Below are 42,994 nucleotides of genomic sequence, written 5' to 3' on the forward strand. Positions count from 1 at the left end.
ATGATAGGAGTTATGGAACGCAACTATCTGCTGCCGCCCGGTAAAGCGTTTGGCCAGCTTTAAAGCACCCTCAACAGCCTCGGCACCCGAGTTGGTAAAATAAACAGATTGTAAGTTATCCGGCAGGATAGAAATGAGTTTCCCGGCAAAGCGTACTTGCGGGGTTTGCACATACTCGCCATATACCATCAGGTGCATGTACTTATCAACCTGATCTTTTATAGCACTAATTACTTTTGGGTTGCCATGCCCTAAATTGCTTACCCCAATGCCGGATATCAGGTCAATATAACGTTTGCCTTCGCTATCATACATGTACACGCCGCCGGCCCGTTCAAATTCAAGCAGCAAAGGGAAATTGGTTGTTTGTGCGTTGTTGTTAAGAAAAAGCTGGCGCAGGGTGAGCATTTGGTAAGTGGTGAATTTTGAATTAGTGAATTAGTGATTGAGTGGATTAGCGAATAAAAATAATCAATGTTGCAATGAATAAGAATATAATTCGTACTCACTAAATCATTAATTCAAAAAATCACTAATTGTTAGTTCCCTGCCCTGATGCTGCGTTCGCTAAGTTGTTTGATCAGCTCGTCGGTAAATTCACGTTCGCTTTTATAAAGCTCACTTACTTTTTCGGCAGGCAGTATTTTTAAAAACTCATCCCGATAATGTTTTCTGATAGCTACCATCTGGCTATCGTAGGAGAGATCTTTATCAATTTGCTCGGTACCGTTGGCTTGCGAACTGGAATTGTTTAAGCGTTTTAAGATCCGTACGGCGGTTAGTTCCTGCTGGTACTGGTTGTATAATGGCCAAAACTTACGCGATTCCTCATTCGTAAGCGCCAACTGCTGAGCAATAAATCTGTTGCGGGCGGCATCAAGCTTAGGATTACGCTTGGCGACCCTTAAATTAGCATTGGGCGCAGGTGTACGGCGAAAATTACTGCGCATATTATCTCCTTGCGCAAAAACATCGTCGTTACCAGAGCCAATGATAATTAGTACAAAAAACAGATATCTGAGCAGTTTATTCATGAACAAGTATTATTAATTATTGATATCGATATAATCCTGCAGATCGGCATCCAGGGCTTGTGTATTAATATCTTTATCATTTTCCATCATACCATGTGTATCAGTTGCATCAATGTGCAGCTCAAGGTAATTCTTTATTTCATCAACCGGGATATCCGATAGCTGTGTATGCAAATAAGTACTTGTATGTGTAACAGGGGCCGCCGCCTCTCTTAAAAACACACCCGCACCAACTATAAGGGCAAGGCATGCAGCAGTGGCATATTTAAATGTATTTGATGCAAACAACTTGCGCACAATAGTTTTGCGCACAACTACATCCTGGTTAATAGTTCTATTTAATATATTTTTATTAAGCTCTTCAAAATAGTTAGCAGGAACTGTAAATTCACCTGTGTTTATTTCCAAAATTTTTTCAACAGCTATCCTGCTGCTTATTTGCTGCTCCAGGTTGTTAAAATAATTCTCCGGAACGGTAAAACCTGTACTTTCGCTATTAACTGCCGCCTCTACATTTATACGGCTTTGAATATTATTGGTAAGTTGCTCAAAATAATTGGCAGGGACGGTAAACCCAGCCTGCTCCTTATCAACGGCGCTCTCAATGTTGATCCTGCTTTGAATATTTGCATTAAGGGTATCAAAATAATTTTCAGGGACAGTAAAGCCCTGTGCCGGATTGGCCGTTTTTAATTCTTCTAATTTAACAAGGGATAAAATGCGCTGGCCGGCTTCTTCAAAATAGCCAACAGGCACTGTAAACGGGTTGTTTTTATTAACCTGTTTAAGTGACATTTCTTCGTCAGCCCATTCGTTATGCTCCATATCGCTTTTCATACTCTCTTATAGATGAATAAAATTGCCAAAGGTTTAATGCTAATTTAAAAATTAATCAGTTGATAATATAAACGCCTCAATTTTTTTCACGGCCAGGTGAAATGATGCTTTTAAAGCGCCAACGCTGGTGCCCAGTACATCGCTCATTTCTTCGTATTTCATATCATCAAAATACTTCATGTTAAAAACAAGGCGCTGTTTATCGGGCAGTGTAAGTATGGCCTGCTGCAGCTTCTTTTGGATCTGGTCGCCGCTAAACTGGTCTGAGCTTGAAAGGGTATCGGCTAATTCATAATCTACATCATCAAGCGAAATGTTGTTTTTCTGCTTTTTCTTATTCAGAAAAGTGATGCATTCGTTTGTAGCAATGCGGTACATCCAGGTGTATAACTGGGCATCGTTACGAAAACCGGGCAGGTTTTTCCATACTTTAATAAATACATCCTGAACCAGGTCATCGGCATCGTCATGATCAATAACCATGCGGCGCACATGCCAGTATATTTTTTGCTGATACTTTTTTAGCAACAAGTTAAATGCCTCATTTCGAGTCGTATCTTCCCGAAATTTGCTTAGTATCTCTTCGTCTTCTACCTGAATGGACATCTATTAAAATTTATTCTTCTTAAATAAATATATCGCGTTTTTGTTTTAGATATGTTTGAATGACAATTATCCAATCAGATCTAAAACCTGTTGTGACGATGCTTTTGTATCCACCTTATCAATAATTTTATCAATTACGCCATCGGCATTAATTATAAAAGTTGTGCGGGCAGTACCCATATACTTTTTACCGTACATGTTTTTTTCAACCCAAACGCCATAAGCCTCAACAATGCTATGATCAGTATCGGCTATAAGTGTAAAGGGTAGTTTGTATTTGGTCTCGAATTTTTTGTGCGATTTTTCATCATCAACACTCACGCCTATTACCTCGAAACCCTTGCCTACCAGTGATTGATAATTATCCCTGAAATCGCAAGATTCGGCAGTGCAGCCCGGGGTGTCATCTTTTGGGTAAAAGTAAAGGATCACGTTTTTGCCTTTAAAATTGGCTAATGATACAGCTTCACCGTTCTGGTCATTCGCTGTAAAATTTGGAGCCTTATCGCCTTGTTTAAGAGTTGCCATTTTTTTACCTGTTAAATTCTGCAGTATAGGTTGATGTATTATTTTTACTATCAATCACCACCAGTTCAAAATTATGTTTACCGGGTGCAATATCGGCATTAAAGGTATAACTTAATACTTTTGTTTTATAGCTCCACTCCATCAACACCCATTTGCCATCTATTTTTCCTGCATAACTTTTTACACCAGACAGGTTATCACCTATCCTGAAATTAATGGCCTTTGCCAATCGCATATTTTTGCCGTTGACAATGTTGAGCGGTTTAATAACAGGTGGCACAGTGTCTATTTTTATATAATAATCGCCAAAAGTACGTGCAACTGCTTTCACGTATCCATCCTCATACATGCCGCCAATGCTGCCCGAAGCCGCATTTATAATAACGGCTTTATCAGCATACGCGCCCAGGTTAATATCGGGTTTTATCCATAGGTCATAACCATCATGTATTGGGGTAAGGCGGTTGTGAATGCGGTGAGTTAAAGAAAATGCACCGGGTTTTACAGGCTGTGCCGAATAAATAAAATCAAGGTCATCATATAAATTACCTGGCATTATGGTTACTTTAACCTTATCATTACTAAACTCACTCTTCTGATCGAAATGCATTAGTTTGCCCACGGGCTTATCAGGGATCATATTGCCCGGCGAAGATTTTACCTTAAGCGTTAACGACGATGTATTACCAGCAACATCTTTTACCACGTACTCCACCTCGTGCTCGGCATCGTCATTAAAAGCTATAATACCATGATTAATAGACTGCGGATACAACGAAATGCGGCTGCCCGGCAATATAAAACACTTTTGCATCCAGCGCCTTGAGGTTAAAAAGGCAGGGTAATCTATATAAGCGTTTATAGCACGTGTTTGGTCAAAAGCAAAGCGTTCAACAGCAAAGGTGTATACGGTTCTGCCATCCAGTTTTAATTCCAATGAATAAATACCATTTCGGTTCATTGATGCGCTGTTCATATCGGTAGCCCCAATACCAAAACCAATATTACCGCTTAGGTTAAGTACCTGTGGTTTAAGCAAACGGTAATGGCCGGCAGCGCCGGTGACAGCTAAGAATGTTCGTGGTGTTTTCTCGCTGAAAGGATTGCCGTTTAAATGATAAATGCCAATGCTGGTAATAGACGGTGGTATTTTATCAGGAATTGTAAGGCCGAACAATTGGGGGTTAATGGTTTCTTCGGTTACGGTATCCCTAAGCTCAAAATGCAAATGCGGGCCTGCGGAAGCACCCTCATTACCTGATACGGCCACTACATCATCTTTACAAACATGGAATAAGCCGGGTGGAACAGGAATATCAGCCTCAAAAGTTTGATTTTTATACTGATAATCACGAATGTATTTGGCAACCTCGGGACTAAAACTGGCTATGTGGCCATAAACAGAAGTATAGCCATTAGGGTGGGTAATATATAATGCATGGCCAAAGCCGCCGAACTGGATACGCAAGCGCGATACATAGCCATCAAAAACGGCATGTACCGGGTAACCCGTACGGTGGTTAGTTTTAAAATCGAGCCCGGAGTGGAAATGGCCGGGCCTTAATTCTCCAAATGAACCAGCTGTGATGGGTGGCAGATCAAGCGGGTAACGGAAATAGTTTTTTGGATATTGTTTGCTTTGGATAGGTTCCTGAGCCTTTAAACCGCCGGTTAATCCAAAAAGAAAAAGAATGGTTGTTATTGCAAGCGCTGTATAATTAGTTTTTGATATATGATATGATCTCTTTTTGTTTCCCGTTCGGATTGACATGCTCTTATTTATTTTAGAAATTAACTAAGGTTGATAGTTAATATTTCTCGTAAAGACACTAACAAACAAAAGCTTAGCGCTTTACGAGATTTATGTGGCCAGATTTATTTTACGTAAAAATCAAGGAGTTTCTCTTCTTCCAAAAAACCTTCCAGCCTGTCGCCTATGTTTACTTTGGCAACTCCCTGTGGGGTGCCGGTAAAAATAAGGTCGCCTTTTTTTAAAGTAACATATTGCGATACAAAGGCAATTATACGCTCAAACGAAAACAGCAGGTCTTTGGTATTGCCCTGTTGCTTTGTCTCTCCGTTAACATTAAGCTTAAAGTTGATATTATATATATTGGCAAATTGCGCTTTTGGTACAAAGTTGCTCACCGGGGCAGAGCTGTCAAATGCCTTTGCCAGTTCCCAGGGTAGTCCTTTTTCTTTATGTTTGGTTTGAATATCGCGGGCGGTAAAATCAATCCCTAAAGCAACTTCCTCAAAGTAGTTAGCTGCGAATTTTTCGCTGATGTGCTTACCCTCTTTACTCACCTTTAATACTATCTCAATTTCGTGATGAACATCCTGCGAAAACTCTGGATGATAAAAAGGTTTATTGTCTTTAAGCAGGGCGGTATCAGGTTTCATGAAAATTACAGGAACGCTGGGTACCGGGTTATTTAATTCTTTGGCATGCTCGGCATAATTGCGGCCAATTGCTATTATCTTCATAGATGCCGAAATTATAAACTCTAAACGCTAAATCCTAAAATGTAAGGAGTTAAATGCCGAAATAATAGAGAATAATAGAGGAATTAAGAGAAAATAAGAAGAAGAGCTTAGCGTCTTAGAAAATAAATTCAGCCCTCTTTTATGGAGTTAAAAGGTTACAGTACAGATATCCTTTTGTTAATAGACTCGGTACCAACAATAATTCTTACAAAATAAAAACCACGGGTTAGTTTATTATTGATGTTATAGCTGATACTTTGGTCGCCATTCTCAACTCTTTGCGAAAACAGGGTAACCACATCATTACCTAATACATCCATTATTTTTACGTTAACAAATGCATTGCGTGCAACATTATATTTAACATTAATTTGATCGGTAACGGGGTTAGGAAACACCTGAACGTTAGTTAACAGCTTATCATCAGCACGCGGAATATTAATTTTTGTGGTTGATATTACGGCCGGTTTTAAAGGGGGTAAAGCTAAGTGTAAATTATTTTTAAATAATGATTGCTTAGGCTTGCTTCTTAAAAGTCTTAAGTATGAAGTATCCGTTTTTTGGGCACTAACTCCTCTTGCAAGCGCAACGTTTACCGCCACTGCCAAAGCAATTATGGTAAACCACGAATTTAAGTTAGTAAATCTTCTACCCATATCAATTATATATACAAAAGTATAAATAAACTCATCAGCAATCCATAATCTTGCTAATTATTAAATACTTTTAACAATTTTTAACAAAATACGTTTTTATTAGTTAGCTATTAGTATGACTTATACGATTATTAATAGTTTAAGTTGTAATGGATTTTTTTAATAGTTTTGTATCCTTTTTAAAATATAGTGTCAAATCATAAAGATCTGCAGAAACTATCAGCCGCAGGGCTGCTTATTAGTTTAGGAATAATCTACGGTGATATAGGTACATCACCCTTATATGTTTTTAAAGCCATAATTGGTTTAGAACATTCAAATCTTTCACAGCAAATTTCACAAACGCTGGTACTGGGAGGTGTTTCCCTCATCTTCTGGACCCTTACCCTGCAAACTACTTTAAAATATGTAGTAATTACCTTGCGTGCAGATAACAAGGGTGAAGGTGGTATTTTTTCGTTGTTCTCGTTGGTTAGGCGTAAAGCAAAATGGTTAATAATACCAGCTGTAATAGGCGGCTGCGCCTTACTTGCCGATGGTATCATTACCCCGCCAATTACCATATCATCTGCAATTGAAGGGTTGCAGGTCTATTACCCGAAATTACCAACCATGCAAATAGTTATAGCAATTATAGCCTGTTTGTTCATTATTCAGCAGTTTGGTACATCGTTGGTGGGTAAAGCTTTTGGGCCTATAATGTTCATATGGTTTACAATGATGGGGGTGCTTGGCATATCATACATTGTACAAATGCCGGTTATATTAAAAGCTCTGAACCCTTACTATGCCTATCAACTGCTTACCTCAAGTACTTATGATGCCTTTATTATTTTAGGCGCAGTATTTTTATGTACAACAGGGGCCGAAGCTTTATATTCTGATTTGGGCCATTGCGGCCGTAACAACATCCGCATCAGCTGGATATATGTGAAAACCTGCCTGGTTTTAAATTACCTTGGGCAGGCAGTTTGGCTTTTACAGCGCGAAGGAAAGGTGATTGACCTTAGCATAAATAATCCTTTTTATAAGATAATGCCTGAATGGTTCCTGATTTTTGGTATAGGCATAGCTACAATAGCTGCGGTTATTGCAAGCCAGGCCCTTATATCAGGCTCATTCACACTAATTGCCGAGGCTGTTAGATTAAACCTTTGGCCTAAAGTAAAGATCAATTATCCGTCTGAGCAAAAGGGACAGTTATACGTATCAAGCGTTAACTGGCTGTTATGTGCCGGCTGTATTGGAGTGGTACTATTATTTAAGCATTCGGCCAAAATGGAAGCCGCATATGGTTTGAGTATAACGGTTGCCATGTTAATGACAACTATACTGGTATCAAAATTCCTGCAGCGTAAAAAGCTACCCACATACATTATAGGGACGTTTTTGATAGTGTACCTATTTATTGAGGGTACCTTTTTATTGGGTAACCTGGTGAAATTTGTACATGGCGGCTGGTTCACTTTATCAATTGGCCTGGTGCTGTTCATTGTTATGTGGTCATGGCACACCGCCCGTAAGATCAAGAACCGTTATGTTAAATTCATTGAGATTGATGATTATTTTAACATCATCAAAGAAATGAGCGAGGATGAAGGCGTACCTAAATATGCGTCACAACTGGTATACTTAACAAGTGCTAATTTCAACTCAGAGATAGAATCAAAGATAATTTACTCCATATTACAGAAACAGCCTAAACGCGCCGATGTATATTGGCTGGTGCATGTTGATGTAGTGGATGAGCCTTATAAACGCGAATACGAGGTTGACTTTCTAGTGCCCGGTAAATTGATAAGGATCGATTTTAAATTAGGTTTCCGGGTGGAGCAGCAAATAAACCTGCTGTTTAGAAAAGTAGTTGAAGACCTGGTTAAGAATGGGGAGATTGATATTACCAGCAAGTATAAATCATTAAACAAGCATAAAATTGTTGGCGACTTTAGGTTTGTAGTGATAGAGAAAGTACTATCCCGTTCACACAACCTGTCTTTATATGAACGTTTTGTGATGTACGTATATACGCAGTTAAAGAAGATAAGTTTATCAGAAGAGCGCAACTTTGGCCTCGACCTTAGTTTTGTGACGGTTGAAAAAGTGCCGCTCATGCTCACCTCGCCAGATACGGTAGATATACAGCGGGTAAGCGTATCAAACAACCAAATATAATATCAAAGGCCTGAACCGAAAAGTTCAGGCCTTTTTTTAACCTCTTATTGCGATGGATGCGAGATTATTATAGCTGATGATAATGATAAATTACCACCTGCCGTCGCCCAGATGAAGCTCACAAGTGTTCAGAAGACGAAAAAGCGGTGAATATGTGCAATTCCCTCCCAACGGGAGGGTGCAGGGAGGGGTTTATGAGATAGGTATTGGCGTAAATAACCCCTACCCGCCACTTCACAGGCAGCCGCACCCTTCCCCAAGGAAGGAGTCTTGACGTAAATCAAACCTTCCGAACACTTGTGGTCTGGAGCCGAGTGACCACTATTATAAGGCCTCCGGTTGCCCGACTTAGTTGTTCTATAGTCGTTAACCGATAAGGGCGGGTAAATTTCTATGAAAACAAAAAATGCCGGTGCAGACACCGGCATTGGAATATTTTGATTTAAGATATTGTTGGTAACAAACCAATACTACCGTTCTAGCCCGGCATTTTCACCTTTGCCCATTACGCTGTGCTTATAGCCATAAGAAAAGTAAATTACAAGGCCAATAATAAGCCAGGCCAGAAACCTTATCCAGCTTTGGTATTCCAGTTCGGCCATAAGGTAAAAGCAGCTTACAAGGCCTAACACAGGTATTAATGATAGCTTCTTAACAAATGCCAGCACAGCTAATGTTGCAGATAATAATATAAACAGGAAGTAAGGGAACTTTTCGTGCAGGTTTTCGCCAGAAAATAAATTCAAGATCCGGCCATTAAAAAACACTACGCCAACTATAAATAACACCGGCACAATAAACTGTGAATTGATGTAAGGCAGATGGAACTTGCCTTTCACTGCTGCTTCGCGTGGTAATAAAAGCACACCGCCGCAAACCAATACAAATGCGAACAAGGTACCTATACTGGTTAAATTGGTTACCTCGGTAAGGTTTAAAAACAGGGCCGGTATAGCTACCACAAAGCCGGTAACTACTGTTGCAAATGATGGAGTTTTAAATTTAGGGTGTATGCGTGAGAATGCTTTAGGCAATAAACCATCACGGCTCATGCTCATCCAAATACGGGGCTGGCCCAACTGGAAGATCAGTAATACGCTGGCAGTAGCTACTACCGCACTTATAGATATCACATAACTGATGTTTTTTAAACCAACCTTGGCAAATACAAAAGCTAACGGGTCGCCTACCTGCAGGTCTTTATAATTTACCATCCCGGTTAATACCAGGGCAATAAGGATATATAATACAGTACAAATAATTAATGAATAGATCATGCCCCGTGGCAGGTCGCGCTGCGGGTTTTGGCATTCCTCGGCCGTGGTTGATATGGCATCAAAACCAATGTAGGCAAAAAACACCCCCGATACCCCCTTCATTACACCGCTAAAACCGTTTGGCAAAAATGGGTGCCAGTTGGCCGGAGTAACATAAAAAAAGCCTATAACAATAACCGCTATAACAATTACAATTTTTAGGTAAACCATTGCATTGGTAGCCTTTTTAGTTTCGCGGATACCTATGTAAACCAGATAAGTGATGATAAATACAATGCCCAGTGCAGGTAAATTAGCAATAAATTTAATGTCGCCTGTGCCTGGTGCTGTTGCCCATGCGCTTGCGGCTATCTTCATCCTGTCAGTAATATCTGCTAAATGGCCACTTGCAATAAGCTGTTGAACCTTCTCATGCGCTGTAAAGGCCGAGAAGTAGTCCATAGTAAGGTAAGTAGGCATGTGTATACTGAAACCTTCAAGCAGGTTTACAAAATATTCGCTCCATGATATGGCCACGGCAATATTGCCTATGGCGTATTCCATCAGCAAATCCCAGCCAATTATCCAGGCTATCAATTCGCCAAAAGATGCATAGGCATAGGTGTAGGCACTGCCTGCTACCGGTATGCGCGATGCAAATTCAGCATAGCATAATGCCGAAAATCCGCAGGTAATAGCTGTTAAAATAAATAGTAAGGTAACACCTGGCCCGCCGTTAAAGGAGGCTTCGCCTATTGTAGAAAATATGCCTGCACCAACCACGGCAGCAATGCCCATAAGGGTGAGGTCTTTTACGTTTAATGCTTTTTCAAGTTGCGATACGGTGCCGGGATGTTCACTATCGCTAAATCCATTGGCTACATCGGCCAATATTTTATCTACAGACTTTCTGCGAAATATACTTTTAGACATTTAATTAGATCAGTTTATCACTTAACAAACCAAACATAACCATTTTTTTGCATTGAAAAAGTATATGCTTTACTTTGTGCCACATGAATAAAGGCGCAAAGGATGTTTTGTACAGGGTAAGATATTTTCTGATCCCTTATATTGTGGTTTTATGTGCCTGTTTGGTGGTTAAACTGCTCTTTACCCGATCAGAGATCTACTTTGCGGTGAACGGCGTATACAGTAACTGGGCCGATTACTGCGCACCTTTCATCACTGATATTGGTGATGGTATTACCGTTATAGTCCTTTCGGCAATATTAGCCTTGTTTAGCTACCGCTATGCCTTTTTAATGATAACCAGCTATGCTATAACATCATTAACAGCGCAGATATTAAAATATAGCTTTGATATGCCCCGGCCTAAAGTATATTTTAGTAACCAGTTGGATAAGGTACATTTTGTAAAAGATCTGTATATACTAAGCGTGCATAGTTTCCCCTCGGGCCATTCGGTTACAGCATTTTCTGCAGGTGTAGTGGTCACTTACCTGGTTAAAAATAAAATGTGGGGAATACTGTTACTTGGGGTGGCCATATTGGTTGGCTACTCACGCATGTATTTGAGTCAGCATTTTTTTGAAGATGTGCTGGCAGGCTCGGTAATTGGGGTGATGGTAACCATTTTATGGTTAAGCTGGATTGACCGCCGCAAATTTATTAACAGCCCCCGGTGGTGCCGGGGACTGCTTAAAAAAGATTAATGGTGCTCCTGGTGTTTCTTTTTCCTTCGCACCAAAACAACAATTATTATTATCACAATGAGCGCTCCGCCACCGTAAATGCCAAGTTTAGCATTCGGCGAAATTCCTTTTTCGTTACTTAAGTATTGATCGGTACGCGTTAATTCAGGAGCTAGTTTGATAGAACTCGAAAATGCTTTATACTCATCTTTTATCACGTCCTGTCTTGCTTCTTCGTAAAAATATTCAAAAGTGTAGGTTACTTCCTTGGTATATATAATAATAAAATTACGCAGTTTAACACCGGCACCTTCATTTATTGACAGGGTAAATGTTTTTGCCTTTAAACGGCCTATAGTAGTATCACGCACGTATTGTGCGCTGCCAGATGCCTGGCCTTTAATGCCATCAATATAATCTTTTAATACCTTATTCAGGTCGCGTTCTTTGTCAAGTGGCTGGTTGCCAACAGCATTGGGTGCACGTATTACCACCATATAACCATATTGGCTATTGCCTGAATATGTTGTTTGGCCTAAAGTATCTTTCCTGACATATTTTTGAGGTAATGAAACAGTAACCAGACTATCCACCACAACGGGTTTTAATTTTTGAGCAAAGCCGGCTATTGTAAATAAGACCAAGCTAAGGCTAATAAGTATCTTTTTCATAGATGGATAAACCTACAAAGCAGATTTAAGTTTTAAAGAGCGTTAGAAATATGAATTTGATATTATAATACATACCGTTATTAGCCCTTACGATAAATAATTATCGCCTAAGCTTAGCTAACCTTGCCCTGTTATATTGCTGCAAAAGAATAGGGCAAATATTATAAATGATATTGGCGATGATTATTATTAAGGCAAAAGCATATTGCGCCGCTATTACTGCATAAACAGCTGTTAGTAAAAAAAATATAAAGCATATTAAATGGAACCGCTCATACATTACAATGGTTTGCATATACTTTACGGCGTTAGTTTTGCCTTTTATGACTTTATATTGAGGATTATTTTTCCGGATGAATTTGTTGATGAGCTCGCCGTTTTGTACAAACTTGCGGATTTGCTTTACACCCAGGCCTTCGTAAAATTTTGGATCGTTACTTAATTGCAGATGGCGGGCAGGGAATACCTGGCTTGCAACACTTATACCAATTAATATAAAACATAACAGTATTGAATTTGCAGTAAACCAAAAACCAATAATTGGCGCAAAGCAAAGTATTGTCCAAAAAAAGTTAACTGCCTGGTTCATATTGCAAAATACAAAGCTGTTTGTATAATCACAATCAGCAGTAAACAAACAACCCTCTCCATTTTGGAGAGGGTTGGAATGAAAATTATATCTTATCCATTTCGGCTTTTACAAATTCAGCCAGTTCTTTTACGTAGCCTGCACTAAAATCAAACTTAATGCCGGCGGTTTCGTAAATTTCAGTAATGGTTTTGGTGTAACCCAGTTTTAAGGCATCCATATATTGCTGCAGGCCTTTCTCAGGGTTTTCCTTATAGTTTTTCCAAACGGCAATAGCGCCTAACTGGGCCATGCCATATTCTATGTAATAGAATGGTACCTCAAAAATATGCAGTTGTTTTTGCCAAAGATTCCGTTCTGCTTCAGGGTGTTCGCTCCAATCGGCAAAGCCTGCACCAAAGGGCTCGTATATTTTTAACCATGCCTCGGTACGTTCTGCATCAGTATGGTCAGGATTGGTATATATCCAATGCTGAAACTGGTCAACAACTGCTACCCATGGCAAAGTCTTTAACACATCAAACAACTGATCGCGTTTGGCACGTTTCAGGTCTTCCTTGTTGTCAAAATAAACATCCCAGTTATCCATAGATATCAATTCCATTGACATGGATGCCAGCTCGGCTACTTCACTTGGGCAATGTTTAAAGTCATTCAGCTCCAGGTCGGCGGTTAAAAAAGTATGTACCGCATGGCCACCTTCGTGTACCATAGTAGTAAGGTCACGAAAAGTATTGGCCGAGTTCATAAATATAAAAGGCGCACCCGTTTCTGATAATGGATAGTTGTAACCGCCCGGTGCTTTACCTTTGCGGCTCTCCACATCAAACAGGTTGTTCTCTTTCATGATCTCTAAGCGCTCGCCTAAATAACGGTTAATGTTGCTAAAGCACTGAATAGATTTCTCTACCAGTTCGGCACCGCTGTTAAATGGTTTTAAGGCTGGTTTGCCAGATATATCCACATCCATATCCCAGGGTTTAAGAGCATCAACACCTAAGGCCTCTTTGCGTTTGGCGGCCTGCTCGCGTAGGATAGGTACTATCTCGGTTTCAATAGCGGCATGGAAAGCGTAGCAATCCTGCGGGGTATAATCAAACCTGCCCAGCGCCTGGAACATATAATCCCTAAAGTTTTCAAAGCCTGCGTTTAGTGCAACTTTATGGCGTAAAGCACGCAGGTGATCAAACAGTGTATCTAACAAAGTTTTATCCCGCAGGCGGCGTTCTGTAATTTTTCCCCAGGCTTCCTGTCTTTTGCTGCGGTCTGTATCTTTTAAAAATACCGATGCCTGCTCAAGCGTGTATTCCTTATCGCCAATATGCACCGACATAGAACCGGTTATTGACTGGTATTTTTGCTGCTCAACCTGTATCTCAGTTTGTAATGGAATATTTTCTTCCCTGAAAAGCTCCAGTGACTTCTTAACACTGCGCAGCATTATGTAATATTTCTCTTCGCTCAGCTGGCTAACATAGTCGTTGTTCACCAGCTTTTTATTCAGGTCGTTATTGTAGGGCGCGGTTTTTGGCTCTATCTCTGTAGCAAAATACTGAAAGCTTTGTAGTAGTTCTTCGCTATTGGTATCGCAGGTCATGCGGATATAGCGCCATGCAAAATCTTCTTCTAAAGCAGCCTGTAATTCGCTGCCATCTTTAAGCCATTGTTCCAGTTCCTTAACAGAATTGATAGGGCGGTTCAACAACTCTTTATAAATAGGTTCCAGTGTTTCCCATTTAATTTCAAGATCGGCAGGGATATATGTTCTTGTCTTTTTGTGTATCATGGTTTATAAATGTAGATATGCAAATATGCATATTAGTCCGCACGTCAGAAAGTCTGGAAGTCTGTAAGAATAAAAAATGGCTTAAGAAAAAGAAAAGTCCGAAGACTAATCTTCCGGACTTACAAAGTACCTGAAAATAGTAAGCTATTGTTTCTTATAATTAGTCTCAGACATGTGCTTTATTCCATCTTCATATGATGTAGGCTTAAAGTTGAATGCTTTTTCAAACTTGTCCGAATTGAAGTTGTAGTCATGATCGTACTGGTAATACATCTCAACCGTGCCGGCTACTACTTTTTGAAACAGGCCCACTAACCACAGCATAATTTTGTTAATAGCCATAAATTTTGGCTTAACACCATAAATGCTTGCTGCCAGTTCAATAAATTCCTTACCTGTTTTAACGGGTGCGGTAGGCAGGTGCCAGATTTGGTTATCACTCTCTGGTGATTGGCCCAGCAGGAACATAGCTTTGCCCGCATCAGGTATGTAAATAAAATTGTGTTTAACTTTTGGGTTGCCTATCCATTGGGCGTTTTGTTTTTTGGCATATTTATCAAGCACCATTATATCAAAAAAACTATTCTGACTATCGGTACCATAAAAATCAGGGGCACGGGCAATAATCGCATGTATGTTGCCCGCTTTTACTTCGTCCATGATTTTATTGGCTATCCCCGCACGGATCTCACCTTTTACACTGCTTGGCTTATAGGGCGTTTGCTCGGTCATGGGGCCATTAACCAGGCCGTACATATACACATTATCGAAAAATATAAGACGGGCCTTGGTCTCCTTCGTTACGTTTATTACATTTTGGATAATTACCGGCCACTGTTCGCGCCAAATGTCTTTATCATAAACCAACCCGGCGCAAAGGTATATTACTTTTGAGCCACGGGCTGCTTCCAGCACTTCATCGTAATTTAGCAGATCGGCCTTTTTCCAGGTGATATTATCGCCGGTAATTTTTACAGGCCTGCGGCTAACCAGGCGAATGGTTTCGTTATTGTTTATCAATTCGCGGCTTAGTGCATTTGCTACCGGACCGCCGGCTCCTAATATAGTATGCATAATTTTTTCGTTTTGTTTATGATACAAATGTATAGCCGCTTTGAGAATCAAAACGTTAACTTAAGATAAGAATTTCTTTTATTTCGAAATTACTTATGATCTACTAATATCCTCTTTCTGATCCGTGATAACGAAACCGGTGTTATGCCTAAAAAGTTGGCTATGTAATGCTGTGGCATCCGTTGCAAAATATCACGACCGGTTTCAAGGAGTTTGAGGTAACGCTCTTCGGGTGTTTGGGTGATGAAAGAAGTAATGCGGTCCTCATAACAGATCAAATAGTGCTCTGCTAAAAGACGGCCAAAGCGCTCCATTTTGTAGGCGAGCATAGGATTAGCCAGCACCAATTCCATATCTTTTTTGCTGATAAGGATGATCTGTGTTGGTTCCAATGCCTGTATGTAGTTTATACCAGGCTCGCCGGTTAAAAAGCTTTTGTAAGAGCTTACAAATTCGTTCTCGAAGCTGAAGTACCCGGTAATATCGTTGCCATTAATAATATGATAATACCGTACCGAACCAGCTAATACAAAGCCAAAGTAATTGCAAACTTTGCCGGCTTCGGCAAAAAACTGTTTCTTTTTGTAAGATTTAATTGAAATATGTTGGATAAAAACTATCCATTCGGCCTCGTTAAAAATAACGTAGGGTTCAAGGCCTTTCCTGAAAGCATTAAGTTGTGCCGATGTTAACGCATCCATACCCTGTCAAGTAAAAAAAAGGCCGCAAATACAACGCTTGCTATACCATTAGTTGTCATGAAAGCAATATTAACCCTGCTCAAATCATTTGGTTTTACCAGCATATGCTGATAGATCAGCATCGAGCAGAAAAAGAAAATGCCGATATAATACAACAAGCCTACATTGGTATAAAATACCGGCATTATTATAAATAACGCAGAAAAAACGTGCAGCACTGTAGATAATCTTAATGCATTTACTTTACCTAACCAGGCTGGTATGGAGTGCAACTTTTCGTCACGGTCAAAGTCTTCATCCTGTAGGGCATAAATAATATCAAAGCCGCTAACCCAGCATAGTACCGATAGCGAGAAAAATAGTGGAGTAGGAGCAAAAGCACCGGTTACAACCAGGTAAGCGCCAATTGGGGCTAACGATAATCCTAAACCCAAAACCATGTGGCAAAGAGCCGTAAATCTTTTAGTAGCACTATAACCCAATACCACAATAAGTGCAACAGGCGACAAATAAAAGCACAGTGGATTAATGAACCACGTAACCAAAATAAACAAAGCGCAATTGGTCAAAGTAAAGGTTAGCGCCGCCGCGGGGCTGATCCTCCCTGCAGGTATATCCCTTAATTTTGTGCGCGGATTTTTGGCGTCAATATTCCTATCCAGATAGCGGTTAAACGCCATGGCTGAGTTACGTGCCAGCACCATGCACAAGATCATCATTACCAATTTTTGCCACTCGAATTTATGATCGGTAGTGGTTACTGCCAAAAAGAAGCCTATAAAGGCAAATGGCATGGCAAATATGGTATGCGAAAAGGTTACTAATGATAAATATTTTTTCATTTTAATTTCAAATCCCCTCTTGAGAGGGGTAAGGGGTGTGTTTCACCGCTGTACAATTTTAACTATATCTCTCTTTATCAAACTCGGGTATTTCAAAACCCTGGTTAACTTTGCTTATAAATGCCAGCACTTCGTCACGGCCAAACATGGTTTCGGCAGAAGTTACAAAATGTTGGGGAGCTTCTTCAAACATGTCTAAAATAGCCTTGCGAAACTTGGCAATGTTCTGGTCTGTTTTAATACTCGATTGCTTATCGGCCTTGGTAAATATCAGTGCAAAGGGCAAGCCTTTTTCGCCCAGCCAAATGCAAAACTCAAGATCTATCTTTTGCGGTTCTAAGCGGCTGTCAATTAAAACCATTACACATTGGAGGCTTTCGCGCTTATCAAGGTAGGTTTGTATGAATTTGTTCCAGTCGGCCTTTTTGCTTTTAGATGCACGTGCATAACCATAACCCGGTAAATCAACAATATACCAGGTTTCGTTTACATAAAAATGGTTGATCAGCTGCGTTTTACCCGGCGTTTGAGATGTTTTGGCCAGGCCCTTTTTTTGGACAAGCATATTTATCAGCGATGACTTCCCAACGTTTGACCGCCCAATGAAAGCATATTCCGGCTTTGTGGGTGGCGGTAGTTTGGAGATCTGGGTATTGCTGCAAATAAATTCGGCAGATTTTATGATCATTCTGCAAAGGTAGTGATTTGCAACTTAACCAGCTAAATTGCACATCGGCTCTAAAATCTGCCGCCTGGGAAGTTTATACCGGAGCCGCTCTTGAGTTACTTATCAGCTACCCTTAACGGTTGATTTATTGAACTTAAATTGCAGGGTTAGCATAAAGTACCGCTTAATAATTTGCGATTGGGTATCTGTAATGGAGTTTTCGTTAATGTATCGGTAAGTATTGATGTTTTGGTTTAAGATGTCGTAACAGGAGAGCTTGATCTCGCCGCGATCTTTTTTCAGGAACTGATGCGCCATACTCAGACTAAGCAGGTTGCTGCTTTTTTGAAACCCTGTGGGCACCAGGGGATTGTAATTATATGTATAATTACCTTCTACATTCATTTTTACCGGCAAAAAAATATTGAAGTGCGCATCTGCGCTATGGGTAATATAATTCTGACTATTATAATCTACCCCGGTATAGGTGGTATAAACCCGACTTAAAGAATATTGAGGATCAAGCTCTACAATGTCCTTATAGTTAAGGGAGAAACGCTCAGAGATACTCCCTCTGTACGAGTTTTGGTAACCATCGCGGTAATTCAATACAAAAAAGTCATGGCCTTTTGATAGGTTAAAACTGGTTGCCGCACTAAAATGCAGGTCGCTCTGTTTTTTAAATTGCTTATTAATATAGCTGCTAATATTAAAATTATACCGGCCATCACGGTTTATAGGTGTACTTGTTTCGGCCAGTTGTGCATCCAGCGTACGCTGCCTGAATATGCTGCTTTGTTCAAATGAAGCGCTTCCCCTTAAATTGTAGCTGATACCTTTCTGGAAATTATATTTTGAATAACCGATATCAAAATTATTACGTGTTGTTGGTTTAAGGTTAGGGTTACCCGTTACCGAATACGAAGGGCTATACACAACCGAATAAGGGATCATATCGCCAATATTTGGCAACTGTGCGCTTCTGTTATAACCTGTTGAAAAGCCTTTGATATTTAAGTTTACACTTGGCAGCAGGAAAAAATACTGCTGATCAATATCAGCAACATTCCGATTAAAAATGTTATTTACCTGTTGGAACTGGGTGGTTAAATGCGCTACCAGATTGATGTTCTTAGGCAAATTAAGTGTAATGCCTGGCGTGATGGTTTGTGTCCATTTATTGCGGTTGAGGTCGCTGCTTTTTACAAGTAAAAAGCTATCATACTGGCCTGTTACGGGATTATAATCGTAAGTAGAGACTTTATTTAGCTCATTATTGTAAGAGGCACCGGCATTAATATCGGCGGCTATAATTTTACTAACAGGGTATCTGAAACTTCCGGAGAGGTTAACGGCGGTATTCTTCATATCATTATCGCCCCGCTGGCGGAATGAATAGGATGGGAAATTGGTTATATAAGAAACGTAGTCGGTGTTTTCAAAATTGGTGCTGTTACCAGGATTAATTGTAATGCTGTGATCAATATTTACAGAAGCACCTTTCTTTTTAAGCTGATGATTATAGTTAAAGGATTGCTGGAACTGAAAATAATTACCCGACGAACTTCCGCTGTTAACAGAGTTACTTATGGGATTTATAAAGTTGCTATAACTATTACTGCTGTTGGCCGTAGTGCCACCATCTGTGTAAATATTTACATAAGGCGCGTACCTTATTTGCGTTTTATCGTTAGGTTTCCAAACTACCGTGCCACTTATGGAGTGGGCGCTATTGGTATTTGCACGGTTACTTGCCGAGCCGGTTACAGCGGTGGTATCATTTAAAAATTGTTGTCTGTTGGTAAGTGTATTATACTGTGATCTGTTGTTTTTATATAGGTAGGCTAAATTTACTTTGAGCTTTTTCCCATAATCGGTATTGATATTAATGCCGCCGTTTGTAGCGGTTTGCTTGCCGTTGCCACCTCCGCCAAACGCAATCCCTCCGCGCGAAAAAGCCTCGCCGCCACGGTTTAGCCCTCCGGACGAGTACAGGTCGTTATAATCAAACCCCGTATTATTTAAATCATTTGATGACCCTAAAACGCTTACTTGTAAAGTATCCCTAAACATATTGAATAAGCCACCAGTTTGGTAATGGTCCTGTGTGCCTAAACCACCATAAACTTTTCCAAAAATGCTTTTCTTTAAAGCCCTCTTAAATTTAAGGTTGATGATCTTATTTACTTTTGAGTCTGGCAGCAAATGGTCAGGATCATTCTCCCGGTCATCATAAACCTGAACCCTGGCTATCATATCCGCATCCAGGTTTTTGGATGCTATCCGCAGGTCCGATCCAAAAAACTCCTTTCCATCAACTAATATTTTTGTAACGTCTTTACCCATTACTGTTATGTTGCCATCATTAGCTACTTCAATGCCGGGTAGTTTTTTAAGCAGGTCCTGCACTACTGCATTGGGCCGTACTTTAAATGCCTCGGCATTAAATTCAATAGTATCTTTACGTATCACAATTGGGATACGCTCACCTGTTATGGTTACCTGTTGCAGCTCTTTTGGGTTTAGGTGAATAATGCCCAGGTCAAGTGTTTCTGTTTTATCAAGAGTGACGATCTTACGATAAGGCTGGTAAGCCACAAATGATATAAATATTTTAACAGGGATCTCTTTTGGGATGTTGTGCAGATTAAAGGCCCCATTCTTATCCGTAATGGTGTATGACAGCAAATTTGTCGTGGTGTCCCGGTTGTCTAACACCGCCACGGTAGCAAATTCTATTGGGGTATTGTTAAGGGAATCTATTACCTTGCCTTTAATAACAGTTTTGTTTTGGGCCCGGAGGGTAAATGTTAAAAACAGTAAAGCGGGCAGTAGCAAAAATTTATACATGCAGATGATAAGGGGGGCTAAAACACTGCCTTAAAAATGTATAAAATGTTTTGATTAATTCAACCCTTTTGACCATTCATTAGGTATCTAACAATAAAATTACAATGGGGTCACACGCTTGTAGATCAACAGTGTTAAATTTGAATGTTTAAACATGCAACTATATGAGCAATTATAAAATACCCAACCAAACCCGGATAGGCCATGTACATTTAAAAGTGAGCGACCTGCAAAGATCACTGGCCTTTTATTGCGATTTGCTGGGTTTTGAACTGATGACTATGTATGGCGATCAGGCGGCGTTTATTTCGGCAGGAGGCTATCATCACCATATAGGCTTAAATACATGGCATAGCAAAGGCGCGTCACCCGCTCCTGAACATGCACCGGGCCTATTCCATACCGCAATATTATACCCCGAGCGTAGAGACCTGGCGGCTATACTACAGCGGCTTATTGATGCTAAATATGATATTACCGGCGCGGCAGATCATGGGGTATCAGAAGCTATTTACCTGAACGACCCTGACCAAAACGGCGTTGAATTATACTGGGACCGCCCGCGCGACAAATGGCCTACAGATGAGAGCGGCAATCTTACCATGTATACCCGTCAGCTGGATATTCCGGGGTTGCTGGCTTTATTAAAATAAGCTACTCGTTCAGCATATATTTATCAACCCCCGCGGCTGGTTGCCACTTGCTGCCGGGCTCATAATAATGCCATAACAATGCCGAGACCTTTTTGATTAGTACAGATGCTTCGTTATCCGGTGTCCAGCGCTGGTCTTTGTTATTATTTGTCATTATAGAAAACACGTAATCGCCATGTGGTGCATTCACCAAAACAGTTTCAGATTTAGCGGCATCAACAGCACCTTGTTTAGATATTGCCTGCACATAAGGCGGGATCTGTGATAATGCTTTTTCGTCCCAATAGATCCGGTTAAGCATGCGGGACATGCGCTCGCTGGCCGCTTCGCTAACTACTTTTCCCTGGCGGATGAGCGTGAATAAACGAGCCATTTCATACGGTGTACTAACGCCCCAGCCATATATCTTCCTGATATCTCCCCGCCCTGTAACTCTTGAATTTACCCGCAGAACTTTAAAGCCGTTTTGCTCCAGCCATGTGTTAATGTACGCGCCATCAACCAGTTTTTGCAGCCACAAGCTAGCGGTGTTATCACTCATGGTAATCATCAGCATGGCAACTTTGCTTAATTGGATGGTATCTTTATCCTTGAATGATCCTAAAATATCCTCACCGGCGTACAGCAGCGAATCGCGGTAAACAAGCTTTTGATTGTATTTTAATTCGCCCTTCTCAATCTTGTCCATTAATCCGGTTAATATGCTCACTTTTATCATGCTGGCAGTGGGGAACAAGCTATCCGCATTAATGGCTGCTGTTTTGCCTGTTTTTAAATTTTGCACATAAATACCAACCTTTCCATTAAACCCTTTTACTACATTTTGTAATTGGGTACTTAACTTTTTATCTGTTTGAGCGAAGGTGGTAAGGCTTGTAAGGAAAAAGAGGATGGATAAGATATATTTCATAGAGGGTTTTAGTAGCTGAAACTAAGTTAGGGAACTTTTTAGAAATCTTTATACATGAATGCTTCCGCATACCGTAATGACGCTTTATTAATTACCCTTTTTATATCTTTATAGCCTTATATGAAATACCTGCGCTGGCTATTATTTCCGTTTTCAATTGTGTATGGGTTGGTTGTTATCATCCGCAACTGGTTTTATGATACGGGTTTATTTAAGAGCCATAAATTTGAGCTACCGGTAATATGCATAGGTAACCTGGAAGTTGGCGGTGCAGGCAAAAGCCCAATGACAGAATATTTGGTACACCTGTTAAAAGATACCGATAAAACGGCCATCCTGAGCAGGGGATACGGGCGAAACACTCAGGGTTTTTTAATTGCTACCGAAACTACATCTGCAGCTGATGTAGGTGATGAACCATCTCAGTTTAAGCATAAATTTAAAGATGTAACGGTTGCTGTATGTGAAGATAGGGTAGCAGGGATCAACCGGCTTAAAACTGATCATGCTCTGATCATCCTTGATGATGCGTTTCAGCACCGGGCAGTTAAACCGGGTTTCAGTATTTTATTGTTTGATTATTACCATTTACAGCAAACGCATTTACTTTTACCCGCCGGCAACCTGCGTGAACCTTTTAGCGGCCGGTGGCGTGCCGATGTAATGATGGTTACCAAATGCCCGCCAGGGATTACCGAGCAACAATTAACCGAATGTTATGACCGGATTGAGCCGTTAAACTGGCAGCCGTTATTTTTTAGTTCCATAAATTACCAGCCATTGCAAGATCTGGAGGGCAAGCCGGTTAATTATGTTATTGATCATGATACAACTGTGTTTTTGCTTACAGGTATAGCCAATCCAAAGCCGCTGGTACTGCATTTAAAAAACTATACAACACAGCTCATCCATCACAATTATCCCGATCATCATCAGTTTAGCTTAAAAAATATCACTAAACTTGCCGGTGAGTTTGCTGCCTGTTCAGCACAAAAAAAAATCATCATCACAACAGAAAAGGATGCGCAGCGTTTAGGGGTACATGGCCTTACTGCCGCTGTAGCACAACTGCCCGTTTGGGTGATGCCGATAGGTGTAAAATTTTTAAATAACGGGCAGCAGCAGTTTAACCATTCAGTAATAAATTATGTTAGAGAGCATACAAAACACAACTAATTATATTAAGAGCCGCATAGGCGATTTTATACCCGAAGCAGGTATTATTTTAGGTACCGGCCTGGGCGCTTTAGTGAATGAGATTGAGGTAGAGAAACAACTAATGTATTCCAATATACCTGATTTTCCAATGTCTACACTTGAGTTTCATTCGGGTAAATTGATATTTGGTACACTTGCCGGTAAAAAGGTTGTAGCCATGCAAGGCCGCCTGCATTATTATGAGGGCTATACCATGCAGCAAATTACCCTGCCGGTTAGGGTAATGAAAATGCTGGGGATACAAACGCTTTTTGTATCAAATGCCAGCGGATCGCTTAATCCCGCTTTTAAAAAAGGCGACCTGATGGTGATAGATGATCATATCAACTTACAGCCGCTTAACCCGTTAGTTGGCCGTAATGATTCTGAACTGGGGCCGCGTTTTCCGGATATGAGCCAGCCTTATAAAAAGCACCTCATAGATAAAGCACTTAAGATAGCGGCAGCAAACAATATTACCTGCCATAAGGGAGTTTATGTAGCTGTAACAGGGCCAAACCTGGAAACCCGTGCCGAATACAGATATCTGCGGATAATTGGTGGCGATGCAGTAGGCATGAGCACCGTACCCGAAGTTATTGTGGCCAACCACATGGGCTTGCCGGTATTTGCGGTTTCAGTTTTAACTGATGAGGGTTTCCCTGAAATTTTGAACCCTGTTTCGGTTGAAGATATATTGGCTGTGGCCCACGAGGCAGAACCAAAAATGACTATGATACTTAAGGAACTTATTGCAGGGCTTTAATGGCGCACAAGCTTAAATACTTATTAATATTATTGATCTGTACGGCTGTGCAGTCCGTGTTTGCGCAAGTAATTCCGGGTAATCCTACTTATCCGGGGCAGCAACAACAACAGCCCGTTTACAGTAGGGATACACTAAAAAACAGGAGCCGGGAGCCTTCTCAGAATCTTGATTCGGTACGTAAGCGTGCAGAAGACAAGAAAGATTCGATCGAGTTTAATTCCAAGTATATAAAAATAACCAATGAGCGTTTATTGAGCGACAGCACTCAGTTGTTCCCGCTGGATACCGGCTTGGTCAACTTTGAGAATTACAGTGTGCTATCACAACCGCGCAACCCTAAAATAAGCCTCGGATATCTGGGTGTTGCCCAGCGCGATCTGCTCTTTAATCCACGTAAAACAATTGGTTTTGATGAAGGCCAGCATAGCCTTGATGCTTATCTGCTCAATCCGCAGGATATCAGTTATTTTAATGCGCGAGTCCCTTATACATTGCTCTCCTTATCAAATACGCTTGGCGGTACAAAGGAATCATTATTTAAGGTACTGCACACTCAAAATGTTAAGCCCAACTGGAATGTAGGCTTAATGATGAATTTTAATGGCTCAAGGGGGTATTACAGTAACAACAATGTGCTTGCACAAAACGTGAGCGATATTAACATTGCGGTGTTTAACTGGTACCACTCAACCAATAAGCGATATAATTTATTGGCTAACGTAATATTTAACACTTTAAAGGCCCCTGAAACAGGATCTATACTAAACGATAGCGTATTTACCAGCTCTGTAGGCCCTGTTAGCAAGACTACTGAACCGGTAAGGCTGCGCAGCAGTCTTGCTAACTGGAAAAATAACGGTATTTACATTAAACAGTTTTACTACATAGGCCATATTGATAGCATGAAAAAATCTACCGGCAGCACCAGCGTTTTGCCTACACAGCGGGTTGCCTATACATTTTATTATAATCAGCGCAAATACAATTATCTGCAGAACGATCTTGACACTTACAATGTATTCCCTGATTATTATTTCAGTGCAAACCGGTCAAGAGATTCGTTGAATGTTTTGCACATACAAAATGATTTTACCTATAGTTTTTATTTGAGGGGGAAATCTGTAAAATACGTTAAGAACGAGTTAAAGCTTGATCTTGGGTTAACGCAGGACTTTTATAAATACAGTCAGTTTGTAAGTGATAGTGTATTAAATGATTTTGGCCGGAAAGAAATGCGACAGGTAAGGGTGCAGAATTCAACCTTGCAAAATATCACCTTAAAAGCAAAATTGGGTTATCGCTTTAGCGACAGGATAAACCTGGAGGGCGATCTGCACCAGATAATACAAGGCCGCGATTTTGGCGATTTACTGTACGATGCAAAGCTTACCCTTGCAGGTGGCCGTAAGGCGGGCAAAATAATATTAGAAGCCTATTTGCAAAGCAGTTCGCCGCCGTTGGTTTATACTAATTGGATATCCAACCATTATATTTTTAACAATAGTAATTTCAATAATCAAAAAATAACCAGCTTAAGCTTCAATTATTTGAACGACGCGTTAAAGCTTGACCTTAAAGCAGAGTACTTTTTAGTGACCGATTACCTGTATTTTAAATCTCAACCCGGGGGTATTGATGCAACTCCAAGCCAATACACGCCGGCAATAAATATGCTTAAGATAAGTGTGGGTAAAAATCTGGCTTTTAAAAAGTTCAATTTTGATAACTACGTGGTTTACCAAAAAACAGACAACAAGGGCATTTTGCGTACGCCGGAGGTTTATACCTATAGTAGCTTATATTATAATACGATGCTGTTTGTACTAAAATCACAGATAGGGGCAACGGTGCGTTACAATACATCATATTTGGCGCCGTCATACGCGGTTGGTGTGGGCCAGTTCTATAATGGCAAGGATGTTACTTTTTCTTCATATCCAATAGCAAGCATCTTTTTTAAAGGGACATTACAGCGCACCAATATTTTCCTGCAGTATGACTATGTGAACCAGGGCCTTTTCAGCAAAGGGTTTTACACTGTAAACCGGTATCCGCAAATGGATGCGGTTATTAAATTTGGTGTAGCCTGGACGTTTTATAACTAAGCCTCTGAAGAGGTAATATAATTAAATAAACAAAGCCCCGATAGAAAATCTACCGGGGCTTAATATTTTATAAAAAACGTTAGTTTATGCTTTTTTAGCAACGGCCTTTTTAGCTTTTGCTTTTGGGGCAGCGGCAGGTTCTGCAGCAGGTGCAGCTTCTTTTACAGGTTCTGGTATAGCCTCTTCAGCTACCGGTGCTGCCGGTAATTCTTCGCTAAACAAAGGCATATCCTTTAATTGCTGAAACCAGGTAATGATCTTTTTCATGTCAGATGCATAAACCTTTTCTTCGTCATGGTCTGGCGCAACGGTATAAAAAAACTCACGCAATTTTTTACCATCGTCCTTAGCAGTTGGAATGTTATCGGCCGCTTTCATGCGTTCAAAAACATCCGTTAGTTTAATATCATCTTCCAGCCCAAAAATAGTTATCTCGTTCAAAGCCGCCAGCTTAGCGGTTGAAAGATTTGCTATCAGCTTTGTTTTTTGCGCGTCAAGGCTTTCTAATACGTAACCGGTTTTGTTTTGCGCAAGCGCTTTCCATAAACCCGGCTTACCTGATACCGCAACAATTCCCTGTAAATTCATTTTTTATGTTATTGGTTGATTAAGTTGATTGGGTGAGTGGTTCTTAACTAATTACTACTCACCCAATCAGCCATTCACTATTCTTCTATTATCTCTATCCCTAAAATTTTATCGCCCTGGCGTATATCGTCAACCACGTCAACATTCTCTACAACCTTACCAAATACGGTGTGGTTTCTATCTAAATGCGCGGTGTTATCACGGCTGTGGCAGATAAAAAATTGTGAGCTGCCTGTGTTACGGCCTGCATGTGCCATTGAAAGCACACCACGGTCATGATATTGGTTATCGCCGGTTAATTCACAGTCTATCTGTTTGCCAGAACCACCTGCACCTGTACCTGTTGGATCGCCGCCTTGTACCACAAAATTAGGAATAACACGGTGAAAGGTTACGTTATCGTAAAAACCTGTTTTAGCTAAGTTTAAAAAGTTAGCTACAGTGTTAGGCGCATCTTTGTCAAAAAATTGAACGGTCATGTCGCCTTTTTCGGTTTTAATAATTGCTTTGCTCATTTGTTATAAATTTAAACAGGTGGCAAAGGTAGTTAAATAAGGCAAAAGGTAAAAGCAGAAAGGTGAAAGCTTTAGCATGCATCATTATATAATAGCTTTTACAATTAATCGTTACATTTGGATAGATCGAAAACATATAATAGTGGGTTACAAACACATTCTGCCTTTTACTTCTTGTTTTTTGCCTGAGAGCATCCGGCATTTTGCTTTTCGCTTTTTGCTTTTCGCTGCATTTCTGCTTTTACCAATTCTTACCATGGCTACATCTATACTCATACCCATGGATGAGGAACAGAAAGATCACCTGAAATCGTATGGTATCGCTTTTTGGACGTTAAAGAATGGTGAAACGGTAGACTGGCTGCTTAATTACCGTGGTGGCAGCTTTATGATGAGTTATAATAAGAACCTGGAGGAAGAATGTAAGATCCGTGGTGTGAGCTACGAGGTTTTGCCCGATGCCAGGGCCAATCAAATAATTACCGAGGTAAGCGACCCATCTGTTAACATGGATTTGGTGAAGCTGGAAAAAGCTCCCAAAATGGCCGTGTACTCGCCAAAGAACAAATTGCCCTGGGACGATGCCGTTACCATGGTTTTAAAATATGCCGAAATACCTTACGATGTTTTGTACGATGAAGAAGTGATACGCGGCGACCTGCCAAAATACGACTGGCTGCACCTGCACCACGAAGATTTTACAGGGCAGTTTAGTAAGTTTTATGGCGCTTACCGCTATGCCCCCTGGTATATTGATGATGTTAAAGCACAACAGGCTACGGCAAGTAAACTGGGCTTTAAAAAGGTATCGCAAATGAAACTGGCAGTGGTACAGCATATTCGTGATTTTTGCGCCGGTGGAGGTTTCCTATTTGCCATGTGCTCTGGTACCGATACTTTTGATATTGCCCTGGCTGCATCCAATACCGATATTTGCGAGGCTATGTTTGATGGTGATGGCGCCGACCCGGCTGCGCAATCAAAGCTTGATTTTAGCCAAACATTTGCCTTTCAGAATTTTACGCTGGATATGAACCCCGGCTCACACCAGTTTAGCAATATTGATGTTAACCAGGTGAGGCGGGTTGAACGCACCCGTGATTTTTTTACCTTGTTTGATTTTTCGGCCAAGTGGGATGTGGTGCCCAGTATGCTCACCCAAAACCATGATAAAGTGGTAAAAGGCTTTATGGGCCTAACCACGGCGTTTAATAAAAATATGCTAAAGCCCGGTGTTACCATTATGGGCGAAACTAAAACGGCCAATGAGGCCCGCTATATACACGGCGAATATGGCAAAGGCCAGTGGACTTTCTACGGCGGCCATGATCCCGAAGATTATCAGCACCAGGTAGGGGATCCTCCAACCGATCTTAAACTGCATCCTAATTCGCCCGGCTACCGGCTGATATTAAACAACGTGCTTTTCCCCGCAGCTAAGAAGAAGAAACAGAAAACATAGGAAGCTGCAGTGATAGTGCAGGGGCAATCTCGTTGCACCATGCATGTTGCGTATTTAGTCACTCTGCTCTTGCAGGGTGACGGCAATTATTTTTTCTTAATTGCAACCAAGCAAGGGCCAGTACTTAATATTTTTTCTTCAACTATAACAGTTGTTCCTGGTATAAATTCCCAGGTTTCATTTTCTATTTTGACACTATCGTATAGCTCATACCCAGCTATTTGGAATATGTTATTTTCTATTTCAATAGCAGGCACAGGCCGATAACAAATGGTGCCCTCTTCAAATAATTGGACGTATATGGTTTTATGCATCCACCGCGTCATACACAATAACCTTTTCCCAAAGGTGACTGTGGTTTTTAATGAACTCAAGGTGAATGGGATGTGTTTGATAGGCAGCTTGCCCGGCAAGGTCGCTAAAGAACATTACTTCAGATACGCCCCAGCTGTTATCCACCACGTCGCGTTTTTCGGTGCTGGCCACCACGCCCACATGCAGTTCTTTAATGGTGGGTATTTTGCCAAGCGTTTTTACGCCGGCTACCAGTTTATCGCGGTCTTCTTTTGAATCGGGGTTTTTTAACCAGAATAACGCGTGGTGTACAATAGGATATTTGTTTGTCATGCTTGTAGTTTTTATGATTGATGGCATGGCCGATGCAACTACGGTGCCTGCGGCAACGGTTGCTGCGGTAGCTATAAATTTACGTCGGTTAGTTGTGCTCATGGTATGGATGTAATGATGGCTTAAGGTAAGAAAAAATTTAAAAACTCAATCCAAATTCGGTGCCCTCACCGAACTAACAATCCTGCTGCTCGCATTTTTCGTCAGAAAATTCCGGCTCAAAAGTACTGTGACTGATGGATAAATGCTCCAACCGATGGCGCAGGTCGTGTTTAATATCGTCAAACATGGCTATGTTCTCCGGGCTAATCACCAGGTGTGCTGTAAGGGCATTCTCCGTAGTGCTGAGGGCCCAAACGTGCATATGATGGACATCTACCACACCTTTAGCTTTCATGAGCTCAGCCTTGATCTTTTTAAGGTCCATTTCTTTTGGTACGCCGTCCATTTCTAAACGCAGGCTATCTTTTAGTAAATTCCAGGTCCCGGTTAATATCACAATACCAATAATTATACCTACAGCACTATCAATCCATACTAAACCTGTAAAATAAATAATGATGCCCGATATAACTACTCCCAATGATACAATGGCATCAACCGCCATATGCAGGTAAGCACCTTTAATGTTTAAGTCGGTATCTTTATCTTTAACAAAAAGCCATGCGGTAAATCCATTAATGGCTATACCCGCAAAGGCTACCCATGCAACTGTGCCACCGGCAACAGGCTCCGGGTGCATAAAACGGAGCACGGCTTCATAAATAATAAAGCCAACAGCTACAACCAGTATTACTGCGTTAAAAAAAGATACGATAATGGTAGAGCGTTTATAACCATAAGTGTAATTTTTATTAGATCCGGCCTTAGCCAGTTTAAATGCAAGCAGGGCGAGCGCTAATGAGGCTACATCGCTTAGGTTATGCCCGGCATCGGTTAATAACGATAATGAGCCGCTTATTAAACCTGCTATCACCTCAATAATAACAAAAGCCGAGTTCAGGATAATGCCTACAATAAATGCGGTATTTAAATGATCAAGTTTTGGCGCGTGATCGTGGTGATGATGATGACTGTGGGAGTGGTCGTGCATGATCACAAAGTTAGCTAAAAAACTATGTCATTAAACGATAGCATAGCAACCTCGTTACGGAATAAAAAAGAAAAATCCTGTTAATCGTAAAAATCTGCTTAATCCCGGTTACTGATGATGATACGGCTCACCTTTTATAATACTAAACGCCCGGTACAATTGCTCTGTAAAAAACAGGCGCACCATTTGATGCGAAAAGGTCATGCGGCTGAGGGAGATCTTATCATTTGCGCGTTGGTAAACAGATTCATCGAACCCATAAGGGCCACCCACTACAAAAACCAAATTCGCAGAGGAGGTTACCGATCGCTTGTTGATATAATTGGCAAACTGAACAGAAGTAAATTCGGTACCATTCTCGTCCAGCAGTATCACATGGTCCAACGGGGTTATCTTTTTTAATATCAGTTCCGCTTCTTTAACTTTTTGTTGGTCCTCAGTTAAAGCCTTGGTGTTTTTCAGCTCGGGGATTTCGGCCATCTCCAGCCTGGTGTAATGCTTTAAACGCTTTACATATTTTTCAATGCCATCTTTTAAATACGCATCCTCGGTTTTACCAACAGTTACAAAAGTGATTTTCATAATTAAAGTGCAATTTATAAAGTTGAAATGTTATGTTATTGTTGTAAAATTGAATTTTGTAAAACTATTTAAATTTAGCAGTTAGATCTGCCCTAAAATGGAACAGGATATTATAAATAATTATACCCGTGCTGCTGCACTTGCCAAACAGGAAGCCGATAAATTCAAGAAACTTGCCAATACTTACTCCCTGCTCAGGTTGGGTATTTTCGGGCTGATGATATTTGCCATTTACCTCACTATTACGCAGGATACCTTTACCATAATGGCAATAGCCTTTGTGGCCCTGCTGATAGGTTTTGCATGGCTGGTATCCCGCCAGGGCGAATACGAACGGCAGCGCGATTATTACCTGGACCTGCAACGGATAAATGATAATGAGATAAGCAGCCTGCGAAGCAATACTAACCTGTATGACAACGGTCAGCGCTTTAATAACGAGAAACACTTTTACTCATCAGATCTGGATATTTTTGGCAATGCTTCACTTTTCCAGCTTATTAACCGCACGGCAACATCGGCAGGTAATAATAAACTGGCCGGCTGGCTGGATGCCCCTGCAGATAAACAAACCATATTGTTAAGGCAGCAGGCTGTTAAAGAGCTATCTACTAAAAACGAATGGAAAAAGGAACTGCAAACTCTGTTGCTGTTCGCCAAAAGCGAAGACCTGAACCGGTTAAAGAGCCTTTTCAAATACCTGCACATGCCTTTGAACCTGCCCGGCGAAAAATGGCTGGGGGCGTATGCAAAAATTGCGCCTTATATTTTGTTAGCCGCTATTGTAGCTGCATGGTTTTATCCGCCGGTTAAAGGGATTGCAGGTTTCATCGGACTGGCTAATATGGGTATTGTATTTTCAAGGGCCGCCTACATCCGCAAAGCTGATGTGATAGCCGATAAAATTGGCAAAATGCTGGGCAGTTATGCAAGCGTATTCAATAAGATAGAAACGCAGAACTGGGTTGCACCATATAACAATACTTTAGCCCAAAAACTTAAAGACGATAAAACATCAGCCAAAATAAAGGAACTGTCTGAACTGATCAACAAGCTAAACTATCACCTTAATATAATAGTGGGCATCATCCTTAATTTATTTTTACTTTGGGATATAAGGCAGATAATCGCGATCGAGAACTGGAAACGCAGTAACTGCGAGAACCTGGAAGAGGCTTTTGATGTAATTGCTGAATTTGAGGCTTTGATAAGCATAACTGTACCTGCCATAAACTACCCGGAATGGGTGATGCCGGTAATTGCCGATACAGAAGGCTATACCTTAACAGCTACTAATATTGCCCACCCGCTTATCCGCAGCGACAAACGGGTTGATAATAATTACGAATTGCAGGATGCTTTTAAGATAGATATCATAACCGGATCAAACATGGCGGGTAAGAGCACTTTCCTGCGCACTATTGGCATTAATACGGTGCTGGCATTAAGCGGTGCGCCGGTATGCGCTTCGGCAATGGAGGTGTCTGTTATTACCATAGTAAGCTATATGCGGATCAAAGATTCGCTAAACGAAAGTACATCAACCTTTAAAGCAGAGCTTGACCGCCTGCAAATGCTGCTGGCTGCTGTTGAGCACGAGAACAAGGTTTTCTTTTTGATTGATGAGATGCTGCGCGGTACCAACTCAATGGATAAATACCTGGGCTCAAAAGCGGTTATTGAGCAATTGATAAGCAAAAAAGGGGTAGGTATGGTTGCCACTCATGATCTGCAGATTGCCCGCCTGGAAGATAAATATCCAACTTATGTACGCAATTATTACTTTGATATACAGGTGCTAAACGGCGAAATGCTGTTTGATTACAAGATCAAGCATGGCGAATGTAAGACCTTTAATGCATCATTATTATTGAGGCAGATAGGGATTGAAGTAGGAACAGAATAGAATTAAGGGATTAGAGACAAGAATCGAGCCTGTTAAATACAAAAAGAGCCTTCCGATATATCGGAAGGCTCTTTGCTTTTAAAATGTATTTTCTAAAAAGGGTTATCTTCCGCCGGCTGGTGCATTACCGCCGCCATTTTGATCGCCGCCTTGTATAACGTCGTCATTGTTAACACCTTTCTTTTTCTTTTGTTGAGGGTTGCTGAAGTTCATTTTACCAAAGCTATAGCTAAATGTTATACCAAACGATTGGAAAGGGAACTGCGTTTTGCTAACCTGTGTAAAGCCCGGGCTTGATATGTTTTGATTGAACGCTTTGTTAACCGCGAATGGCTGTACGGTATTGAAACCAATAGAAGCTTTTTTATCCAGGAATTGTTTTTTGACACCAAATGCATAAATACCAAATGCCGGGCTGCTGCCTTGTATAGTTCTGCGGGCCGAGTTTGAAAAGCCAAACGCCTCTATGATGTAGTTCTTAGGCAGGGTAAGCTGTGCGCTACCAAACAGGGTTGATACCAGTCGGGTTTTTAAAGCATCCTGATTAATAAAGTTTACATACGGGGCATAAACAGTTGGGTTATAAGTAAACACATTTATACTACCACGAATAGTTAAGGCTTTAATTGGATTGATTGAACCAAAAAAGCTTGCACCAAGCGAGTTGTTTGAAGCAACGTTGTTTTGAACCGTACGGTTAACAATAACGTTGTTATCTGCAATCGGGCTGGCAATACCTTCAATTAAATCGCGGGTGTTTTTGTAATATGCAGATATGTTTATTACCGAGGTTTTAATAAACGCGTTGTAGTTCAACTCAACAGTTTGTGATACCTCCGGAGCAAGGTTTGGATTACCCACAGATTGACTTTGCTGACTGCTGCGGTTTATGAATGGGTTTAATACCTGTAAGCTTGGGCGTTGTATACGCTTGCTGTAAGATAATTTAAGCGTGTTAGAACCCAATACTTTCTGTAAAGTTAAGCTTGGTATATAAGTATTATAACTTGCAGAAAATGGCTGTAAGGTTTGTGAGTTATTATTACCTGCGTATGGGGTTTGAGGGTCGCCTTCTATTTGCGTATTTTCATAACGTGCACCAGCTAAAACCGCAAAGTTTTTTGGAAGATTAATGGTGAATACACTATACCCTGCATAAACATTTTGATTATAGTTGTACAGGTTTGAATTTTGGGTATCCAGTATAGGGTTGCTTCCATCCGGGCTAACAGAATAAATATCGTAAACACTGTTTATACGGCGTTGGATAGTTTTGCCACCAGCCTCAAGTTTAAACATTTTGTTAATTGGCAGTGTATAATCTGCCTGAGCAGTATACTCGTTGTTTTTACCATTGTTATTGGCTAACTGGCTTTGATACCGGTCACTAAACAAGTTGGTATAATCTGTTTTAACAATACTGTGGCTCCACTGGCCTGATACTACGATCTCGTGACCTTCTTTTTTGAATTTGTGAGTATAGTCAAGGTTCCAGTCAAAACCGCTGAATTTATTATGCGATATAGAACGCCCAATATAATCAAGAGTTTGAGTAGCACTTTCAAAATGATAATTACCACCACCATTTGCATTAAAACCACCGTCATTTAACGTAAGCGTACTGTTAATGCTGTTAAAACCGTTAAATTCATATCCTGCAGTAATTGACCCTCTCGCACCATGACGTTTTATCTCGTTATGCGTGCTGCTGGTGTTATGTTGGCTTGTGTTACCTACCTGAAGCGTTTGGTCAAACATACTTGTTGATGTTTGTGGCCATGTAAGGTTACCACCCAGGTTAGCCGAGAAATTAAAACGGTTTTTATTGTAGTTAAAGTTTACGTTACCGTTGTTTTGACGGGTGCCTACACCACCGCTTACGCTACCGCTAACACCTGATGCGTTTTTGGTTTTGGTGATGATGTTGATGATACCGCCCGAACCTTCTGCATCATATTTTGCAGATGGAGAGGTTAACACTTCAATGCTTTTGATTTGATCGGCCGGGATGGTCTTCAATACATCACTAAGGCTGGCAGAGGTTGCGCCTGATGGTTTGCCGTTTATCAATACCCTAACGTTTTGGTCGCCACGCAGGGCTACGTTACCATTCATATCTACCGATACCAATGGTACTTTTTGTAATACATCTGTAGCGTTACCACCGGCTGAAGTAAGGTCTTTTTCGGCATTGTAAACAATCTTATCAATTTTATTTTCGATAAGTGCCTGCTGCCCAACCACCTGTACTTCTTTTAAAGCACGTGCACTTGGCGCAATAATAATGGCGCCCATATTATTGTCCGGCTTTGAAGCAGTTGTTACAACAGGGTCAATAGTTTTGGTTGGGTAACCAATAAAAGACACGGTTATTTTATAGTTGCCCGCGCTGATGTTATCCAGCTTAAAGTTTCCTTTTTCATCAGTCAGCACACCGTTTATAGGTGTTTTTGCACCGCTTTTAAATAAGCTGATGGTAGCATAATCTACCGGTTTTTTGCTGAGAGAATCTATAACATTTCCTGAAATGCGGCCCTTTATACTGGAGCCGCCGCCACCAACGCTAAATTGCGCCTTAGCGGTTATAGATGCACAGAATATAATTATAAGTAAAAATATATGTTTCATATTTAATTCATTTTCGTAATTGGAGGCGAAAATGAATAAAATGTTACAGCCCTAAATCGGATTATTGTAAAATATTTCGCTGCGTAATGTATATGTTACACTAAGCGCCCCTAAATCACGAGGTTAACTATACGCCCTTTTACTACAATAACTTTTTTAGGTGTTTTACCATCCAGATATTTTTGTACATCGGCATGGGCTAAAATCGCTTCTTCAATCTCTTTAACATCCAGGCTTAACGATAAGCTGACATTAGTTTTCATTTTACCGTTAAAAGATACCGGGTAGCTAAATTCATCCTCAACCAAATACGCCGGATTGAATTTTGGATATGTGGCATAAGATAAAGTTCCTGCTTCGTTTCCTAATAATACCCAAAGTTCCTCACAAATGTGTGGTGCATAAGGCTCCAGTATAATAACCATATTTTGTAATATGGCGCGTTTATTACACTTAAGATCAGTTAACTCATTAACAGCTATCATGAAGCTGGATACCGATGTATTGAACGAGAAACGCTCAACATCTTCTTCCACCTTACGGATGATCTTGTGTAACGATTTTAACTCAGCTTTGGTGGGCTCAGCATTGCTAAGGTTAAAATTCCAGTCGGCATCATGGAATAACCTCCAGAATTTACGCAAAAATTTAAACACACCTTCAATACCATTGGTATTCCAGGGTTTACTTTGTTCTAAGGGGCCCAGGAACATTTCGTACATGCGCAAAGTATCGGCACCATAACGCTCAATCAAATCATCGGGATTAACCACATTGAACTTTGATTTAGACATTTTTTCAACCTCAACGCCGCAAATGTATTTGCCGTTCTCCAGTATAAAATCTGCATCAGCAAACTCAGGACGAAAAGTCTTGAACTTGTTCAAATTTAAAACATCATTCTCAACAATGCCCACATCAACATGTATAGCCGATGTGTTAAATTGTTTGATTAGGCCATGTGATATAAATGTATTAGTGCCTCTTCCGGCATCATCAATTAAGCGATATACAAAGTTACTTCGTCCCTGTATCATCCCCTGGTTAATGAGCTTTTTGAAAGGCTCTTCCTCAATCACTAAGCCTATATCCTTCATGAATTTATTCCAGAAACGGCTATACAGCAGGTGGCCGGTAGCATGTTCGCTGCCGCCAATATAAAGGTCAACATCCCGCCAGTATTCTATCGCCTCACGCGATGCAAATTCCTTGTCGTTATGTGCATCCATATAGCGGTACCAGTACCAACTGCTGCCAGCCCAGCCCGGCATGGTGCTTAATTCGTACGCGTAAGCCTCACCCCGGCCCTCTCCAAAGGAGAGGGAGCTATCAGCTTCTTCTGAAGTCCTCTCCTTTGGAGAGGATTTAGGTGAGGCGTTGTAGCTCCAATTTGTAGCCCTGCCTAATGGTGGTTCGCCGCTTTCGGTAGGCAGGTATTTATCAATTTCGGGCAATAATAACGGCAGGTCCTTCTCTTCAATAAGGTAAGGCAATCCACCTTTAAAATAAACCGGCACAGGTTCGCCCCAATAACGCTGACGGCCAAAAATGGCATCGCGCATCCTGAAGTTAACTTTTGCCTTGCCTAAACCTTTTTCTTCTAACCGGGCAACTACGGCTGCGGTTGCTTCTTTATAAGTTAAACCGTTTATAAAATCAGAATTGACATATTTACCCTCCTTGGTTGGGTCGGCCTCGGTCTCAATATTTTGAATATCCATTATCTGGATTACAGGCAAATTATAATGCTTAGCAAACAAATAATCGCGCTGATCACCTGATGGTACGGCCATAACAGCACCGGTACCGTAACCGGCCAGCACATAATCAGCAATCCAAACCGGTATTTTATCGCCATTAAGCGGGTTGGTCACATAGCTTCCTGTAAATGCACCTGATACTGTTTTGGTATCGGCCATGCGGTCAAGCTCGCTTTTCTTTTTAGTTTGGATGATGTAAGCATCAATATCTGCCTTTTGCTCAGGCGTAGTCAATGCGGTTACCAATTCATGCTCGGGCGCTATCACCAAAAAGCTTGTACCAAAAATAGTATCAGCACGGGTTGTAAAAACTTCTATATAGTCTGTAGTGAGTTGTGAAAGGTGAGTAGTTTTATCTAACGGGAACCTCACGCTTGCGCCTACGCTTTTACCTATCCAGTTGCGTTGCATTTCTTTCAATGGTTCGGGCCAGTCAATTTTATCCAGGCCTTCAAGTAAACGCTGGGCATAGGCGGTAATACGCATGCTCCATTGGGTCATTTTCTTTTGTTCAACAGGGTAGCCACCACGTTCGCTAAAGCCGTCCTTTACCTCGTCATTAGCTAAAACAGTACCCAGTGCAGCACACCAGTTAACAGTGCTTTCGCGTAAGTAAGTTAAGCGGTATTTTAAAAGCTCGGCTTGTTGGTCCTGCTCGTTCATGGCTTTCCACTCAGCGGCGGTAAAGCTTAATATTTCTTCATCACAAACGGCATTGATGCCTGCTGATCCATTATTTTCAAAATGCGCAACCAGTTTGGCAACAGACTCCGCCTTGTCGGCATCTTTATTATACCAGCTGTTAAAAAGCTGCATAAATATCCACTGCGTCCATTTGTAGTAATCTGGCAAGCTGGTACGCACCTCACGGCTCCAGTCAAATGAGAAACCTATCTGATCTAACTGGCGGCGATATGTGGCAATATTGGCTTCGGTAGTTACAGAGGGGTGCTGGCCGGTTTGTATGGCATATTGCTCGGCAGGTAAGCCAAAGCTATCATAACCCATTGGATGTAACACGTTAAAGCCTTTTAAACGCTTATACCGTGCAAAAATATCAGAAGCTATATAACCCAGCGGATGGCCTACATGTAAGCCCGCACCAGATGGATAGGGGAACATGTCCAGCACATAGTACTTGGGTTTGTTGGTGTTGTTTTCGGCTTTAAAAGTGTTATTATCGGCCCAAAACTGTTGCCACTTTTTCTCTATATCTTTAAATTGATAGTCCATTTGCTTAATTACGCCTGTGAGGTTGCGAAAATAAGAAAATTGGTTGATTAGTGGTTAGAGATTAGGTGAGTGGTTTAAAAAAGACTATTAAACCTGTAGAATTACATTAAAGTTGTGGAGGTTTATTTTAACCCTTATTTTCGGCGTTATCAGGAGTTTTCCAATTAATTACTCAATGGCCGGAAAGTTTAAAGATAAGGATATGCAGGTAGTGATAGGATGGGTGCTGCGTGCAGGCGTATTCCTATCCATGACCGTTGTTATCCTGGGCGGTGTAATTTATCTGTATCGCCACGGCCAAACAATTGCAAATTACAACGAATTTAAAGGTATCCCCAATTTTGTAAGCAGCTTTAAAGGTATTATAGATGGTATACTCAACTTTAGGGGGCGTGCCATAATACAGGCCGGTATCATATTATTGATTGCAACACCTGTTATTAGGGTGATATTTTCGGCAATTGGTTTTATATTGGAGAAAGATCATTTGTATACCGGCATTACCTTCATTGTTTTGCTTATTATATTTATTAGTGCCCTTAGCGGCCACGCAGGCTGATCAAATTTTTAAAACCATTTTTAATTTTATGTGCTACTAATATATGCACAGGCAGCCGGTACAATCAACAGCCTTACAAAGCATTGGCTATGATGCAAAAGCCAAGATCCTTGAACTGGAGTTTAGGGACAATGGCGATGTATGGCAATATTTCGGCTTTACCCAATCGGCTTACAAAAAATTCATACAGAGTGCTTCATTAGGGCGTTTTTTTGTTGAGAAAGTTAAAGGCAAATATCCCGAGTTGAAAATTAATGGTTAATTGTGATCCTCGTCACTTATTGTTTTATTGCTGTTTTAGGGACTAAGCAACCATAATGTAATGTATACATTTGTAGGAAACCAACTAAAAATGAGAAATTTAGAAACAAAAAGATTGACCCGCAATGAAATGAAATCAGTTTTAGGCGGCATTGGAAGAAAGTGCCAGATAGACAGCGATTGTCCCCCGGGCCAGTATTGTGAATCAGGTGCAAATCGCGATCAATGTGCTGTGAAAGAAGTTGATCCTTTTCGATTAGCTGCTGCGACAGTTATTAAAAAATAAATTAATTAAAGGATAGTTATTTATTAATAGCTACCCTTTAACTTTTCTGACTAATTACCTTTTCGCATTCTTGATTGTTCTTCTTCATTGCCGGCCCTACGGGTTGGTGCCGCTTTTATTGTAGTTTTACCAAAACGATAAGTAAAATTTAATCTGAATATCCGGCTCTCTGATTTATCAGTTTGCCGCAGATCCAAGCCTTGATAATAAGTATAATACCTATCGCGCAGCGTATTAAAAACATCTGAAACGTTTATTCCTATACTGCCTTTTTTGTTCAAAATTTGTGCCCTTACACCGGCATCAATACTGTATTGTGGCCTGAAACGGTTAACGCCATAAAGTACTGCTGATTCATAGCCCCCTCTTATTTCTGCTGTTATTGTTTTGCTAACAATAAAGTTTTGCGTGGCCTTAGAAATGAAATCAAATATTCCCTGATGTAAATTTCCATTTTGCGGATATGCTATGTAAAGCTGATAGGATGCATCTATATCATATGAACTGGTCCACCAACTGAAAATTTTAATCGGGATACTTAATGTTGTACCATATGAATTCACTTTACCTAAATTACGCTGACTTAATACGGTAACTTTAGTGACATTGTCTTGTGTGTAAAATGGGAAAACAGAGTTGGTGCTAAAGTTGGCATATAATGTACTTGAAACAGATTCATTATAAGTGTGCCCTAAGATTATACTATTTATGTAAGAAGGCTTTAAATTAGAATTGCCCGATTGATAGCTGTACAGATCAAGGAATGCAAAAAACGGATTTAATTTTTCATATTCCGGTCTTTTTATTCCACGGCTAAAAGTTAAATTAAACTGGTTTTTATCGTTATACCTGTAGTTTAACAGCAATGAAGGGAACATGTTAAAATACTTTCTTGTTGTTATAAGGTTAAGGTTAACTGAATTGCCTTCAGTGTTAGAATGTTCGCCGCGTAAGCCGGCTTCCAGATCAAATTTGCCAAATGAATTGATGTAATTAACATAAGCCGCGGCAACGGCTTCAGTATATATAAACCTGTTGCTAAAATTAGGGTCGCTGGTATACTGTCCGCTTATAAATGGTCCAAAAATAAAATTGTTATCACTCCTGGTACGGCTATACTTTAGGCCGGTTTCCAGCTTACCTGCCTTTGATAAAGGGTTTACATAGTCAATCAATGCTGTCCAGTTACTTCTGTTTGATGGCGACAGGTTTTGCAAAAGTAACAGGTTTCTATATTCGCTGCCTAAGGCAGTATAAAACTGATTAGTAATATATTCGTTATTGTGCCGGTTATTTGGTGAGTAGGTAAGGCTTGCTGATAAATTTTTGCCGTCTTTATCCAACCTGCCACTATAATTGACATTGTAATTGAAATAATTAAGGTTGCGGTCAATGGTAGATGCAGCCTTAATAACCGAGTCTAGGCTGCCCTGGTTAGTTATTTTTAAGGTATTATTCTTTACAAAATCATTGCTGCTTACTACACCATTTACAACCACACCAATAATATGCTCCGGGTTTAAATAGTAATCGGCGCCTATTTTAAAAGTATGGCTTAATGCTTCCTGTATGTTGTTATAAGTAGAATTGTAATTGCTAAATATACCTGCATTTGTGATGTTACGATCGGTATAAATATCGCGGAAGGTTTTTTTGGTTTCAATGTTATAATTGCCAAAAATGTTTAATTTCTCACTGCGGCTGTTAAATATGATACCTGTATTTGCTTTGTAATACCTGCCATAGCCAATACTTGCAGTATAATTGCCGTTAGTGCCAATATTTTTTCCTTTTTTTAGGATGATGTTTACAATGCCGCCAGCTGCCGCGTCATACCTTGCCGATGCACTTTTTATAATTTCAATCTTGTCAATTGTGGTTCCTTGTAAGCTTCTTAACAGGGTGGCGAGGTCTGTACCAGTAAGGTTAGTGGTTTTACCATCAATTAATATCAATGCGGTTTGCTTGCCGTTAATGCTTACATTATCACCATTATCCACCCTAACTCCGGGCGATTGTTTTAAGATATCTAAAACCGATTTACCATCAGCCGTAATACTTGCCTGTGGGTTAATAATTATCTTACCCGGCCGGGTTTCAACAAATGGTGTTTTGGCAATAATGGAAACTTCTTTAAGTTCATTACTTGATTCTTTTAATATGATTGGAGGTATGATAAAATCCTGCCCGGCAATGAGCTGAAAATCATTTGAGAACGACCGCAAAGAACCCAGCCTGGTGGCAAGCAATACATATTTACCCGGTTTTACGTTCAACAGATCAAACGTGCCTTTGCTATTTACCAATGCCGACGTTGCAACAGAAGAATCCGGCAGGTTTAATAAAATTACCGTAGCGGCTTCAGCAGCAATATTATTTTGTAAAAAAATATTACCATGTACTGCAGAAGGCCTTGTTTGGGCGTAACTGAAACTATAAAGACTTACAATGAACGCTATTAGACAGCACCCGAATTTAACCCTCATTAATTATTTAGTAGATTTTTTGCTATAATGTTAATTTTAAGGAAAGTGTTAAATATAATAACATTATTACAAGCATTTAAACTTAATATTATCTTTTACGTAGTTGGGAAATAAATGTTACCTATGGTTCAACTATAAAACTAAAGGCGTTCCTATTTTTGTTATTTTCGCCAAATAAAATCAATTAAGCATATTAACTTAAAAATGAGAAGAATATATAGTATAGCATTTATATTATTGTTTGCTGCTAAGGTGATGGCACAAACCGCACCTGCTAATTATACAGTCACTTTAAACAAATTCAAACAGTTTTATAATACAAACAAGCCCGATAGTGTATATAATATGTTTAGCCCGGAGTTAAAGGCAACCCTTACGCTTGATAAATGGAATACTACCACCATGCAATTAAAAGCACAGTTAGGTGCCTTGGGGCAAACCGAATTGGTTGAGTATACCACCCCTACAGCAGTTTACAAAACGGTTTTTGCGAATATGACTTTTTTGCTCAACTTGTCTTTAAACAGCCAAAGTAAACTCACGCAAATATTTTTTAAACCTTACCAGGATCCTTCTAAAACTATCCCGGCTGATGCTGCTTTGTCAGAATCTCCGGTATCATTAAAAACCTTATCAGGTACTATATCCGGCACATTGGCCATGCCAAAAAATACAAATGGTAAAATACCGGTTGTCCTTATTATAGCCGGGTCGGGCCCAACAGATCGTGATGGCAATGGCGCAGCCGGGTTAAACGGAAACACCTATAAAATGCTGGCTAACGCTTTGGGTAAAAACGGCATAGCATCACTTAGGTATGATAAACGTATGATAGGACAAAGTGTTACCTCAACAAAGTTAAAGGAACTGCGATTTGAAGATTATGTTGATGATGCCGTAGGCCTGATAAATATGTTGAGCGAAGATGAGCGTTTTTCAAAAGTTATTGTATTGGGCCATAGC

39 protein-coding genes (1 of these 39 cut by a window edge) are annotated in these 42,994 nt (G+C 40.5%); 12 read left to right on the forward strand and 27 right to left on the reverse strand.

Features of this window, described 5'->3' with window-relative positions; genetic code table 11:
* The 8 genes from WC743_RS11345 to WC743_RS11380 all read right to left on the reverse strand — a co-directional run.
* On the reverse strand, window positions 1–408 hold the 5' end (the start) of the coding sequence (locus tag WC743_RS11345; RefSeq protein WP_373012098.1) for an aspartate aminotransferase family protein. It extends 786 nt beyond the left edge of the window; 408 of the gene's 1,194 nt are visible here — the first part of the coding sequence; its start codon is at window positions 406–408; the stop codon falls past the left edge of the window.
* Window positions 409–539: 131 nt separating this feature from the next.
* Complete coding sequence (locus WC743_RS11350; RefSeq protein WP_373012099.1) at window positions 540–1,034, reverse strand: hypothetical protein; 495 nt, start codon at window positions 1,032–1,034, stop codon at window positions 540–542.
* A gap of 12 nt (window positions 1,035–1,046) precedes the next feature.
* Window positions 1,047–1,871: a hypothetical protein gene (locus WC743_RS11355; RefSeq protein ID WP_373012100.1), complete on the reverse strand. Its 825-nt coding sequence runs from the start codon at window positions 1,869–1,871 to the stop codon at window positions 1,047–1,049.
* A gap of 51 nt (window positions 1,872–1,922) precedes the next feature.
* Window positions 1,923–2,477 carry an RNA polymerase sigma factor gene (locus WC743_RS11360; RefSeq protein ID WP_373012101.1) on the reverse strand — a complete coding sequence of 185 codons (555 nt, stop codon included), beginning with the start codon at window positions 2,475–2,477 and terminating at the stop codon, window positions 1,923–1,925.
* A 66-nt stretch (window positions 2,478–2,543) separates the two neighbouring features.
* Window positions 2,544–3,005, reverse strand: a complete 462-nt coding sequence (gene bcp / locus WC743_RS11365) for a thioredoxin-dependent thiol peroxidase (protein ID WP_373012102.1) — start codon at window positions 3,003–3,005, stop codon at window positions 2,544–2,546.
* 4 nt (window positions 3,006–3,009) lie between these two features.
* Complete coding sequence (locus WC743_RS11370; protein ID WP_373012103.1) at window positions 3,010–4,776, reverse strand: M23 family metallopeptidase; 1,767 nt, start codon at window positions 4,774–4,776, stop codon at window positions 3,010–3,012.
* 104 nt (window positions 4,777–4,880) lie between these two features.
* Complete coding sequence (locus tag WC743_RS11375; protein ID WP_373012104.1) at window positions 4,881–5,492, reverse strand: fumarylacetoacetate hydrolase family protein; 612 nt, start codon at window positions 5,490–5,492, stop codon at window positions 4,881–4,883.
* A 155-nt stretch (window positions 5,493–5,647) separates the two neighbouring features.
* Complete coding sequence (locus WC743_RS11380) at window positions 5,648–6,148, reverse strand: T9SS type A sorting domain-containing protein (RefSeq protein ID WP_373012105.1); 501 nt, start codon at window positions 6,146–6,148, stop codon at window positions 5,648–5,650.
* 189 nt (window positions 6,149–6,337) lie between these two features.
* Here WC743_RS11380 and WC743_RS11385 point away from each other — a divergent pair, with 189 nt between their 5' ends.
* On the forward strand, window positions 6,338–8,320 hold the full coding sequence (locus WC743_RS11385; RefSeq protein WP_373012106.1) for a KUP/HAK/KT family potassium transporter: 1,983 nt from the start codon (window positions 6,338–6,340) through the stop codon (window positions 8,318–8,320).
* Window positions 8,321–8,790: 470 nt separating this feature from the next.
* Here the strand turns inward: WC743_RS11385 and WC743_RS11390 are convergent, their stop codons facing one another.
* A complete protein-coding gene (locus WC743_RS11390) occupies window positions 8,791–10,509 on the reverse strand; it encodes an amino acid permease (protein WP_373012107.1) in 1,719 nt (572 codons plus the stop codon).
* A gap of 83 nt (window positions 10,510–10,592) precedes the next feature.
* On the opposite strand from WC743_RS11390, the gene WC743_RS11395 reads away from it, so the two are divergent.
* Window positions 10,593–11,252 (forward strand): phosphatase PAP2 family protein, encoded by a 660-nt coding sequence (locus WC743_RS11395; RefSeq protein ID WP_373012108.1) that lies wholly within the window; start codon window positions 10,593–10,595, stop codon window positions 11,250–11,252.
* On the opposite strand, the gene WC743_RS11400 is transcribed toward WC743_RS11395, so the two are convergent.
* The 8 genes from WC743_RS11400 to WC743_RS11435 all read right to left on the reverse strand — a co-directional run bounded on the left by WC743_RS11400 (window position 11,249) and on the right by WC743_RS11435 (window position 20,411).
* Window positions 11,249–11,902, reverse strand: a complete 654-nt coding sequence (locus WC743_RS11400; protein ID WP_373012109.1) for a hypothetical protein — start codon at window positions 11,900–11,902, stop codon at window positions 11,249–11,251. The two genes, WC743_RS11395 and WC743_RS11400, sit on opposite strands and share 4 nt — an antisense overlap.
* 100 nt (window positions 11,903–12,002) lie before the next feature.
* A complete protein-coding gene (locus WC743_RS11405; protein ID WP_373012110.1) occupies window positions 12,003–12,491 on the reverse strand; it encodes a hypothetical protein in 489 nt (162 codons plus the stop codon).
* Window positions 12,492–12,576: 85 nt separating this feature from the next.
* Window positions 12,577–14,277: a M3 family oligoendopeptidase gene (locus WC743_RS11410; protein ID WP_373012111.1), complete on the reverse strand. Its 1,701-nt coding sequence runs from the start codon at window positions 14,275–14,277 to the stop codon at window positions 12,577–12,579.
* A gap of 144 nt (window positions 14,278–14,421) precedes the next feature.
* Window positions 14,422–15,351: an NAD-dependent epimerase/dehydratase family protein gene (locus WC743_RS11415; protein ID WP_373012112.1), complete on the reverse strand. Its 930-nt coding sequence runs from the start codon at window positions 15,349–15,351 to the stop codon at window positions 14,422–14,424.
* An 89-nt stretch (window positions 15,352–15,440) separates the two neighbouring features.
* The gene (locus tag WC743_RS11420; RefSeq protein WP_373012113.1) at window positions 15,441–16,052 is read right to left on the reverse strand and encodes a Crp/Fnr family transcriptional regulator; all 612 of its coding nucleotides are present in this window, start codon (window positions 16,050–16,052) and stop codon (window positions 15,441–15,443) included.
* Window positions 16,040–16,894 (reverse strand): UbiA-like polyprenyltransferase, encoded by an 855-nt coding sequence (locus WC743_RS11425; RefSeq protein ID WP_373012114.1) that lies wholly within the window; start codon window positions 16,892–16,894, stop codon window positions 16,040–16,042. The genes WC743_RS11420 and WC743_RS11425 overlap by 13 nt, the downstream gene beginning before the upstream one ends.
* Before the next feature lie 58 nt (window positions 16,895–16,952).
* Complete coding sequence (gene yihA / locus WC743_RS11430) at window positions 16,953–17,582, reverse strand: ribosome biogenesis GTP-binding protein YihA/YsxC (RefSeq protein WP_373012115.1); 630 nt, start codon at window positions 17,580–17,582, stop codon at window positions 16,953–16,955.
* Between the two features lie 102 nt (window positions 17,583–17,684).
* Window positions 17,685–20,411: an outer membrane beta-barrel protein gene (locus WC743_RS11435; RefSeq protein WP_373012117.1), complete on the reverse strand. Its 2,727-nt coding sequence runs from the start codon at window positions 20,409–20,411 to the stop codon at window positions 17,685–17,687.
* Between the two features lie 164 nt (window positions 20,412–20,575).
* Between WC743_RS11435 and WC743_RS11440 the strand changes: the two genes are divergently transcribed.
* A complete protein-coding gene (locus WC743_RS11440; RefSeq protein WP_373012118.1) occupies window positions 20,576–21,064 on the forward strand; it encodes a VOC family protein in 489 nt (162 codons plus the stop codon).
* 1 nt (window position 21,065) lies between these two features.
* Here WC743_RS11440 and WC743_RS11445 read toward each other — a convergent pair whose 3' ends face one another.
* Window positions 21,066–21,974 carry a serine hydrolase gene (locus tag WC743_RS11445; RefSeq protein ID WP_373012119.1) on the reverse strand — a complete coding sequence of 303 codons (909 nt, stop codon included), beginning with the start codon at window positions 21,972–21,974 and terminating at the stop codon, window positions 21,066–21,068.
* 120 nt (window positions 21,975–22,094) lie between these two features.
* Between WC743_RS11445 and lpxK the strand changes: the two genes are divergently transcribed.
* Genes lpxK through WC743_RS11460 form a run of 3 tightly spaced genes read left to right on the forward strand, consistent with a single transcriptional unit; the run spans window position 22,095 to window position 26,045 of the window.
* Window positions 22,095–23,150: a tetraacyldisaccharide 4'-kinase gene (lpxK, locus tag WC743_RS11450; protein WP_373012120.1), complete on the forward strand. Its 1,056-nt coding sequence runs from the start codon at window positions 22,095–22,097 to the stop codon at window positions 23,148–23,150.
* Window positions 23,122–23,937, forward strand: coding sequence for a purine-nucleoside phosphorylase (locus WC743_RS11455; RefSeq protein ID WP_373012121.1), 816 nt, complete (start codon window positions 23,122–23,124; stop codon window positions 23,935–23,937). Before lpxK ends, WC743_RS11455 begins: the two co-directional genes overlap by 29 nt.
* On the forward strand, window positions 23,937–26,045 hold the full coding sequence (locus tag WC743_RS11460; RefSeq protein WP_373012122.1) for a putative porin: 2,109 nt from the start codon (window positions 23,937–23,939) through the stop codon (window positions 26,043–26,045). Before WC743_RS11455 ends, WC743_RS11460 begins: the two co-directional genes overlap by 1 nt.
* An 84-nt stretch (window positions 26,046–26,129) precedes the next feature.
* Here WC743_RS11460 and WC743_RS11465 read toward each other — a convergent pair whose 3' ends face one another.
* Both WC743_RS11465 and WC743_RS11470 read right to left on the reverse strand, forming a co-directional pair.
* The gene (locus WC743_RS11465) at window positions 26,130–26,633 is read right to left on the reverse strand and encodes a DUF5606 domain-containing protein (RefSeq protein WP_373012123.1); all 504 of its coding nucleotides are present in this window, start codon (window positions 26,631–26,633) and stop codon (window positions 26,130–26,132) included.
* A 77-nt stretch (window positions 26,634–26,710) separates the two neighbouring features.
* On the reverse strand, window positions 26,711–27,148 hold the full coding sequence (locus WC743_RS11470; RefSeq protein WP_373012125.1) for a peptidylprolyl isomerase: 438 nt from the start codon (window positions 27,146–27,148) through the stop codon (window positions 26,711–26,713).
* Window positions 27,149–27,404: 256 nt separating this feature from the next.
* Between WC743_RS11470 and WC743_RS11475 the strand changes: the two genes are divergently transcribed.
* Complete coding sequence (locus WC743_RS11475; RefSeq protein WP_373012127.1) at window positions 27,405–28,610, forward strand: asparagine synthetase B; 1,206 nt, start codon at window positions 27,405–27,407, stop codon at window positions 28,608–28,610.
* 86 nt (window positions 28,611–28,696) lie between these two features.
* On the opposite strand, the gene WC743_RS11480 is transcribed toward WC743_RS11475, so the two are convergent.
* The 4 genes from WC743_RS11480 to rlmH all read right to left on the reverse strand — a co-directional run bounded on the left by WC743_RS11480 (window position 28,697) and on the right by rlmH (window position 30,912).
* Complete coding sequence (locus tag WC743_RS11480; protein WP_373012128.1) at window positions 28,697–28,867, reverse strand: hypothetical protein; 171 nt, start codon at window positions 28,865–28,867, stop codon at window positions 28,697–28,699.
* A gap of 49 nt (window positions 28,868–28,916) precedes the next feature.
* Window positions 28,917–29,339, reverse strand: coding sequence for a Dabb family protein (locus tag WC743_RS11485; protein ID WP_373012129.1), 423 nt, complete (start codon window positions 29,337–29,339; stop codon window positions 28,917–28,919).
* Between the two features lie 73 nt (window positions 29,340–29,412).
* A complete protein-coding gene (locus WC743_RS11490) occupies window positions 29,413–30,330 on the reverse strand; it encodes a cation diffusion facilitator family transporter (protein WP_373012130.1) in 918 nt (305 codons plus the stop codon).
* 108 nt (window positions 30,331–30,438) lie between these two features.
* On the reverse strand, window positions 30,439–30,912 hold the full coding sequence (rlmH, locus tag WC743_RS11495; RefSeq protein WP_373012131.1) for a 23S rRNA (pseudouridine(1915)-N(3))-methyltransferase RlmH: 474 nt from the start codon (window positions 30,910–30,912) through the stop codon (window positions 30,439–30,441).
* Between the two features lie 97 nt (window positions 30,913–31,009).
* Between rlmH and WC743_RS11500 the strand changes: the two genes are divergently transcribed.
* Window positions 31,010–32,818 (forward strand): DNA mismatch repair protein MutS, encoded by a 1,809-nt coding sequence (locus WC743_RS11500; protein ID WP_373012132.1) that lies wholly within the window; start codon window positions 31,010–31,012, stop codon window positions 32,816–32,818.
* Between the two features lie 102 nt (window positions 32,819–32,920).
* Here the strand turns inward: WC743_RS11500 and WC743_RS11505 are convergent, their stop codons facing one another.
* Together WC743_RS11505 and leuS are read right to left on the reverse strand one after the other, a co-directional pair.
* Complete coding sequence (locus WC743_RS11505) at window positions 32,921–35,446, reverse strand: TonB-dependent receptor domain-containing protein (protein ID WP_373012133.1); 2,526 nt, start codon at window positions 35,444–35,446, stop codon at window positions 32,921–32,923.
* Window positions 35,447–35,556: 110 nt separating this feature from the next.
* Window positions 35,557–38,439: a leucine--tRNA ligase gene (leuS, locus tag WC743_RS11510; protein WP_373012134.1), complete on the reverse strand. Its 2,883-nt coding sequence runs from the start codon at window positions 38,437–38,439 to the stop codon at window positions 35,557–35,559.
* Between the two features lie 175 nt (window positions 38,440–38,614).
* Between leuS and WC743_RS11515 the strand changes: the two genes are divergently transcribed.
* The 3 genes from WC743_RS11515 to WC743_RS11525 are packed head-to-tail and all read left to right on the forward strand — an operon-like array spanning window position 38,615 to window position 39,545.
* Window positions 38,615–38,998 (forward strand): DUF1634 domain-containing protein, encoded by a 384-nt coding sequence (locus WC743_RS11515; protein ID WP_373012135.1) that lies wholly within the window; start codon window positions 38,615–38,617, stop codon window positions 38,996–38,998.
* Between the two features lie 43 nt (window positions 38,999–39,041).
* The gene (locus WC743_RS11520; protein ID WP_373012136.1) at window positions 39,042–39,260 is read left to right on the forward strand and encodes a KTSC domain-containing protein; all 219 of its coding nucleotides are present in this window, start codon (window positions 39,042–39,044) and stop codon (window positions 39,258–39,260) included.
* Window positions 39,261–39,320: 60 nt separating this feature from the next.
* Entirely contained in the window at window positions 39,321–39,545 is a 225-nt protein-coding gene (locus tag WC743_RS11525; protein WP_373012137.1) for a hypothetical protein, read from the forward strand.
* Window positions 39,546–39,595: 50 nt separating this feature from the next.
* On the opposite strand, the gene WC743_RS11530 is transcribed toward WC743_RS11525, so the two are convergent.
* Entirely contained in the window at window positions 39,596–42,031 is a 2,436-nt protein-coding gene (locus tag WC743_RS11530) for an outer membrane beta-barrel protein (RefSeq protein WP_373012138.1), read from the reverse strand.
* 204 nt (window positions 42,032–42,235) lie between these two features.
* Between WC743_RS11530 and WC743_RS11535 the strand changes: the two genes are divergently transcribed.
* A partial coding sequence (locus WC743_RS11535) for a DUF3887 domain-containing protein (protein WP_373012139.1) occupies window positions 42,236–42,994 on the forward strand: 759 nt, incomplete at its 3' end.

The sequence above is a fragment of the Mucilaginibacter sp. genome (assembly GCF_041660805.1).
In the GTDB taxonomy this organism is placed as follows: Bacteria; Bacteroidota; Bacteroidia; order Sphingobacteriales; family Sphingobacteriaceae; genus Mucilaginibacter.

Coding starts and splice junctions, on each gene's coding strand:
- WC743_RS11355 (WP_373012100.1), bottom strand. CDS start 1,871: ATGAAAAGCGATATGGAGCATAACGAATGGGCTGACGAAGAAATGTCA.
- WC743_RS11485 (WP_373012129.1), bottom strand. CDS start 29,339: ATGAGCACAACTAACCGACGTAAATTTATAGCTACCGCAGCAACCGTT.
- WC743_RS11350 (WP_373012099.1), bottom strand. CDS start 1,034: ATGAATAAACTGCTCAGATATCTGTTTTTTGTACTAATTATCATTGGC.
- WC743_RS11500 (WP_373012132.1), top strand. CDS start 31,010: ATGGAACAGGATATTATAAATAATTATACCCGTGCTGCTGCACTTGCC.
- WC743_RS11390 (WP_373012107.1), bottom strand. CDS start 10,509: ATGTCTAAAAGTATATTTCGCAGAAAGTCTGTAGATAAAATATTGGCC.
- WC743_RS11520 (WP_373012136.1), top strand. CDS start 39,042: ATGCACAGGCAGCCGGTACAATCAACAGCCTTACAAAGCATTGGCTAT.
- WC743_RS11395 (WP_373012108.1), top strand. CDS start 10,593: ATGAATAAAGGCGCAAAGGATGTTTTGTACAGGGTAAGATATTTTCTG.
- WC743_RS11530 (WP_373012138.1), bottom strand. CDS start 42,031: ATGAGGGTTAAATTCGGGTGCTGTCTAATAGCGTTCATTGTAAGTCTT.
- WC743_RS11465 (WP_373012123.1), bottom strand. CDS start 26,633: ATGAATTTACAGGGAATTGTTGCGGTATCAGGTAAGCCGGGTTTATGG.
- WC743_RS11420 (WP_373012113.1), bottom strand. CDS start 16,052: ATGGATGCGTTAACATCGGCACAACTTAATGCTTTCAGGAAAGGCCTT.
- WC743_RS11460 (WP_373012122.1), top strand. CDS start 23,937: ATGGCGCACAAGCTTAAATACTTATTAATATTATTGATCTGTACGGCT.
- WC743_RS11405 (WP_373012110.1), bottom strand. CDS start 12,491: ATGAACCAGGCAGTTAACTTTTTTTGGACAATACTTTGCTTTGCGCCA.
- WC743_RS11445 (WP_373012119.1), bottom strand. CDS start 21,974: ATGAAATATATCTTATCCATCCTCTTTTTCCTTACAAGCCTTACCACC.
- WC743_RS11410 (WP_373012111.1), bottom strand. CDS start 14,277: ATGATACACAAAAAGACAAGAACATATATCCCTGCCGATCTTGAAATT.
- lpxK (WP_373012120.1), top strand. CDS start 22,095: ATGAAATACCTGCGCTGGCTATTATTTCCGTTTTCAATTGTGTATGGG.
- WC743_RS11380 (WP_373012105.1), bottom strand. CDS start 6,148: ATGGGTAGAAGATTTACTAACTTAAATTCGTGGTTTACCATAATTGCT.
- leuS (WP_373012134.1), bottom strand. CDS start 38,439: ATGGACTATCAATTTAAAGATATAGAGAAAAAGTGGCAACAGTTTTGG.
- yihA (WP_373012115.1), bottom strand. CDS start 17,582: ATGATCATAAAATCTGCCGAATTTATTTGCAGCAATACCCAGATCTCC.
- WC743_RS11425 (WP_373012114.1), bottom strand. CDS start 16,894: ATGAAAAAATATTTATCATTAGTAACCTTTTCGCATACCATATTTGCC.
- WC743_RS11375 (WP_373012104.1), bottom strand. CDS start 5,492: ATGAAGATAATAGCAATTGGCCGCAATTATGCCGAGCATGCCAAAGAA.
- WC743_RS11400 (WP_373012109.1), bottom strand. CDS start 11,902: ATGAAAAAGATACTTATTAGCCTTAGCTTGGTCTTATTTACAATAGCC.
- WC743_RS11435 (WP_373012117.1), bottom strand. CDS start 20,411: ATGTATAAATTTTTGCTACTGCCCGCTTTACTGTTTTTAACATTTACC.
- WC743_RS11525 (WP_373012137.1), top strand. CDS start 39,321: ATGTATACATTTGTAGGAAACCAACTAAAAATGAGAAATTTAGAAACA.
- WC743_RS11370 (WP_373012103.1), bottom strand. CDS start 4,776: ATGTCAATCCGAACGGGAAACAAAAAGAGATCATATCATATATCAAAA.
- WC743_RS11505 (WP_373012133.1), bottom strand. CDS start 35,446: ATGAAACATATATTTTTACTTATAATTATATTCTGTGCATCTATAACC.
- WC743_RS11490 (WP_373012130.1), bottom strand. CDS start 30,330: ATGCACGACCACTCCCACAGTCATCATCATCACCACGATCACGCGCCA.
- WC743_RS11515 (WP_373012135.1), top strand. CDS start 38,615: ATGGCCGGAAAGTTTAAAGATAAGGATATGCAGGTAGTGATAGGATGG.
- WC743_RS11360 (WP_373012101.1), bottom strand. CDS start 2,477: ATGTCCATTCAGGTAGAAGACGAAGAGATACTAAGCAAATTTCGGGAA.
- WC743_RS11475 (WP_373012127.1), top strand. CDS start 27,405: ATGGCTACATCTATACTCATACCCATGGATGAGGAACAGAAAGATCAC.
- WC743_RS11455 (WP_373012121.1), top strand. CDS start 23,122: ATGTTAGAGAGCATACAAAACACAACTAATTATATTAAGAGCCGCATA.
- WC743_RS11415 (WP_373012112.1), bottom strand. CDS start 15,351: ATGCATACTATATTAGGAGCCGGCGGTCCGGTAGCAAATGCACTAAGC.
- rlmH (WP_373012131.1), bottom strand. CDS start 30,912: ATGAAAATCACTTTTGTAACTGTTGGTAAAACCGAGGATGCGTATTTA.
- WC743_RS11470 (WP_373012125.1), bottom strand. CDS start 27,148: ATGAGCAAAGCAATTATTAAAACCGAAAAAGGCGACATGACCGTTCAA.
- WC743_RS11440 (WP_373012118.1), top strand. CDS start 20,576: ATGAGCAATTATAAAATACCCAACCAAACCCGGATAGGCCATGTACAT.
- bcp (WP_373012102.1), bottom strand. CDS start 3,005: ATGGCAACTCTTAAACAAGGCGATAAGGCTCCAAATTTTACAGCGAAT.